The sequence below is a fragment of the Nocardia transvalensis genome (assembly GCF_015477765.1).
In the GTDB taxonomy this organism is placed as follows: Bacteria; Actinomycetota; Actinomycetes; order Mycobacteriales; family Mycobacteriaceae; genus Nocardia; species Nocardia transvalensis_A.
The window spans coordinates 115,343-173,013 of sequence record NZ_JADLQQ010000009.1 but is presented as its reverse complement, the minus strand read 5'-3'; the positions used below and the strand labels follow the sequence as shown (position 1 = coordinate 173,013).

At 67.4% G+C, this 57,671-nt stretch carries 52 protein-coding genes and 1 pseudogene (2 of these 53 running past the window's edge); 21 read left to right on the top strand and 32 right to left on the bottom strand.

From position 1 onward, the window contains the following. The 8 genes from IU452_RS26375 to pdxS form a co-directional block, all read right to left on the bottom strand. On the bottom strand, positions 1-594 hold the 5' portion of the coding sequence (locus tag IU452_RS26375) for a caspase, EACC1-associated type (RefSeq protein WP_195111870.1). Its footprint begins 1,986 nt before the window's first position; the window shows 594 of its 2,580 coding nt (coding positions 1-594); the start codon lies at positions 592-594; its stop codon lies off the left edge, out of view. A 17-nt stretch (positions 595-611) separates the two neighbouring features. Continuing rightward, complete coding sequence (locus IU452_RS26370) at positions 612-950, bottom strand: effector-associated constant component EACC1 (protein ID WP_195111869.1); 339 nt, start codon at positions 948-950, stop codon at positions 612-614. A gap of 134 nt (positions 951-1,084) precedes the next feature. After that, the gene (locus IU452_RS26365; protein WP_195111868.1) at positions 1,085-2,734 is read right to left on the bottom strand and encodes an ABC-F family ATP-binding cassette domain-containing protein; all 1,650 of its coding nucleotides are present in this window, start codon (positions 2,732-2,734) and stop codon (positions 1,085-1,087) included. 230 nt (positions 2,735-2,964) lie between these two features. Continuing rightward, on the bottom strand, positions 2,965-4,254 hold the full coding sequence (aspS, locus tag IU452_RS26360) for an aspartate--tRNA(Asn) ligase (protein WP_195111867.1): 1,290 nt from the start codon (positions 4,252-4,254) through the stop codon (positions 2,965-2,967). Positions 4,255-4,470: 216 nt separating this feature from the next. Next, positions 4,471-4,677 carry a DUF397 domain-containing protein gene (locus IU452_RS26355; protein ID WP_195111866.1) on the bottom strand — a complete coding sequence of 69 codons (207 nt, stop codon included), beginning with the start codon at positions 4,675-4,677 and terminating at the stop codon, positions 4,471-4,473. Next, complete coding sequence (locus IU452_RS26350) at positions 4,674-5,615, bottom strand: helix-turn-helix domain-containing protein (protein WP_195111865.1); 942 nt, start codon at positions 5,613-5,615, stop codon at positions 4,674-4,676. The genes IU452_RS26355 and IU452_RS26350 overlap by 4 nt, the downstream gene beginning before the upstream one ends. Positions 5,616-5,841: 226 nt before the next feature. Continuing rightward, on the bottom strand, positions 5,842-7,227 hold the full coding sequence (locus tag IU452_RS26345) for a serine hydrolase domain-containing protein (protein WP_195111864.1): 1,386 nt from the start codon (positions 7,225-7,227) through the stop codon (positions 5,842-5,844). 207 nt (positions 7,228-7,434) lie between these two features. Beyond that, positions 7,435-8,337, bottom strand: coding sequence for a pyridoxal 5'-phosphate synthase lyase subunit PdxS (gene pdxS, locus IU452_RS26340; RefSeq protein ID WP_195111863.1), 903 nt, complete (start codon positions 8,335-8,337; stop codon positions 7,435-7,437). 361 nt (positions 8,338-8,698) lie between these two features. On the opposite strand from pdxS, the gene IU452_RS26335 reads away from it, so the two are divergent. Continuing rightward, positions 8,699-9,151, top strand: coding sequence for an OsmC family protein (locus IU452_RS26335; protein ID WP_195111862.1), 453 nt, complete (start codon positions 8,699-8,701; stop codon positions 9,149-9,151). Between the two features lie 42 nt (positions 9,152-9,193). Next, on the top strand, positions 9,194-10,060 hold the full coding sequence (locus IU452_RS26330) for an alpha/beta fold hydrolase (RefSeq protein WP_195111861.1): 867 nt from the start codon (positions 9,194-9,196) through the stop codon (positions 10,058-10,060). Here the strand turns inward: IU452_RS26330 and IU452_RS26325 are convergent. The 11 genes from IU452_RS26325 to IU452_RS26275 form a co-directional block, all read right to left on the bottom strand. After that, entirely contained in the window at positions 10,057-10,602 is a 546-nt protein-coding gene (locus IU452_RS26325; protein WP_195111860.1) for a GNAT family N-acetyltransferase, read from the bottom strand. The two genes, IU452_RS26330 and IU452_RS26325, sit on opposite strands and share 4 nt — an antisense overlap. Before the next feature lie 103 nt (positions 10,603-10,705). Then, the gene (locus tag IU452_RS26320; RefSeq protein WP_195112030.1) at positions 10,706-11,749 is read right to left on the bottom strand and encodes an NUDIX hydrolase; all 1,044 of its coding nucleotides are present in this window, start codon (positions 11,747-11,749) and stop codon (positions 10,706-10,708) included. After that, the gene (locus IU452_RS26315) at positions 11,749-12,873 is read right to left on the bottom strand and encodes a glycosyltransferase family 4 protein (RefSeq protein WP_195111859.1); all 1,125 of its coding nucleotides are present in this window, start codon (positions 12,871-12,873) and stop codon (positions 11,749-11,751) included. The genes IU452_RS26320 and IU452_RS26315 overlap by 1 nt, the downstream gene beginning before the upstream one ends. Further along, positions 12,870-13,859: a phosphatidylinositol mannoside acyltransferase gene (locus IU452_RS26310; RefSeq protein ID WP_195111858.1), complete on the bottom strand. Its 990-nt coding sequence runs from the start codon at positions 13,857-13,859 to the stop codon at positions 12,870-12,872. Before IU452_RS26310 ends, IU452_RS26315 begins: the two co-directional genes overlap by 4 nt. Before the next feature lie 47 nt (positions 13,860-13,906). Further along, complete coding sequence (gene pgsA, locus IU452_RS26305) at positions 13,907-14,572, bottom strand: phosphatidylinositol phosphate synthase (RefSeq protein WP_195111857.1); 666 nt, start codon at positions 14,570-14,572, stop codon at positions 13,907-13,909. A 1-nt stretch (position 14,573) separates the two neighbouring features. After that, the gene (locus IU452_RS26300; RefSeq protein ID WP_195111856.1) at positions 14,574-15,176 is read right to left on the bottom strand and encodes an HIT family protein; all 603 of its coding nucleotides are present in this window, start codon (positions 15,174-15,176) and stop codon (positions 14,574-14,576) included. Positions 15,177-15,181: 5 nt separating this feature from the next. Beyond that, a complete protein-coding gene (thrS, locus tag IU452_RS26295) occupies positions 15,182-17,239 on the bottom strand; it encodes a threonine--tRNA ligase (RefSeq protein WP_195111855.1) in 2,058 nt (685 codons plus the stop codon). A gap of 338 nt (positions 17,240-17,577) precedes the next feature. Next, positions 17,578-18,255, bottom strand: a complete 678-nt coding sequence (locus IU452_RS26290) for a (2Fe-2S)-binding protein (RefSeq protein WP_195111854.1) — start codon at positions 18,253-18,255, stop codon at positions 17,578-17,580. Positions 18,256-18,421: 166 nt separating this feature from the next. Then, the gene (locus IU452_RS26285) at positions 18,422-19,420 is read right to left on the bottom strand and encodes an acyl-CoA dehydrogenase family protein (RefSeq protein ID WP_195111853.1); all 999 of its coding nucleotides are present in this window, start codon (positions 19,418-19,420) and stop codon (positions 18,422-18,424) included. 126 nt (positions 19,421-19,546) lie between these two features. Beyond that, positions 19,547-21,775, bottom strand: a complete 2,229-nt coding sequence (locus IU452_RS26280; protein ID WP_195111852.1) for a SulP family inorganic anion transporter — start codon at positions 21,773-21,775, stop codon at positions 19,547-19,549. A 181-nt stretch (positions 21,776-21,956) separates the two neighbouring features. Continuing rightward, the gene (locus tag IU452_RS26275) at positions 21,957-22,199 is read right to left on the bottom strand and encodes a hypothetical protein (RefSeq protein ID WP_195111851.1); all 243 of its coding nucleotides are present in this window, start codon (positions 22,197-22,199) and stop codon (positions 21,957-21,959) included. Positions 22,200-22,714: 515 nt separating this feature from the next. Between IU452_RS26275 and IU452_RS26270 the strand changes: the two genes are divergently transcribed. Genes IU452_RS26270 through IU452_RS26255 form a run of 4 tightly spaced genes read left to right on the top strand, consistent with a single transcriptional unit; the run spans position 22,715 to position 26,233 of the window. Continuing rightward, positions 22,715-23,587, top strand: coding sequence for an ABC transporter ATP-binding protein (locus IU452_RS26270; protein WP_195111850.1), 873 nt, complete (start codon positions 22,715-22,717; stop codon positions 23,585-23,587). Next, a complete protein-coding gene (locus IU452_RS26265) occupies positions 23,584-24,402 on the top strand; it encodes an ABC transporter permease (protein WP_195111849.1) in 819 nt (272 codons plus the stop codon). Before IU452_RS26270 ends, IU452_RS26265 begins: the two co-directional genes overlap by 4 nt. Positions 24,403-24,422: 20 nt before the next feature. Then, positions 24,423-25,598, top strand: coding sequence for a sensor histidine kinase (locus IU452_RS26260; RefSeq protein WP_195111848.1), 1,176 nt, complete (start codon positions 24,423-24,425; stop codon positions 25,596-25,598). Beyond that, a complete protein-coding gene (locus IU452_RS26255) occupies positions 25,595-26,233 on the top strand; it encodes a response regulator (protein ID WP_195111847.1) in 639 nt (212 codons plus the stop codon). Before IU452_RS26260 ends, IU452_RS26255 begins: the two co-directional genes overlap by 4 nt. 15 nt (positions 26,234-26,248) lie before the next feature. On the opposite strand, the gene IU452_RS26250 is transcribed toward IU452_RS26255, so the two are convergent. Next, on the bottom strand, positions 26,249-26,875 hold the full coding sequence (locus IU452_RS26250) for a TetR/AcrR family transcriptional regulator (protein ID WP_195111846.1): 627 nt from the start codon (positions 26,873-26,875) through the stop codon (positions 26,249-26,251). 63 nt (positions 26,876-26,938) lie between these two features. Beyond that, positions 26,939-28,543 (bottom strand): dolichyl-phosphate-mannose--protein mannosyltransferase, encoded by a 1,605-nt coding sequence (locus tag IU452_RS26245; protein ID WP_195111845.1) that lies wholly within the window; start codon positions 28,541-28,543, stop codon positions 26,939-26,941. A gap of 134 nt (positions 28,544-28,677) precedes the next feature. On the opposite strand from IU452_RS26245, the gene IU452_RS26240 reads away from it, so the two are divergent. Genes IU452_RS26240 through IU452_RS26225 form a run of 4 tightly spaced genes read left to right on the top strand, consistent with a single transcriptional unit; the run spans position 28,678 to position 32,924 of the window. Next, positions 28,678-30,054 carry a glutamine synthetase family protein gene (locus tag IU452_RS26240; RefSeq protein WP_195111844.1) on the top strand — a complete coding sequence of 459 codons (1,377 nt, stop codon included), beginning with the start codon at positions 28,678-28,680 and terminating at the stop codon, positions 30,052-30,054. Beyond that, complete coding sequence (locus IU452_RS26235; protein WP_195111843.1) at positions 30,035-30,772, top strand: gamma-glutamyl-gamma-aminobutyrate hydrolase family protein; 738 nt, start codon at positions 30,035-30,037, stop codon at positions 30,770-30,772. Before IU452_RS26240 ends, IU452_RS26235 begins: the two co-directional genes overlap by 20 nt. After that, positions 30,769-32,130 carry an aldehyde dehydrogenase family protein gene (locus tag IU452_RS26230; protein ID WP_195111842.1) on the top strand — a complete coding sequence of 454 codons (1,362 nt, stop codon included), beginning with the start codon at positions 30,769-30,771 and terminating at the stop codon, positions 32,128-32,130. Before IU452_RS26235 ends, IU452_RS26230 begins: the two co-directional genes overlap by 4 nt. A 29-nt stretch (positions 32,131-32,159) precedes the next feature. Next, complete coding sequence (locus IU452_RS26225) at positions 32,160-32,924, top strand: 3-oxoacyl-ACP reductase (protein WP_195111841.1); 765 nt, start codon at positions 32,160-32,162, stop codon at positions 32,922-32,924. Here IU452_RS26225 and IU452_RS26220 read toward each other — a convergent pair. Beyond that, positions 32,878-34,455, bottom strand: a complete 1,578-nt coding sequence (locus IU452_RS26220) for an amino acid permease (protein WP_195111840.1) — start codon at positions 34,453-34,455, stop codon at positions 32,878-32,880. The genes IU452_RS26225 and IU452_RS26220 overlap by 47 nt on opposite strands. A 130-nt stretch (positions 34,456-34,585) precedes the next feature. Next, positions 34,586-36,082, bottom strand: coding sequence for a short-chain fatty acid transporter (locus tag IU452_RS26215; RefSeq protein WP_195111839.1), 1,497 nt, complete (start codon positions 36,080-36,082; stop codon positions 34,586-34,588). 491 nt (positions 36,083-36,573) lie between these two features. Here IU452_RS26215 and IU452_RS26210 point away from each other — a divergent pair, with 491 nt between their 5' ends. From IU452_RS26210 to IU452_RS26175, 9 genes and pseudogenes are all read left to right on the top strand, one after another. Continuing rightward, a complete protein-coding gene (locus IU452_RS26210; protein ID WP_324192829.1) occupies positions 36,574-37,920 on the top strand; it encodes a glutamine synthetase family protein in 1,347 nt (448 codons plus the stop codon). Between the two features lie 53 nt (positions 37,921-37,973). Continuing rightward, positions 37,974-38,747, top strand: a complete 774-nt coding sequence (locus tag IU452_RS38420) for a 2OG-Fe dioxygenase family protein (RefSeq protein ID WP_228818774.1) — start codon at positions 37,974-37,976, stop codon at positions 38,745-38,747. Then, complete coding sequence (gene speD / locus IU452_RS26205) at positions 38,744-39,157, top strand: adenosylmethionine decarboxylase (RefSeq protein WP_228818773.1); 414 nt, start codon at positions 38,744-38,746, stop codon at positions 39,155-39,157. The genes IU452_RS38420 and speD overlap by 4 nt, the downstream gene beginning before the upstream one ends. Positions 39,158-39,166: 9 nt before the next feature. After that, complete coding sequence (locus IU452_RS26200; protein ID WP_195111836.1) at positions 39,167-39,592, top strand: ester cyclase; 426 nt, start codon at positions 39,167-39,169, stop codon at positions 39,590-39,592. A 7-nt stretch (positions 39,593-39,599) separates the two neighbouring features. Continuing rightward, positions 39,600-40,874: a kynureninase gene (locus tag IU452_RS26195; RefSeq protein ID WP_195111835.1), complete on the top strand. Its 1,275-nt coding sequence runs from the start codon at positions 39,600-39,602 to the stop codon at positions 40,872-40,874. After that, complete coding sequence (locus IU452_RS26190) at positions 40,871-42,295, top strand: MFS transporter (protein ID WP_195111834.1); 1,425 nt, start codon at positions 40,871-40,873, stop codon at positions 42,293-42,295. Before IU452_RS26195 ends, IU452_RS26190 begins: the two co-directional genes overlap by 4 nt. Before the next feature lie 36 nt (positions 42,296-42,331). Then, positions 42,332-43,651: an ABC transporter substrate-binding protein gene (locus IU452_RS26185; protein ID WP_195111833.1), complete on the top strand. Its 1,320-nt coding sequence runs from the start codon at positions 42,332-42,334 to the stop codon at positions 43,649-43,651. After that, entirely contained in the window at positions 43,648-44,562 is a 915-nt protein-coding gene (locus IU452_RS26180) for a carbohydrate ABC transporter permease (RefSeq protein WP_416382370.1), read from the top strand. The genes IU452_RS26185 and IU452_RS26180 overlap by 4 nt, the downstream gene beginning before the upstream one ends. A 41-nt stretch (positions 44,563-44,603) precedes the next feature. Beyond that, a pseudogene (locus IU452_RS26175) lies at positions 44,604-45,432 on the top strand (carbohydrate ABC transporter permease). 3 nt (positions 45,433-45,435) lie between these two features. Here the strand turns inward: IU452_RS26175 and IU452_RS26170 are convergent. Next, the gene (locus IU452_RS26170) at positions 45,436-46,074 is read right to left on the bottom strand and encodes a response regulator (protein ID WP_195111832.1); all 639 of its coding nucleotides are present in this window, start codon (positions 46,072-46,074) and stop codon (positions 45,436-45,438) included. Between the two features lie 146 nt (positions 46,075-46,220). Between IU452_RS26170 and IU452_RS26165 the strand changes: the two genes are divergently transcribed. Continuing rightward, on the top strand, positions 46,221-46,667 hold the full coding sequence (locus tag IU452_RS26165) for a pyridoxamine 5'-phosphate oxidase family protein (protein WP_195111831.1): 447 nt from the start codon (positions 46,221-46,223) through the stop codon (positions 46,665-46,667). Between the two features lie 75 nt (positions 46,668-46,742). On the opposite strand, the gene IU452_RS26160 is transcribed toward IU452_RS26165, so the two are convergent. Next, positions 46,743-46,991: a hypothetical protein gene (locus tag IU452_RS26160; RefSeq protein ID WP_195111830.1), complete on the bottom strand. Its 249-nt coding sequence runs from the start codon at positions 46,989-46,991 to the stop codon at positions 46,743-46,745. Positions 46,992-47,115: 124 nt separating this feature from the next. Between IU452_RS26160 and IU452_RS26155 the strand changes: the two genes are divergently transcribed. Further along, on the top strand, positions 47,116-47,475 hold the full coding sequence (locus IU452_RS26155) for a hypothetical protein (protein WP_195111829.1): 360 nt from the start codon (positions 47,116-47,118) through the stop codon (positions 47,473-47,475). A 13-nt stretch (positions 47,476-47,488) separates the two neighbouring features. Here the strand turns inward: IU452_RS26155 and IU452_RS26150 are convergent, their stop codons facing one another. From IU452_RS26150 to IU452_RS39290, 7 genes are all read right to left on the bottom strand, one after another. Then, on the bottom strand, positions 47,489-51,874 hold the full coding sequence (locus IU452_RS26150) for a HAMP domain-containing protein (RefSeq protein WP_195111828.1): 4,386 nt from the start codon (positions 51,872-51,874) through the stop codon (positions 47,489-47,491). A gap of 34 nt (positions 51,875-51,908) precedes the next feature. Further along, positions 51,909-52,325 (bottom strand): response regulator, encoded by a 417-nt coding sequence (locus IU452_RS26145; RefSeq protein WP_195111827.1) that lies wholly within the window; start codon positions 52,323-52,325, stop codon positions 51,909-51,911. 99 nt (positions 52,326-52,424) lie between these two features. Further along, entirely contained in the window at positions 52,425-54,476 is a 2,052-nt protein-coding gene (locus IU452_RS26140) for a M3 family metallopeptidase (RefSeq protein ID WP_195111826.1), read from the bottom strand. A gap of 28 nt (positions 54,477-54,504) precedes the next feature. Further along, the gene (locus IU452_RS26135; RefSeq protein WP_195111825.1) at positions 54,505-55,554 is read right to left on the bottom strand and encodes a YeiH family protein; all 1,050 of its coding nucleotides are present in this window, start codon (positions 55,552-55,554) and stop codon (positions 54,505-54,507) included. Then, positions 55,551-56,114: a cysteine dioxygenase family protein gene (locus tag IU452_RS26130; protein ID WP_195111824.1), complete on the bottom strand. Its 564-nt coding sequence runs from the start codon at positions 56,112-56,114 to the stop codon at positions 55,551-55,553. Before IU452_RS26130 ends, IU452_RS26135 begins: the two co-directional genes overlap by 4 nt. Positions 56,115-56,208: 94 nt before the next feature. Beyond that, the gene (locus tag IU452_RS26125; protein ID WP_195111823.1) at positions 56,209-57,114 is read right to left on the bottom strand and encodes a LysR family transcriptional regulator; all 906 of its coding nucleotides are present in this window, start codon (positions 57,112-57,114) and stop codon (positions 56,209-56,211) included. A gap of 88 nt (positions 57,115-57,202) precedes the next feature. After that, a protein-coding gene (locus tag IU452_RS39290; protein ID WP_324192828.1) for a PucR family transcriptional regulator crosses the window boundary here: on the bottom strand, positions 57,203-57,671 show its 3' portion. 704 nt of this gene lie beyond the right edge of the window; 469 of the gene's 1,173 nt are visible here — the last part of the coding sequence; the start codon falls outside the window, past its right edge; its stop codon occupies positions 57,203-57,205.

Sequence of the window (57,671 nt, the reverse complement as noted above, 5' to 3'; positions counted from 1 at the left end):
ACTGATCAGCTCGGCAGCACCGCCGAGGCCTTCACCGAGGACCTCGATGAATTCACCTGTGAAGGCCGTATACCTGCGATCCGCGGGTGCCAGGGCCAAGCGATTGGCCGAGGTGGCGGTGAGCACGAACGACCCTTCCACGGCCGCCTGTTCGGCGTAGTGGTCGATCGTGCCCAGCGTCGTCCCGTTTGCCACCAGCCCGCTGTAGCAGCAGTCGAGGATGATGATCCGGCGGCGCGCACCGCTGTCGCTGATAGGATCTCGCACCCACTGGAACGGAACCTGGGTGTGCGATCGGCCCGGGACCGAATCCCGCAGGGTGAGATGCAACTCCCCCGTGCGATCGACCAGACCGTGACCTGCGTAGTACACCAGCAGCGTGTCGGCGGCCTGCTCAGCGGCGACGGTGATCGGGTCGATCAGATCGCACGCAGTGGTCGGATTCGGAACGACCCTACAGTTCTCCCGCGGGATTCCCCATACTCCCGGATCCCGGAAAATGGCGGCGAGCCCGCCGATGTTGTTGCGGACGGTGGGCAAGTCGGGAAGCTCGTCGTACCGACTGCAGCCGATGAGCACGACTCGCGAACTCATCGCATCCGGCACACCGGTCATTCCGCGTCGCCGTGTTCCAGCACCTGCCGGACCAGGGCCTCGGGATCGGCGACCCGTTCGGCAGTAACCGAAATCCGGCGGCCCTCAGGAGTTTCGATCGTGATCTCCAGATCGGACCGCCGCGGCTGCGCGAAGAACACCTTCAGCGACGAAGCCAGCATCGTGAGCGCGCCACCACCGCCGAGGGCGACGAGAAGGATATCGGTGACCGCCCCCATCTCACCGGGTTCCGGTCCGCCGCCCAGCAACCGCACTCGACCGCGGAATTCGGGCTCCCGACGCAACCACTCGTACAGTGCGAGGACTTCCTCCGTCCGGTCTTGATTCAATCGCAACAGCACATCCACGGCGATCCCCCTGTCTGTGGTCCCAACCCTTATCCGACAGATCGAGATTGCCATCGATGATCGTTACGGCACAGCGCGAAATCGTCCTCAGTCGTTGGCCTTTGCCTCCGGCCCAGCTCGGATCACGACCGCACCGAGGTCGGCACACCGCTCGGTAGGTCGAGGCGAGGCCAGCTCTGGACATCTCGTTGCAGTTGGCGGTCGTGGGTGGCCACGACTATGGCGGCCGGAGTTGCCTCGAGAGCCTCGGTGAGTTCGTCGACCAGGGCGATGGACAGGTGGTTGGTGGGCTCGTCCAGCAGCAGGGCGTGGGGACGACTGGCCAGGGCGCAGGCGAGGTCGAGGCGGCGCTGCTGCCCCATGGACAGTTCGCCGATCGGTTTGTTCGCCTCGCGCGAGGACAGTAAGCCCAGCGAGGACAGACCGACGACCTCACTCTCGGCGAGCAGCCCCGCCGACACCAGCTGCGCGATATGCGCCGAGTACACCTCGCGAGCCCGGCGGTGCAGCGGACGCGACGATTCCTGGTGCAGCAGTTGCACTCGTGCCTTGCGGGCCCGGTGCATCACTCCGGTTGTGGGCGTGAGGGTTCCGGCCAGCAACGCCAACAGCGTCGACTTGCCCGCGCCGTTGGGGCCGCTGATCACCAGACGGTCGCCGGAGTCCAGCGACACCTCGACCGGCCGGGCCAGCCGTCCCGTCACCGTCACGCTCTCGGCCCGCACCAGCGTGACGCCGGGCCGAGATGGCAACTCGGGCATGGTGAATCGTTGCGGTGGTCTCGGCGCGGTGATGCGGTGGCGCTCGAGTTCGTCCTGACGGCGGTGTACCGCACGCGCCAGCGCCCCGGCCCGGCTGGCGCGCGCATGCTTGCCCGTGCCCTTGTCCGGACGCCAGCCCGTGACGAGGCGGTTCTGCGCCGCCGACAGATCCTGCGCCAAGCGCGCGTGCTCGGCCTGCTGCTGCTTGTATTCCGCCTCCCACCGCAGCAACTCGGCCTCGCGGCCCTCGCGATAGGCCGCATAGCCGCCCCCGTACACACCGGGCTTGCCGTTCCGCGTCGGATCCAGATCGAGGATCGTCTCCGCGACGTCGGACAGCAGGGCGCGGTCGTGACTCACCACGACCACACCACCCGGGAAGGCGCGCAGCCGAGCGGTGAGGAACTCCAGAGCGGCCCGATCGAGATGGTTGGTCGGCTCGTCCAGCAGCAGGAAGTCGTCTCCGGCGGCGAGGAGAACGGCCAGGCGCACGCGATAGCGCTGCCCCACCGACAGGGTGGCCAGCGGGCGTTCCCGGTCGGTAATCGCCCCGAGTCCTTCCAGCGCCACGTCCACGCGCCGGTCGGCGTCCCACGCATCGAGCAGTTGCGCGAGATCGAGTGCGTCGCTGTACTCCCGGTCCGCGCCGGGCCGCTCCTCGGTGAGCGCGACGGTCGCCGCGTCCAGACGTGCCATGGCCGCCCGAGCGGCCGCCAGCTGTTCGTCGACGACATCGCCGATGGTGCGCTCGTCGTGATCGGGCATCTCCTGGGTGGCCAGCGCGAGCGTGCCGACGCGCTGCACGGTGCCCGCGTCGGGCGTGAGAATTCCGGCCAGGACGTGCAGCAGCGTGGATTTTCCGCGCCCGTTCTCGCCGACGATCCCCCACCGCGAGCGCGGCGACACCGTCATGTCGACCCCGTCCAGCACGGTGCGCTCACCGCGCTCGACGCGCACGTTCGAACAGGTCAATTGCGCCCGCTCACGGGCAGGATGAGTCCAGATGGTCATGTCTTCCTCCGGGCACACGGCATCCGCGGCAGCGGGAAAGGGTGTGCCCTAGTCGATGAATGGCGCGCTCACGGCGCGACAGGGCATCGGTGCGGGGCCGTCCGCATTCGCCGAGGCGAAGCGGGCCCGGAGGTATCAGAGGAAGTACAAATGCACGATCCGAGGGTAACAAGATCACCACTGATCGGCGACATGGTTTTCCGCACACCATGCCGCCGAGCAGGCGAGGGTTACGGGCTCAGCCGGTGGATGTCGCGCGGGAACAGCGTGGCGTAGCGGACGTTGTCGAGCCCGAGCAGCCGGGCGACGAACCGTTCCAATCCGATGGCGAAGCCGCCGTGCGGCGGCATGCCGTGGCTCATGGCCTCGAGGTAGGGCGCGTAGTCCGCCGGGTCTTCGCCGCGCCTCGACAGGGCCGCCAGGTAGTCGGCGTGGTTGTGCAGTCGCTGGCCGCCGGTGACCAATTCGACCCCGCGGAACAGCAGGTCGAAGGAGTTGGTCCAGCGCGCGTCACCGGGCTGCGGATGGGTGTAGAACGGACGCTTGACCGCCGGATAGCCCTCTACGGCAAGGAAATCCGAGCCGAACCGCGACTTCGCCCAGGCTCCCAGAACCCTTTCGTGCTCGGGCGCCAGGTCGGGTTCGTCTTCCGGCGCACCGACGAGCCTCAGCGCCTCCCGGAAGTGCAGAACCGGGATGCTCTCGGGCACCGCGGGCAGCGAGGCGCTCAGTAATTCCACTGCGGCCGAGGCCTTTTCCCGCACAGCGTCGACCATCGCCGCGAGAACGCCGCGGAGCATGGCGAGAACGTCTCGATGGTCATCGATGAACCCGAATTCGACATCGAGAGAGACATATTCGGCCAGATGCCGAGTGGTGTCGTGCGGTTCCGCGCGAAACACCGGCCCCACCTCGTATACCCGCTCGAACACTCCGGTGAGCATCTGCTTGTACAGCTGCGGCGACTGGGCGAGATAGGCGTCGGTACCGAAGTAGTTGAGCGAGAACACATTCGCGCCGGATTCGGTGGTCTGCCCGACGATCTTCGGCGTGGTCACCTCGGTGAACCCCAGGCCGTCCAGATGACTCCGGAAGCCCGCCAGGGTCGCGGCGGCGATCTGCCACACCGCTCGCCGGGACGGATGCCGCCACGTCAGCGCGGCATGGTCGAGCAGAGTCGGCAGGGTGGCATGGAGCGTCGGACGCCACAGATCCACCGGTTGCGGCTGCGACGGCGCGCCGAGCGGCTGAATGACGGGATCGACGATCTCGACCCCGCCGGGCGCCTTCGTGTTCGCCACCGCCGTCCCCCGCACGCGCACCGTCGTCTCCTCCGGCAGCGCCGAAACCTGCTCGCGCACAGCGGAATCGTCCACGACGACTTGTGCGAACCCGGACCTGTCACGCACCACCACGAATACGACGCTCGCGAGGGTGCGACGCCGATGTATCCATCCCGCCACGGTTACCGGCCCCGTCGTCGCGGGTAGCTCCGAACACAATGTGCGTTCCACCGTCATCACCTCCTGGTCTCCAGCCCCGGGAGGTGCGGGCGATGGGTGGTCGCGGTGCCACCGCACCTTCACGGCAGATCTCTGCCGCCTCTAGTGGTCGATTTTCCAGCGGTGACCGGCCGCCGCGGCTCGGAGTTCGTCACGCTCGTCATCACCGCGTATCGCGATGTTAGCCAGGGCACGAGCTGGAGTCACACGATTTTCGCTCGCGCCACCTGAACCCTAGGCTCGGTCGAACTTCCCACCCTTGATGCCCGACGTGAAGGCGTCCCACTCTCCTGCGGAGAAGACGAGCGCGGGGCCGGTCGGGTTCTTGGAGTCTCGAACGCCAACCCTGCCCGCGTCGAGGTATGCAACCTCTACACATTCGCCATTGGGCTGGCTACGGCTGGACTTAAACCATGCAGCCGTCGATAGGTCGCTGATCACTCGGAATACTCCCTTGCCACCGCCAGGATAAGATTCCTGCTTGCGCTTGGTTCCAACGCTACACGCCGGATACGCACGATCGCATCCTGATACATCGCGAGTTCGTTTTCCTTCTCCAGGTACAGGCAACCGGTATGCCCCTCTACGAAGGCGACCGGGGGCTCGATCAGCTTGGAGGAAGGAAGTGGCCCGAACTCCAGGTATACGAACGAATTAGCAAGCAACGCAATGGGATTCGTCGCACTGAACGGGACGATGCGGATCGATACGTTCCGAAGCTCACCGACCTCGAGGAGATGGCGCAACTGATCTTCCATTACTCCAGGACCGCCAGTTTGCTGCCGAAGGATCATCTCGGAGAGGAATGCATCGAACTTGAATCGCGGGTCAGCGAGCCGTTCCTGCCTGAATGCCGCCAACTCGACGCGCCTTTCCACTTCCTCAGGAGTCCACTGGGGATTTCGGGCCCACGCGAGTTGGCGCCGATACTCTGAGGTCTGGAGCATTCCGGGGACAATGGCGATTTGCAGGGTGGTCAGACGTCGAGCGTGCTGCTCCAAGTTTAGGTAGTGATCGAGGGATGTCTGCGTCTCATCGATATATGGGCGCCACCATTTTCCCTCAGACTTTCGCTCCTTTCTGACCTCCTCTGCGAGCCCCAGCAGCAACCGTCGTTCGCTGTCACTGACCCTCAACTTGTCGCAGATGGCATTGATCATCATGTTGGTCACGTTGTGCTTCAGCCCATCCTCGAGCCGCCCATAGGTCTGCGGGGAGGTCTCGGCAGCCTTGGCAACGGCATACTCCGAAAGCCCCGCCCGCTCCCGAAACTTCACCAACTGCCGCCCGAGCGCCCTACTGGCAAGTGTCGACCCGCTCATCGTTACCCTCGCTATCCACTTGTGCGCCAATATGGAATAAGCCTTCACGGAATCCACAGCCGCACACCCCGAAAAGACTGTGTAAGAACTTCCACCCCACTCGCGCAAAGAGTAACACTGACATCACAACAACATCCGCAAACAGCACACCAAAATACCCCCACCCCAACTCATTTCGACAACGACGAACCGAGAACCAGCGCTGTCGGAGAATGGCGTAGTCAGCGGCGCCCGAAAGGAGTTAGCGTGTCATGTTTTTTGGCGCGACTACCTGTCGTGAGCTCTACTGAGCGCTTGTACCCCGGCCCTGCCAGCCCGCCGGGTCGACACCACCGGGGATGGGCTCGGCCGGTTCGTAGGGGGCGCGGGTGAACACGTAGCTCACGAGTTCCAGCCGCTGTGGCGTGCCGTCGGAGTCGCGCACGACCTGCATGCGCTCGCCGGCGTAGTAGCCGTCCAGTCCGGTCCAGGAGCCGTCGGCCTCGGGGCGGAACCGGGACTGCCGCCCGCCGTGCGCGAGGGCTTTCAGCTCGAGCAGGCCATCGGCCCGCAGGTGCAGCGCGATCGAGGCGGTGCCCCAGTACCAGGTTCCGGTGAGCGCCAACAGCTTCGGGTCCACGGTGGGCGCGGGCAGCCATTCCTCGGGCAAGTTCGGCTCGTGCTCGGCCAGGATGTCCAGCATGGCGCCGGCCAGACCGCCGCGGATGCCGCCGTAGGTGGTGTTCGACAGGAACAGCACGCCGGTGCGGTCTTTGGGATCGGCCCAGACGGTGGCGATGAAGCCGGGCATGGCCCCGGTGTGTCCGGCCAGCCGACGGCCCTTGCGCCGCTGCAACTGCAGGCCCAGCCCATACCCGGAGTCCCACTCGTCGCCGTCCTCGACCGCGGCCGGTTCGCGCATCTCCGCCAGCGTGTCGGCCTTCAGCACGTCCCCGGTGTCACCGCCGATGAACGCCGTCCAGCGGGCCAGGTCCCGCGCCGTGGACCACAACTGACCGGCCGCCCCCATCGCCCCGTTGTCGTGCGACGGCTCGGCCAGCACCACATCCGCCCAGGGATGCACCGCCCAACCGGTGGCATGCGGGGCAGCGGGCAACACAGTGGTGCGGCCCATGCCCAGCGGGACGAGCACCTCGGCGCGCACCGCCTCGAACCAGCTGTGCCCGCGCAACCGCGCGACCAACTCGCCGAGCGCGGCGAAGCCGACATTGGAGTAGTGGAACCGCCGACCCGCCCGATGCAGCAGCGCCTTGCTGCCCGCGTCACCGTCCAGACTGTCGGCGAGCTCGGCCCAGTCCCCACCCTCGGTGCGCTCCCACCAGTCGCCGGGAGATTCCGCGCGCAGGCCGGACGTGTGCGACAGCAGCTGCGCCACCGTCCGGTCCCCCAGCGGCGCGCCGGGCACGTACTTTGCCAGTGGATCCGCCAGATCGAGCTTGCCCTCGTCACGCAGCCGCATCACCACGGTGCCCACCATCGACTTGGTGATCGACCCGATACGGTACTGCGTGTCGGTGGTCGGCCGACTCCCCTCGACCCGCCCCCGGGCCCCCGACCACACCAGCTCCCCGTCCCGCACCACGGCAGCAATCAGCGAGGGCACCCGATACTCCGCCTGCTCAACGGCAACCCGCCGCAACAACGCCCGCTCGGTCGACGGCAACAACATCCCGCGACTCCCCTTCCCACACTGAGTAATCGAACGAACCAACGCCCGCCCGCGCCGCTCAGCGTAACCCCGCCCCCCGAAGCGAGATTCGGTGAGCGAGCAGTCTCGCAGGCACACTCAGGCGTAGAGACAGCGACATTGCTCGCTCACATGAAAGACGAGCGCGCCCTCGTGCCGGGAGGCTCGAGGGCGCGCTGTGGGTGGGAACTACCAGCCGCGCTCGGCGAGGCGGTGGGGCTCCGGGATCTCCTCGACGTTGATGCCGACCATGGCCTCGCCCAGTCCGCGGGAGACCTTGGCCAGCACGTCCGGGTCGTCGTAGAAGGTGGTGGCCTTGACGATGGCGGCGGCGCGCTCGGCCGGGTTGCCGGACTTGAAGATGCCCGAGCCGACGAATACGCCCTCGGCACCCAGCTGCATCATCATCGCCGCGTCGGCCGGGGTGGCGATGCCACCGGCGGTGAACAGCACGACCGGCAGCTTGCCGGTTTCGGCAATCTCGCGCACCAGCTCGTAAGGGGCCTGCAGCTCCTTGGCCGCGACATACAGCTCGTCCTCGGGCAGCGACTGCAGGCGGCGGATCTCCTGGCGGATCTTGCGCATGTGGGTGGTGGCGTTGGAGACGTCGCCGGTGCCGGCCTCACCCTTGGAGCGGATCATGGCCGCGCCCTCGGTGATGCGGCGCAGCGCCTCGCCCAGATTGGTGGCGCCGCACACGAACGGGACGGTGAACTGCCACTTGTCGATGTGGTGCTCGTAGTCCGCGGGAGTCAGCACCTCGGACTCGTCGATGTAGTCGACGCCGAGGCTCTGCAGGATCTGCGCCTCCACGAAGTGGCCGATCCGCGCCTTGGCCATAACCGGGATGGAGACGGCGTTGATGATGCCGTCGATCAGATCGGGATCGCTCATGCGCGCCACCCCGCCCTGGGCGCGGATGTCGGCGGGCACCCGCTCCAGCGCCATGACCGCGACCGCACCGGCGTCCTCGGCGATCTTGGCCTGATCCGGGGTGACGACGTCCATGATCACCCCACCCTTGAGCATCTCGGCCATGCCGCGCTTCACGCGGGCGGTGCCGGTCGTCGGGGCGGTTTCGGGCGTAGTCACGGGCAAACTCCTGGTCTTCGGCTGAATCGGATCATTCGGAATCGAACATCACGATTCTAGGCGTCCGGACCAGGCCACTTCATAGCCAGTCGGAGACCACTGGACTGCCTGCGCCGGGAACCGCCCCGACGCCCGGTTACCCCACCGCTACAGCGGGTAGACGACCAGCAGCTGCGCCCAGTACGTCGCGGCCTCCTCCCCCAGATAGGGCAGTAGGAAATCGTGCAGCAGATACGACATCGGCATGTTGTGCCTCACCTCCAACGCATCGGTTTCACCACACCGAGTGCGCGGCAAACCGGTTCCGACCATAACGGATCATGAGACAGCTCACATCTTCATCGGGCCTAGTGTCGTAGCCATGACTGACGACAGCTTGCGGTCGGTTCGGATCGAACGGACCGCCGCCGGACGATACCGGGCGACCAATCCCCGAGGCGGCGACATCGTCTTCGGCTCCGGCGACGACGCCGACTTCACGCCGGTCGAGCTGCTGCTCGCCGCGCTGGGCGGCTGCACCGCGATCGATGTGGACATCGCGACCAGCCGCCACGCCGAACCGAGCGAGTTCACGGTTGCGGTGTCGGGCAACAAGATCAGCGATGAGCTCGGCGCCCACATGACCGACCTCGAGGTTCGGTTCCGCGTCACCTTCCCCGACGGCAAGGGCGGCGACGACGCCCGCAAGATCCTGCCCCGCGCGGTCAAGTCCTCGCACGACCGGCTGTGCACGGTCAGCCGCACCATCGAAATCGGCACTCCGGTGTCCTCGATCGTCGCGTCCGGTCCGGAGACCGATACCGCCGATCGGTAGCAACACCGCGCACACCGGATGGTCCGCCGATACGGTGAGGGGGTGCAGTTCGAAGAGATCGTCGTCGAGACCGACCGGCTGAACTTCCCCGCCCTGGCCGCCGGAGACGGTCCGATCGTGGTGTGCTGGCACGGATTTCCCGATCATCCCGCGACCTTCGGCCCGCTCGCCGAGCGGCTCGTCGCGGCGGGCCGCCGGGTGGTGGCGCCTTTCCTGCGCGGCCACCATCCGGCGACGGCGGACGCCTTGACCTACGCCGACGGCCTCACCCTGGCCGCCGACGCCGCCGCGGTCGCCGAGGCCTTGGATCCCGATGGCATCGACATGATCGGCCACGATATCGGCGCGGGCATGGTCGGCCGGGCGGCCGCCGCCTGGCCGGAGCGGGTGCGCCGAGCGGTGACGATGGCGGTGCCACCGCCCGGAACCCTCCGCCGCCTGTTCGCCGATCCTGCTCAGCTGCAACGGTTCTTCTACATCTGGCTGTTCCAGGTGCACGGACTCGCCGAGACGACCCTGACGGCCGATCGCGACCTCATCGACCATCTCTGGTCGACCTGGTCCCCCGGCCTGGACCCGGGTGAGCATCGCGACCGCATCCACGCGCTCTACGGCGATCCCGCCGTCATCGCCAACGCCCTGCGCATCTACCGCGCCAATATCGACACCTCCCTGCACGATCCGCAGCTCGCCGCGCTGGCGGCGAGGACCGAAGGCCCCGAGCCCGTTCCGCTGCTGGTCCTCGCGGGCGCCGACGACGGCTGCATCCCTCCCTCCGGCTTCGCCGACGTCTCCGACGCGCTGGCCCCGGGCTCGCGCGTCGAAATCCTCGGCGGGGCCGGGCATTTCATGCACCTCGAGCGTCCCGACGAGGTCGCCCGCCTGGTCTTGGAGTGGTTCGACAGCTAGCTGCCCGCGGACAACGGTTTGCGGTAGATGAGGAAGTCGCACGGCGTCGCGAGATCCGCCACCAGGTGCGGATAGCTCTCCTCCAGCGACCCGCGCCGGACCACGCGATAACCCAGCCGCGTGTACCACCGGTCCAGGAAGTCCTTCATCGGATGAACCCAGGTGCGGGGAACGAGCAGTTCGAGCTGCATGGCCGAGGCACCCTGCCCGGCACACCACGATTCCGCGAAATCGACCAGCTCGCGGCCGATCCCGCTGCCGCGCAGCCGCGGGTCACACGCCAGCATGCCGAACTCCCCCAGCCCCTCGCCGAGCCGCTGCACCCGCACGGCCCCGGCAACCGAACCGTCGGCCAGGCGGCGCACCGCGATCTCCCCGTCGGCAATGAGCCCGGCGATCTCCGAGGCGGTCGTGCGCTGGGCCCCCTCCCGCCAAATCCCGTCCTCGGCCTCGGCGTACACCGTATTGACCAGTGCGGTCAGCCCCGCCACCAGTCTCTCGTCATCGGCCGCCCCACCCGGCACCCGCTCAACGCTCACCATCGCCCTCTCGTCCTAATCGACAACCCGCCTCGTTACCGGAGCCGACGATATCCGTTCCGGCCGTGGCACGTCCGCCCCCCAAACCTGGCGTGTGTACGCCCGATCAGCGGATGGAACGTACCTCGGGGTCGGTGATGCCGGAGGCGGCGGCGGCCGCTTCCGGCAGTAGCTGGTCGAGGTTGTAGGGGTAGACCGTTTCGCCGGTGCGGTCGAATTCGACGATATCGCCGGGGGTGCACCATTTGTAGGCGGAGACGCAGCGGCGTTCCCACACCGTCGGATTCGCGGCCTTGGGTTCGAACTCCTTGGTGCGGGCGACGAAGAACAATTCCTCCGAGCGGATCAGCTCACCGTTGAAGGGGAAGACCGCCACGCGCCGCCAAATGGGACCGCGCAGCCCGGAGGAGTCCAACGCCAGTCCCGTCTCCTCCCACAGCTCCCGAACCGCGGCCGCGCGCAGGGATTCTCCCGGTTCGACACCGCCGCCGACGGTGAACCAGAACGGCATATCCGGGGTCTGCGGGTCGTGGCCGCGCATCAGCAGCACTCGATCCTGCTCGTCGAGCAGCGCGACCCGCGCCGAGGTGCGCACGTCATCGACCTCGAGTCCGGTGCTCGCGGCCGGCGTGACGCGCTCGGCGATCTCGAAATAGGTGGGCAGCGGCGCGGTACCACCGAGGTGCAGCAGCCTGACGAGTCTCCTGGTGCGCAGGGCGAGGGTGTCGCGGACGGCATCGTTGTGGAAGCGGCGGGCGATCAGCACCCGCGCCTCGGCGTCGGCGAGTTCGGCCACCAACTGCGGTGGCAGCAGCGCGATATCGACCGCGGCCAGGGCCGCCGCCAGCTGATTCTCGGCGGTCTCGCGGTCGGTCCAGTTCGCCCGCTCGGCCCGATCCGCCAGGGTGTGCAGGCGTTTGGCCTGATCGGCCGCCCCCGGATCGGCTCCGGGACCGGCGACCGCCAGCGCCACCGCTCGCGCCACCACCGCCCGCCGCGCCAGCGCGGCCTCCAGGGCGTGCTGGGCCTGATCGCCGCGCACGTGCAGGCGGTCCAGCCGATTGGCGGTCGAATACGCCCAGACACCGGCCGCGATGACCAGCGCCGCGATCAGCGCGAGGATCAGGATCGCGGTCGCGGAGAAGGTGATCATCCGGCGACCCTCACCCGGCTGTCGCCGACGGTCACCGTCTCGTAGACACGCAGGATCTGTTCGGCCACCACCGGCCAATCGTATTCACCGACGACCTGATTGGCGGCGCGCACCAAATCCTCGCGGCGCGCCGGATCGGCCAGCAGGTCGTTCAGCGCCCCCGCCAGCCGCGCCGAATCGCCCACGGGCACAAGAGTTCCGGCGAATCCGTCGCGCAGCACGCGGCGGAAGGCGTCCAATTCGCTGGCCACCACCGCGGTTCCGGCGGCCATCGCCTCCACCAGCACGATGCCGAAGCTCTCGCCACCGATATTGGGGGCGCAGTAGACATCGGCGCTGCGCATCGCCGAGGCCTTCTCCGCATCCGACACCTGCCCGAGCAGTGTCAGATGCCGCGCATACTCCCCGGCCTCGCGGCGCAGCCGCTCCTCGTCGCCGCGGCCGACGATCAGAATCTCGACATCGGGATGGCGGCGCACGACCTCCGGCAGCGCGGCCAGCAGTACCGCCATCCCCTTGCGGGGTTCGTCGTAGCGGCCCAGGAACAACACCGTGCCGCCCGGGCGCGGATAGCCGTCCAGCAGCGGGGCGTGTGCGAACGCCGGGACGTCGACACCGTTCGGGATCTCCACGGCATCCCCGCCCAGCGCCTCCACCTGCCACCGCCGCGCCAGTTCCGAGACCGCGATCCGGCCCGCGATCTTCTCGTGGTAGGGCCGCAGCACGCCCTGAAAGGTGCTGAGCACCAACGATTTCGTGGTCGAGGTGTGGAAGGTGGCCACGATCGGGCCCTCGGCGATCTTCAACGCCAGCATCGACAGGCTCGGCGCATTCGGTTCATGGATGTGCAGCACGTCGAAGTTGTTGTCGGTGATCCACCGGCGGATGCGGGTGTAGGCGGTGGGCCCGAACGACAACCGCGCCACCGAGCCGTTGTAGGGAATCGGTACCGCCTTACCCGCCGACACCACGAAATCCGGCAGCGGCGTGTCGTCGGCCGCCGGGGCCAGCACACTCACCTTGTGCCCGCGCTCGATCAGCACCTGTGCCAGCTCCACGACATGCGACTGCACCCCGCCCGGCACATCGAACGAGTACGGGCAGACCATGCCGATCTTCATAACGCCGCCTCGTCTCCCACATCCCCAGCCTGCTTGTGGCCGGGAGCCCCGGCGATCCGGGCGCGGCGGGCATCGGAGAGGTCGGCCTCCCACAGCGGTTGCAGCATGTGCCAGTCGGCGGGATGCTCGGCGATATTGGCCGCGAACCGGTCCGCCAACGCCTGAGTTGCCGCGGCGACACCACCCGAAACATCGAGCGGTGCTTCGGTCTTCAGGCCCCAGCCCTCCCGGCCCTGCTCGTCGACGGTGAACCAGGCGTGCACCGGCAGGAGCGCGGCGCCGGTCTCGATCGCCAATTTCGCTGCGCCCGCGGGCATCCAGGTGCGTTCGCCGAAGAACGTCACCGGCACCCCCTTGCCGGTCAGGTCGCGCTCGCCCAGCAGGCATACGACCTTGTTCTGCCGCAGGCGATCCGCCAGCTGCCTGAACGGCGGCTGCTCACCGCCGGTGAGCGGGAACACCTCGAAGCCGAGGCTTTCCCGATAGGCGACGAACCGTTCGAACAGCGATTCCGGTTTCAGCCGCTCGGCCACCGTGGCGAAGCGGCCGTAGTGCTGCACCAGCCACACTCCCGCCATATCCCAGTTGCCGGAGTGCGGCAGCACGAACACCACCCCGCGCCCCTGCGCCAGGGCGGCATCGAGATGTTCGAGCCCGTCCACCGGCATCAGCGGCGATTTCGCCAGTGCGGCATGATCCATCGTCGGCAGCCGGAACGCCTCGCACCAGTAGCGGGCATAGGAGCGCATGCTCGCGCGCACCAGATCGTCGGGCACGTCCATCGGTTCGACACCGAGAACGCGAGAGAGGTTGCGGCGCAACTGATTCGGTTGCCCGGTCCGATGCGCGGCCCGGTTGGCCCGCCGTCCCGCCCGGTCGCCGCCGTAGTCGAACAGCCGGCGCGCGGTGCGCTCGGGCAGTTCCCGTACCAGCCGCCATCCGGCCGCGTACGCCTTGTCGGCGAGAGCGGATTTCACGTCTGTCATGCGGGGCCCCTAGTTCGCCGGCCCGGAGCGAATCCGGGACGTGTCGGTCATTGGCCCTCTCCCGAGGCCTGCGCCGGGGTGATGAGATCGCGGGCACCGACGGAGTTGCGGACCGCCAGCACCCGCTGGAAGACGGTGACGATGCTGAGCACGGCGAGGATGTACATCGCGACATACACCGCGTACGTGAGCCATTCGATGCCCCAGTGGCCGCCGATACCGGTGAGGCCCGCACCCACCAGCACGATCACCAGGCGGTCGGGGCGCTCGATCAGGCCGCCGTCGGCGGACAGTCCGCTCGCCTCGGCGCGCGCCTTGGCGTAGGAGATCACCTGCGAGGTGACCAGCACCACGAGCGTGGCCAGCAGCAGATGTTTGCTGTGCTCGTTGTAGACCGCCCACCACGCGAGCGCACCGAAGATGGCGCCGTCGGCCACCCGGTCGCAGGTGGCGTCCAGCACCGCACCGTATTTCGTGCCGCCGCCGCGGGCGCGGGCCATCGCGCCGTCGAGCATGTCGAACATGACGAACAACCAGATCACCATCGTTCCCCAGAACAGGTGATCGGTCGGGAACAGCGTCACCGCGGCCGCGATCGAGGCCGTGGTGCCGATCAGCGTCATCGCATCGGGCGTGAGCCCGGTACTCACCAGCGCTTTGCCCAGGGGCGCAGTCGCTTTGGCGAATGTCTCACGACCGAAGAAGCTCAGCACGCTACTCGACTTCCTTCCAGGCCGCCGCAAGCAGAGCCCGCGTCTCCCGTAACAACTGCGGCATCACCTTGACCCCGCCGACGACGGTGATGAAGTTCGCGTCACCGCCCCAGCGCGGCACGATGTGCTGGTGCAGGTGGTCGGCGAGCGAACCGCCCGCCACCCCACCGAGATTCAGGCCGACATTGAAACCCTCGGGCCGCGACACCTTCTTCATCACCCGGATCGCCTGCTGGGTGAACGCCATCAGCTCGGCGCTCTCCTCGGCGGTGAGATCCTCGAGGTTGGCCACCCGCCGATACGGCACCACCATCATGTGTCCGGGGTTGTAGGGGTACAGGTTGAGCACCGCGTACACCCACTCACCCCGCGCGATCACCAGGCCGTCCTCGTCGGACATCTTGGGGATCTCGGTGAACGGGTGACCCGTCTTCCGTTCCTCCTGCCCGGGAGGCGCACCTTCTTTCCGCGCGTCCCGATCGGCGACCGCACCGGTGATGTAGGACATCCGATACGGCGTCCACAACCGCTGCAACCGATCCGGGTCCCCGGCGCCGGTATCGACGATCTGCTCCGAATTCTGCTGCGACACAGCCTCATCCATGATGCTCATGCTCCACCGGTCCGGATTTGCAAACCCTCCGAGGTCGGCGAGGGGTTTTCGCGCCGCCGAATCCAGTCCACGATGGTGGCGACCGCATGGGCGACGGGCACGCCGTTCACCTGGGTGCCGTCGCGGAACCGGAAGCTCACCGCGCCCGCGTTCACGTCGCGCTCACCGGCCAGCAGCATGAACGGCACCTTCTGGGCGGTGTGATTGAAGATCTTCTTCTGCATCCGGTCGTCGCTGCGATCGACCTCGGCGCGCACACCGGCGTCGCGCAACCGCTCGATCACCTCATCCAGATGCGGCGCGAAGGTGTCGGCGACCGGGATACCCACCACCTGGACCGGTGACAGCCACACCGGGAACGCGCCGGCATAGTGCTCGGTGAGCACGCCGAAGAAGCGCTCGATGGAACCGAACAGGGCGCGGTGGATCATCACCGGCCGCTGCTTGGTGCCGTCGGAGGCGGTGTACTCCAGCTCGAACCGCTCGGGCAGGTTGAAGTCGAGCTGGATGGTCGACATCTGCCAGGTCCGGCCGAGCGCATCCTTGGCCTGCACAGAGATCTTCGGCCCGTAGAAGGCGGCGCCGCCCGGATCCGGCACCAGCTCCAGTCCGGATGCGTGGGCCACCTTCTCGAGGGTGTCGGTGGCCTCCTCCCACATCTCGTCCGAGCCGACGAACTTGTCCGGGTCCTTGGTGGACAGCTCCAGGTAGAAGTCCTCGAGGCCGTAGTCCGCGAGCAGCGACAGCACAAAGTTCAACGTGCTGGTCAGCTCCGCGTGCATCTGCTCCTTGGTGCAGTAGATGTGCGCGTCGTCCTGGGTCATGCCCCGCACGCGAGTCAGACCGTGAATCACGCCCGACTTCTCGTAGCGATACACCGAGCCGAACTCGAAAAGCCGCAGCGGCAGTTCCCGATACGACCGGCCGCGGGCCCGGAAGATCAGGTTGTGCATCGGGCAGTTCATCGGCTTGACGTAGTAGTCCTGGCCGGGCTTGCGGACGGTGCCGTCCTCGTTGTACTCCGCGTCCAGATGCATCGCCGGGAACATGCCGTCGCGATACCAGTCCAGGTGGCCGGACACCTCGAACAGCTGGCCCTTGGTGATGTGCGGAGTGTTGACGAACTCGTAGCCCGCATCGATGTGGCGGCGGCGCGAATACTCCTCCAACTCCTTGCGGATGATGCCGCCCTTGGGATGGAACACCGGCAGGCCCGAGCCCAGTTCGTCGGGGAAGGAGAACAGGTCCAGTTCCAGGCCCAGTTTGCGGTGGTCGCGCTTCTCGGCCTCGGCGAGCATGTGCAGGTGGGCGTCGAGGGCCTCCTGCGATTCCCAGGCGGTGCCGTAGATGCGCTGCAGATCCTCGCGGTTCTGATCACCGCGCCAGTAGGCGGCCGAGCTGCGGGTCAGCTTGAAGGCCGGAATGTATTTGGTGGTGGGGCAGTGCGGGCCGCGGCACAGATCGCCCCACACCTTGTCACCGGTGCGCGGGTCGAGGTTGTCGTAGATGGTCAGCTCGCTGCCGCCGACCTCCATGACCTCCGGATCGTCGATGCCGGACTTGTCGTTGATCAGCTCCAGTTTGAACGGCTCCTTGGCCAGTTCGACCCGGGCCTCCTCGATGTCGACGACCCGGCGCGAAAACCGTTGCGCGCCTTTGATGATCTTCTTCATGCGGGATTCCAGCTTGGCCAGATCCTCCGGGGTGAAGGGGCGGTCGACCTGGAAGTCGTAGTAGAAGCCGTCCTTGATGAACGGGCCGATGCCGAGCTTGGCCTCCGGGAATTCCTGCTGCACGGCCTGAGCCAGCACGTGGGCGGTGGAGTGCCGGATGACGTTGCGGCCGTCCGGGGAGGCGGCCGCGATCGGCTCGACCTCGACGTCGGTGTCGGGAGCCCAGGACAGGTCCTTGAGGTTGCCCTCCGGGTCGCGCACGACGATCACCGCGTCGGGGCCCTTGTTGGGCAGGCCCGCCTCGCGCAGCGCGGCGCCCGCCGTCGTCCCGGCCGGCACCCGAACGAGGGCGGCTGGGGTGTTGCGGGCTGAGGTGGTCACGGCTGCGCTCTCCTTGGCATTCTCGGGCGGGCTGACGCCCGCGTTGGGGGTGCGGGAAAGTCCCCCGCGATCTGGATCGGTCCAGGCCGGTCGCGGATGTGCTCCGGCGCGACCATGCTATCGGGAGCGCCCCGAGCGTGCGCCAATGGACCGGCCACTACTCGATGACCCGGCCACTCCCGGGCCCGCTCCCTTCCATGGTCCCGGCATGCTCCCGCTCATGTCTCGGCATGCTCCCATTCATCGTCCCGGCATGCTCCCACTCATCGTCTCGGCACGGTCCCAGTCATGTCCCGGCATGCCTCCACCCATGTCCCGGCACGCTTTTTGCCGGGACCTCAGCTCTGCGTGGCGAGCTTCGTCAGCAGGGCGTGGCGCTCGGCGGCAGGGCGTTTCGGGCAGCTCGTGCACATCTGGCAGCCCGGGACCTCGAACACCAGGCAGCACGAGATGCGCCGCACGAACGTTCGGTCGCCGATATCGGTGAACCGCGGCACGGGTAACCGGCCCGCGACCTCCTGGGCCAGCCGCGTGCCCGCCTCCGCATCCCCCGCATCGATCGCGCGGTTGCCGATGGCGTCGGCGACGATCGCCCACAGCGACGGGATACCCGCACCGCTGACCTCGGCGACGACGGGGATGATGTGGCCCAACGTCTTTCGCAGCGCCGGACCCACGGCGTCGGCGTCCGGATCGGCAGCGGTATCGGCCCTCGCCGCGCCCGCATACCACCGCACCGGCAGGACGCGCTCGATGCCGCCGTCCGGGCGAATCTCGCAGAGAATCTGCTCCAGGTCCGGATTCGGCGCCGGGCGTCGTTCGGCATAGGCCGTGGCGATCGGCGCGACGAGTGAGGACGCCGCCATACACCACCACAGCGTGCCCGACACCCGCGAGTCACCGGTCCCCCACGAGATGCCCATATCGGCGATCCGCTCGGTGAGCCACTGCGGATACGTCAGCATGGTCCCCGGCACGAGGGTGCCCGTCACCGCCGACCCGGCAACCATATCCATTCGACTCCGATCCCGCCGATCCACCGAATGCTTACACCTACCACCCTGGCACGCCGCCCACCCATCGGCGAGGGAATATCCCACCCCTCCGCCCACCCTAGGCCCTCGCCACCACGTTCCCCCGCAGGTTCGTCCCGGCGCGCCCACCGAAGAGCGAGTGGTTTGCCTAGCTGTTCGTGGGTTGTAGGCGGTTGAGTAGGGCCTGTTTGATCGGGGCGCGGGTGGGGCAGACCAGGGCGAAGGTGGCCTCACGCATGAGGCGTTCGGGTACCGAGCCCGACAGGGTCGAGCGACTGCCTGCCGCGACTACCCCAGCCGATGCCGCGGTCACGGCGGCCCGGGCGATGTCGGCGCGCAGGCAATAGGTGGCCTCCGGATCTCCTGCCGCAGAGGAGAATCGAGCTCTCAGGGCCGCGTACTCGTGGGCGTAGCCGTCTCCGTCGACCCCCAGGTCTTCGAGCTGTCGCACACAGCGCTGTAACACACCCAACGACAAAGCGCCGTTCACCCAATCGGTCACGCTGCCACGCCCGCTACTGAATTCCTCGAACGATCGGATGCCGACCAGTCGCTTCGCGTCGACCGGCGTCCGATCGAAACGCAGCCGCACCGTGGCACTGGCATCGGCGGCGATGAGCGGGAGCCGTTCGGCAGTCACGCCCTCGAGCTCCGCGACCGGGAGCAGCAACGTCGCCACCGAATTCCCACCCTCCGACCGGATTCGAACCGATGCGGTCACCGCATCGATGTATCCCCAGCCCGTGACGAACGGGGCCGAACCGCTGAGAAGGTATCCGCCGTCGATCGGCTCGGCGAACAGCGTCGGCCTCGCCTCGGCCCCCGCATACGACACTCCGGACCGATAGTTGCCGGCGGCCATCGGACCCACGTAGCGATCCCGCAGATCCGCATTGTCGGCGAGCGCGACCGACCGAAGCGCCCCCACATGCTGCGCCCAGACGAAACCCGTGGCCAAGCATCCACTGATCACGGTGGCGGCGGTATCGATGAGTACATCCGGGGTCATACCTTCCGACAAGGCGAACCCGTAGAAACCGCGCTCTGCCAGGGCATCGAAATTCGACGCCGGAATCTGCCCTGTCCGATCCACCTCCGCCGCATGCGGCTCGAGGACCTCCTCGACCAGCGCTTCTGCCGCGCGCACCCAATCCCGCACCACCAGCCTCCCGGAATTCCGACCTGACCAGGCTCTATGCCGGATCCTACGGTACTCCCGGCGCGCCGAGGCGCGAGTTCCGGTCGGGATGAACCGGACTCGCGCCTCGGGTGGTCAGGCGTGGATGGCCAAGGGCTGGTCGGCGTCGGCGATCTCCGCGATGCCGTCGGTGGTGACCTCGAGGACTCGGGCGGTGCCGATGTCGAAGTACAGGCCCGAGACGTTCACCCCGCGTTCGGCGATGGCCTGCTGCACGACCGGGTGGCTGTTGAGGGTTTCCAGCTGGACGGCGATGTTGACCATGGCGAGCTGGGCCAGTTCGTTGTAGCCCGCGGCCGCGGCGGCCACGGCCACGGGGTGTCCGGCCCGGAAACGCCGCAGGCTGGGCTGGGCGTGGGCGAGCCAGTCGTCCAGGCCCGGTCCGACCGGGTCACCGGCGAGCAGCGCCTGCATCGCGCCACACCCGGAATGCCCGCACACCACCACATTCCGCACGTCGAGCTTCTGCATCGAGAAGGCCAGCGCGGCCTCCACCGAGGCATCGGAGCGGTCGGCGGGCACGAGGTTGCCGACATTGCGGACGGTGAACAGGTCACCCGGGCCGCTGTTGGTGATCACATTCGGCACGATCCGGGAATCGGCGCAGGTGAGGAAGATCGAATGCGGATCCTGCCGGTCGCGCAGCTCGTCCAGATGCGGCCGCACCACGTGCGCGTGGCTGCGATGGTAGGCGGCGACACCGGCGGCGATGGGGTTCTCCGGGCGTTCGCGCCGCGGGCCCAGCACCTCGTCGACCAGGCCGCGGACCCGGCCGCGGCGCGGCGGACCTTCCGTGGCATGTTCCATGCGCGCGGTACCGATCTCCACGAATTCCACTGTGCCGCCGGTGTTCTCGTGCTGGCGGGCCCAGTCGTGAATGGCCTCGTAGGCGGCGTGGTCGAGGAAGTCGACGGTCAGCTCGACCAGCACATCGGTACCCGCGGGCACCTTGGCGAACTCCGCGGACAGCTTCGGCAGCGCCAGGAAGGTGCAGGTGCCGTCGATGCTCACGATCCACCGGTCGGTGCCGGTCACCGGGCCCGCGTGCACCGAGACCCGCACCACGCGCCACAGCAGCAGCACGAACGCGAGGGCCAAACCGATGAGCACACCCTCGAGCAGGTTGAGGAACACCACGCCCAGCACGGTCACCGAGTACACGGCCAGATCGCCGGTGCGCCGGGCGAGCTGGATATGTCCGATCTTCACGAGCTGGACGCCGACCACGATGAGCAGACCGGCCAGCGCCGCCTTCGGGATCTGCTGCACGACGCCGACCAGGGCGATGGAGAACACCAGGACCCAGATGCCGTGCAGGAACGCCGAGGCCTTGGTCTTGGCACCGGCGGCCACATTGGCCGAGCTGCGCACGATCACGCCCGTGACCGGCAATCCGCCGAGCAGGCCGGAGGTCATATTGGCCGCGCCCTGAGCCATCAGCTCGCGGTCGAAGTTGGTGCGCTTACCGGTGTGCAGCTTGTCCACCGCCACCGCACACAGCAGGCTCTCCACGCTGGCGATCAGCGCGATGGTCAGCACCGCCAACACCACCGGGCCCCAGTCACCGCTGGGCATCTGCGGCAGTCCGATGGCATCGAACAGCGAACCGTTGAACTGGATACGTTCGGGGTTGTTACCGGGCAGTACCAGCGACAGCACGGTGCCGATCAGCACCGCCACCAGCGGACCCGGAATCAGCCTGACCCGTCCCGGAACGTAACGCCAGGCCAGGATGATGCCGATGACGACCAGACCGATGACGAAGTCGTCACCGTGCAGATTCAGCAGCTGACTGGGCAGTTCGGCGACGTTTGCCCAGGCCGAACTGCGCGAGGCGCCGCCCAGCAGCACATGCGCCTGCTGCAGGGCGATGGTGATGCCGATACCCGCGAGCATCGCGTGCACCACCACCGGGGCGATCGCCAAGGCAACCCGCGCCACCCGGCTCAGCCCGAAGATCAATTGCAGCAGACCTGCGGCAACGGTGATGAAACACGTTGTCTTCCAGCCGAATTGGTGAATGGTTTCGGCAACTACCACGGTCAGACCGGCTGCCGGGCCGCTGACCTGCAAGGGAGAGCCGCCGAAGATGCCGACGACGATGCCACCCACGGCGGCGGCAATCAGTCCGGCCGCGATCGGCGCATCGGAAGCAACGGCGATGCCCAGCGACAGCGGTAGGGCGACGAGGAACACCACGACGGAAGCAGGTAGGTCATGGCGGGCGATGGAAGACAGCCGGTCGGACCAGGACGGGCCCGGTGGAGCGGCGTGACGTGGTGTGACATCGGTGTCGGTGGACATATTTCTCCTTCACCGGGACGGGTGGGGTGGCCCCGGTCGGTCGAACATGTTCTCCAGGCATCGAACTCAGCTGCGGGACGGCGTTGGCCCGGCAGTCACCCGGATGTTGTGGGTCAGATTAATAGTAAAGACTTAGCAAAGCCTGAGGAAAGGTTACTTAGCCTCGCTCACTTCTGCCGCATCAGGTGATCGCGTTCACACCGGCCCGCAGAGGCAGCAACCCCCCGGGAACCCGCCCCGAAGCGTCGCCCGGCCCGCCGCCTCCCGGCCGTCGCCCGCGGCCGGACCCCCTCTGGACCGACAGTGCCGTGACCGGCCTGGTGACGTCCTCGATATCGGCCACCCCGTCGACGGTGACCTCGAGGACGCGGGCCGTGGCGATATCGAAGAACAATCCCGACACCACGACCCCGCGGTCCAGCATGCCGCGACGGACCGATATTGCGGACTGCGGTGCCGATCGAGAGCGGAAGGGCGACAAGGAATACCGCCACGGAGGCGGGTAGGTCGTGGCGGAACACGACGGCAAGACCGGGAAGCGACGTCCGTCGGGCCGGGTCGGTGTCGGTGGACATATTTCTCCTTCGCCGAACCGGATTCCCGGTTCGGTTCATCGGTGGAACATGTACAGGCATCGAGCGGGCGGGCGAACTGTGCAAAACCAGCAGCTGACCAGCGGTAAAGCAGGTGTACCGAAGACCTTTCGAGCAAAGCCCGGAGCCAATCGTAAAGACCGAGCAAAGATCTTGGAAAGCTTTTCCACTACGATCGTCAGTGAAAGCTACCAAATTGTGACCTAGGTCACCATATCGGGTCCGTCAATTCAGGTCGATCCGTCGGGCTCCGGTGCGCCTGCCGATCGTCTCCACCGTTCGGTGGATCCCGCTCCGGCCGTGCGGTGGTTCCGGCGGATACAGGTCCCCGGCGATGCTCGGTGATATGGAAGCTGTTGTCCACGCCCGGGGAGTGCGTAAGGCGTATCGGGATGCGGTGGCGGTGGACGGGATCGACCTCACGGTCGAGCGGGGTGAGGTGTTCGCGCTGCTCGGACCCAATGGTGCGGGAAAGACCACGACCGTCGAGATCCTCGAGGGGTATCGCCGCCGCGACGCGGGCGAGCTGAGCGTGCTCGGTGTCGACCCCGCCACCGCCGATGCGCGGTGGCGAGCCCGCATCGGCGTCGTCATGCAGCAGGCGAGCGATGCGGGCGAGCTGACCGTCGGGGAAATGGTCGAGCACTTCGCCCGGTACTACCCCCACCCGCGCGACCCGCGCGCCGTCGCCGACCTCGTCGGGCTGAACGACAAGTGGCGCACGCGCATTCGCAAGCTCTCCGGCGGACAACGGCGACGACTCGATGTTGCACTCGGCCTGCTCGGCCGTCCCGAACTGCTCTTCCTCGACGAGCCGACGACGGGCTTCGATCCCGGGGCACGACGGCGGTTCTGGGACACCATCCGCACCCTCGTCACCGACGGCACCACCATCCTGCTCACCACGCATTACCTCGAGGAGGCCGAGGCGCTCGCCCACCGGGTCGCGGTGATCGCACGCGGCCGGATCGTCGCCGCGGGACCGCCGGCCGAGCTCGGCGGTCGACGGCGGGCCCAGGCCTTCGTGTCGTGGCAGGAGAACGGCGCCGACCGGGTCGTGCGGACCGACCGGCCGACGCGCGTCGTGCGCGAGCTCTCCGCCCGGCTGGGCGGCGAGATTCCGGCGCTACAGGTCCGCCGGCCCACGCTGGAGGACGTCTATCTCGAGCTGCTCGGCGCCGAAACGACCAGCGCGGATCCAGCGGAGCGTGCCGCATGAGGACGGCGGTGCCACTGCCCTCGCCATGGCGCCTGGGCCTCGTGCGGGGCGCGGTCGAGGTGAAATGCTTCTTCCGCGAACGCGATGCCGTCGTGTTCTCCTTCGCGCTGCCGATCGGGCTGTTCTTCTTGTTCAGCGCCATCTTCGGCCGCGAGGACATTGCCGAGGGCGTGCCGTACAGCCAGGCACTGCTGCCCGCGATGATCACCGCCGGACTCGCGTCGACGACCCTCACCCACCTCGCGATCTGGATCGCGGTCGATCGGGACAACGGCACCCTGCGCAGGCTGGTCACCACGCCGATGCCGCGCACCTCCTACTTCCTCGGCAAGATCGTCATGATGGTCGTCGTCGGCGTGCTGGAAACCCTTGCGCTGCTGGCGATCGGCGTGCTCGCCTACGACGTGGACCTGCCGTCGACACCGCAGAAGTGGTGGACGTTCGGCTGGGTCACGGTACTCGCCTTCGCGACGTTCGGCGTGCTCGGTGTCGCGCTGTCGAGCCTGCCGCGCGGCGCGCAGTCGGCCGCCGCGGTGGTGAACGCGCCCGTGCTGCTGTTGCTGTTCGTCTCCGGCGTCTACGTGCCCCTGACGATGCTGCCCGGCTGGCTGCAGGACGCGTCGGGGATCTTCCCACTGCGCTGGGTGGGCCAAGGGTTGCGCTCGGCATTCCTCCCCGACGCGGTGGCCGCGCGGACCGAGGCCGGCAGCGGCTGGGAACACGGCCGGATCCTGCTGGTGCTGACGGTCTGGTTCGTCCTCGGATTCGTGGCCTGCCTGACCACGTTCCGCTGGAAGCGCCGGGGCGACGGCTGAAAGCTCGTAGGCTGCGGGTGATGGCTGTGCACGACCGACGGGAGGAGCGCTCGTTCGTCGAGCGCTCGGCCCCGTGGTGGCACGCCATGTGCGCGGTGGTCCTGACCGCGTCCGCGATCGGATTCCTCACGGCCCCCGAGGAACTCGCGCACCACCGCCTGCTCGGGATCGGACTGCTCGCCCTGATGGGACTGGCGTACATTCTCGTGGGCCATCGCCTGCTCTATACCGACAACGTCCGGATCGCCGTGGCCTACACCGTGCTGCTGTGCGCGGCCACCCTGGTCCTGCTCAGCCTGGGGCCCGCCGGATATCTGCCGCTGCTCACCGTGTTCACGCAGCTGTGGGCGATGCTCCCGATGCGCTGGGCGATCGCGCTCACCACCGGGCTGGGGCTCTGCCTCTGCGTGATCATCGTCGGCCGCATCGGCTGGACCACGAATGCGATGCTGGTGGCGGCGCTGGCCGGGATCCTCGTCCTGGGCAGCAACCTGCACCTGGGCGTGTGGATCCACGGCATCGCGGACGAGAGCGAGCGCCGCAAGGAGCTGATAGCCGAACTGCGGCAAGCCCGTTCGGACCTCGCCGAGGCGCATCGGCGCGAAGGGGTGATGTCCGAGCGGGAACGGCTGGCCGCCGAGATCCACGACACGCTCGCCCAGGCGTTCCTCAGCATCCTCGTGCAGGCACAGGCCGCCGATGCGGTGGCGGACGACGATGTCGTCCGCGAACGGCTGGCCCTCATCGAGCGCACGGCACGGGAAAACCTCGGCGAGGCAAGGTCACTCGTCGCCGCGCTCGCCCCGGCCGAACTGCACGGACGGACGCTCGTCGATGCGCTGCGGCGCGTCGTGGAACGCGCAGGCAGGGACAACGGATTGGCGACGCACTTCACCATCGACGGTGAGCCGCGCACGTTGCCGGTCAACTCGGAAGTGGTGCTGCTGCGCGCTGTTCAGGAGGCCCTGACGAACGTGCGCAAGCATGCTCAGGCCTCCCGGGTCGACGTGCGCGTGCGGTACGGCGCGGACGGCACCACCCTGGAGGTGCGTGACGACGGCCGGGGCTTCGATGCCGCGCAGGCAACGGGTTTCGGCCTGCGCGGCATGCGCAGCAGGGTCGAGCAGGTGGCCGGGACCATGGCGATCCGGACCGCCCCGGGCGCCGGGACGACGATTCGGCTGGAGGTGCCATGATTCGCGTGCTGCTCGCCGACGACCATCCGGTGGTCCGCGGCGGTCTCGCCGCACTGCTCGCGGCCGAGCCGGACCTCGAGGTGGCGGGCGAGGCCGGTGACGGCGAGCGGGCGGTGGCGCTCGCGCTCGTCCTGCGCCCCGACGTCGTGCTCATGGATCTGCGAATGCCGCGCCTGGACGGCGCGGCCGCGACGGCACGGATCGTGGCATGGCTGCCCGATACCCGCGTGCTCGTACTGACCACGTACGACACCGACACCGATATCGTGCGCGCGGTGGAGGCCGGTGCCACGGGCTACCTGCTCAAGGACACTCCCCGCGGCGAACTGGCGGCGGCCGTCCGGGCGGCGGCGCGCGGCGAGACCGTGCTCGCGCCGCCGGTGGCGGCCAAACTCGTCACCCGGATGCGCACGCCGCCGACGGATGCGCTGACCCCACGCGAGATCGAGGTGCTCGCCGCGGTCGCGCGCGGTTTGACCAACGCGGCTATCGGCCGCGCGCTGCACATCGGCGAGTCGACGGTGAAGACCCACCTGTTGAAGATCTTCGCGAAGTTGGGCGTCGACGACCGCACCCGGGCCGTCACCCTGGCGTGGGAACGGGGCGTGCTGCCCGCACCGGACACCGAGCGATGAACATCGAGCGGGCGATCACCTCCGCTGATTTTCGGCACGGGGGCCGAGCAGGGCGATCGCGGCGTCGACCGCCACCTCGGTGATATCGCCGATGGGCATGTCGTCCTCGATGACCGTGACCGTCAGTTCGCGCAGGCCGCCCAGGAGCACGATGGCGAGTTGCCGGGACACGGGAGTCGCACCCGTCGAGCGGAATTCGTCGGTGTCGCAGATCGACAGGACCAGGTCGATGAACCCTTCGGTGATCTCCCGCTCCAGGGTGCGGGCCGCCGCGCCGAGGCTGGGGGCCTCCCGGAACCACGCGACCGTGAGCGCCGGGCGCGCTTCATTCGCGTGGCACCACGCCTCGACCGCCTGCCGCACCTGAGTCGCCCAGGGTGCGGTGGGGTCGACCGCTGCGGTCACGGCCGCGAGGATCTCGCGGTTGGTCTGCTCGAGCAGTCCCGCGAAGCACGCTTCCTTACTGTCGAAGTGCTGGTAGAACGTCCGCCGTGAGGTCCGCGCATGCCTGACGACGTCGGCGACCGTGCTGTCGCGGAAGCCGCGCTCCTCGATCGCGGCGGCGAGGCCCGCGAGCAGGCGGCCGCGGAACGCGTCCGACGGCTGCTTGCCCGCGGTGCCCTGATCGTTACCGGTTCCCATGCTCATCACGGTATTGCCTCGGTGCCGGAGGATCCTCGCGCGTGATGGTACACATCCGTACCGTCACCGCCAGCTGGGCAACCAAAGGTGGTCCTGCCAGTTCCCCGGTGTGATCGGCAGTGCGGTCAGGATCGGCCACAGCCAGATGAAATTCGCCACCACCAAACCCAGGTACAGGCAGACCAGCAGCAGATTGAGGCGGCGGCGTTCGGTCGAGATCAGGAACCGCTGGCCGGTTCCGGCCCGAGTGAAGGGGGCCGGGCCGAGAATGTCGCCCAGCACCAACGCGATACCCATCACCAGGAACGGCGCCATCGGAACGGCATAGAAGTAGTACATCTGCCGATCCAACGTCGCGAACCAGGGCAGCAGACCGGCGCCGTAACCGACCAGCACCGCCGCATACCGCCAGTCGCGCCGGGTGGCCCAGCGCCAGATCCCCCACGCCACCATCAGCAGCGACACCCACCAGATCGCGGGCGTGCCGATCAGCATCACCGCCTTCACGCACACCGATTGACCGCAGCCGGTGACGCCGGTGTCGGCATAGTGGTACAGCATCGGCCGCAGGCTCATCGGCCACGACCACGGCTTGGATTCCCAGGGGTGGTGGTTGCCGGCCGAATTGGTCAGGCCGGTATGGAAGGTCAATGATTCGCCCTGGTTGTGCCACAGCGACCGCAGCGAGTCGGGCACCCAGGACCAGAATCCGCCGCTGCCGATCGGGTTCTTCCCGGCGTAGGGGTTGCCGACCGAGTAGCGGTCGTACCCGTCTTCGCTGGCGAACCAGGCGCTGTAGCTGCCGAGATAGACCAGCAGCGGGATGAGGACCAGTGCGTAGAGGGCGGGGCCGATATCGCGCAGCGCGGTACCAAGCCACGGCCGCGGCACGCCGTAGGCGCGGCGGGCGGCGAGATCGAAACAGACCGACAGCAGGCCGAACGCGGCGATGAAATAGAGCCCGGACCACTTGGTCCCACAGGCGAGCCCGAGCAGCACCCCCGCACCGAACCGCCACCAGCGCACCCCTAGCCGAGGGCCGTATTCGGTGAGCGCGATGCGGCCCTGGGCATCGACGCGGGCCATGCGCTCGCGGACCTGATCGCGGTCGACGATCAGACAGCCGAAGGCGGCGGTCACGAACAAGGCCTGGAAGATGTCGAGCATGCCGATCCGCGACGAGACGAAGGTGGTGCCGTCGCAGATCAGCAGCAGCCCGGCGATCGCGCCGAGCATCGTCGAGCGGGTCATCCGGCGGGTGATGCGAATGACCAGCAGCACCAGCACGGTTCCGAAGACCGCCGCGCTGAACCGCCAACCCCACGGGGTGAAGCCGAAGATCACCTCGCCCAGCGCGATCATCTGCTTGCCGACCGGCGGATGGACGATGACACCGTAGGCCGGGTTGTCCTCGACCCCGCCGCCGGTGAGCATCTGCCACGCCTGCAGCGGGTAGTACTTCTCGTCGAAGACCGGGGTGCCGGCGTCGGTGGGGTAGTTCAGATTCAGGAACCGGGTGACCGCGGCGATCGCGGTCAGAACCAGGGTTACCACCCATCCGCGTGCCCAGTCGGTGGGGCCGAAGTCGGGAGAGGGGCGTAGCGGCGCCGGACTGGATGAGGCCGGGCCCGCGCCGATCGGCGGTCGCACGTCGGTCAGCTGGGTCACGGCACCGATCGTATGTGGTGGGAACCGGGAGGCTGTCCGGGCGGGGGCTGTGGGTGAGGTCTCGTTGCGTATTCGGGCACGCGCGGGCCCCGGATTCGCTTAGCGTGAGCACGTTGATGTCGAGAGGGGTCGTGATGCGTGCGGGGATGCTGACCATCGAGGAGTTGGTGCGGCAGGTCGAGACGCGGAAGCTGGACACGGTGCTGGTCGCGATGACCGATATGCAGGGTCGGCTGCAGGGAAAGCGGTGTTCGGCGCGGTATTTCGTGGAAGAGGTGCTCGCCGAGGCGACCGAGGCATGCAACTACCTGCTCGCCGTCGATGTCGAGATGACCACGGTCGACGGCTACGAGATGTCTTCGTGGGACACCGGGTACGGCGATTTCGTGCTGCGTCCCGATCTCGCCACGTTGCGATCGGTGCCGTGGTGGCCCGGAACCGCGCTGGTCCTGTGTGATGTGGAACAGGTGGATCCGCACGCGACGACCGGGGGAAGGCCCGTCGCGGCCTCGCCGCGGCAGGTGCTGCGCGCCCAGCTCGATCGCCTGGCCGAGCACGGCCTGCACGCCTACGTCGGTACGGAACTCGAATTCCTGGTCTTCGACGACACTTACGAGCAGGCGTTCCGCAGCGGATATCGCGACCTGACGCCCGCCAACCAGTACAACGTCGACTACTCCATGCTCGGCACGGCGCGCGTCGAACCGTTGCTGCGACGCATCCGCAACGACATGTCCGGCGCGGGAATGTATGTCGAGTCGGCGAAGGGCGAATGCAATCCGGGTCAGCACGAGATCGCGTTCCGCTACGACGAGGCCCTGGTGACCTGCGACAACCACAGCATCTACAAGACCGGTGCCAAGGAGATCGCCGCCCAGGAGGGCCGCAGCATCACCTTCATGGCGAAATACAATGAGCGCGAGGGCAATTCGTGCCACATTCACCTCAGTCTGCGCAACGACGCGGGCGAGCCGGTGTTCGCGGGCGACGAGGCCGACGGCGGCTCGACGCTGATGCGTCATTTCCTCGCCGGGCAGTTGGACTGCCTGCGGGAGCTGACCTATCTCCTCGCCCCGAACATCAACTCCTACAAGCGGTTCCAGCCCGGCAGCTTCGCACCCACCGCCCTGGCGTGGGGGCGTGACAATCGGACCTGCGCGCTGCGGGTGGTGGGTCACGGGCCGTCGCTGCGGCTGGAGAACCGGATACCGGGCGGCGATGTGAATCCGTATCTTGCCGTCGCGGCCACCATCGCGGCCGGATTGCACGGCATCGAGCATCGCCTGCCCCTGGAACCGGAGTTCCGCGGCAATGCCTACCGATCCCAGCGCCCGCGGGTGCCGCACACCCTGCGCGAGGCCGCCCAGTTGTTCGGCGAGAGCAAGGTCGCGAAGGCGGCATTCGGCGAGGAGGTGGTGCGCCACTACCGGAATGCGGCACAGGTGGAGCTCGATGCCTACGATGCCGCGGTGACCGACTGGGAGCGCATCCGTGGCTTCGAACGACTCTGAGCGGCGGCCGCTGATCGGCCTGCCCACGTACTCCGAACGCACCCGATTCGGCAATTGGGATGTCCCCAGCGCGATCCTGCCGCGCAACTACGTCGACATGACCGAGCGAGCCGGTGGAATCCCGGTGCTGCTCCCGCCCACGGGATCCGCACCCCGCGAGCTCGTGGACCGGCTGGACGGACTGGTCTTGACCGGCGGCGCGGACGTCGACCCGTCCCGCTACGGCACCGAGCCGCATCCCGCCACCCGCAACACCCGGCCCGACCGAGACGAATTCGAGTTCACGCTCTTCGAGAGGGCCCGCGCCGCGGGGATGCCGGTGCTGGCGATCTGCCGCGGACTGCAACTGGTGAACGTCGCGCTGGGTGGCACACTGCTGCAACACCTTCCGGACGTCCTCGGGCACACCGACCATGCCCGCACCCCCGGCGCCTTCGGCGTCATCACGGTCCGGACGCTGGCGGGCAGCCGGGTGGCCGCGATCGCCGGGCCCGAGGTGCGGGCGCACTGCTCGCACCATCAGGCGATCGACAAGCTCGCGCCCGACCTCACCGCCTCCGCGTACGCCACGGACGGCATCATCGAGGCGGCGGAGGCAACCACCGGCCCGTTCCTGGTCGGTGTGCAGTGGCATCCGGAGGAGAACGCGACCGACCACCGGCTCATGCGGGCATTGGTCGAGCAGGCGGCGACGTATGGAAGGGAGCGCAACCGGTGACAACGACGGAGGTCGTCAACCCCGCGACCGAAAAGGTCGTGGCCACGGTCGAATTGGCCGACGAGGCAGCGGCCGACGCCGCCATCGCGCGGGCACAGCAGGCGCTGCCGGGCTGGCGGGCGATCGCACCGGGAGACCGGGCGCGCCTGCTGCGCCGATTCGCCGAGGCCGTCGACGCCGACCTCGAGCACCTGGCCGCCCTCGAGGTGCGCAATGCGGGCCACACCATCGGCAACGCCCGCTGGGAGGCGGGCAATGTCCGCGACGTGCTGCACTACAGCGCCGGACTGCCGGAACGGCTGCTGGGCAACCAGATTCCCGTCGCGGGCGGGGTCGACATCACCTTCCACGAGCCGCTCGGCGTCGTCGGCATCATCGTGCCGTGGAACTTTCCCATGCCGATCGCGGCCTGGGGCTTCGGGCCCGCGCTCGCCGCCGGGAACACCGTGGTGCTCAAACCGGCCGAACTCACGCCGCTGACGGCGATCCGGCTCGGCCAGCTCGCGCTGCAAGCGGGCCTGCCGGAACACGTCTTCCAGGTGATTCCGGGTCGGGGATCGGTGGTGGGCGCGCGGTTCGTGACACATCCCGCCGTGCGCAAGGTGGTGTTCACCGGCTCCACCGAGGTGGGGCGGCAGATCATGGCCGGATGCGCCGGCCAGGTGAAGCGGGTCACTCTCGAATTGGGCGGCAAGAGCGCCAATATCGTGTTCGCCGACGCGGATGTGGAGCGGGCGGCCGCCACCGCACCCTACGGCGTCTTCGACAACGCCGGGCAGGACTGCTGCGCGCGGTCCCGGATCCTGGTGCAGCGCAGCATCTTCGATCGATTCCTCGAACTGCTGGAACCGGCGGTGCGCGGCGTTCGGGTCGGCGACCCCGCCGATGAGACCACCGAGATGGGACCGCTGATCTCGGCGGCCCATCGCGACCGGGTCGCCGGATTCCTGGAGCCCTCGACCCCCGTGGCCTTCACCGGTTCCCGGCCCGACGGTCCCGGATTCTGGTTCCCCCCAACGGTTGTGCTGCCCTCCGGACCCACCGACCGGGTGGTGACCGAGGAGGTGTTCGGTCCGGTGGTCGCGGTGCTGCCGTTCGACGACGAGGCCGACGCCCTGCGCATCGCGAACGACACCGAGTACGGCCTGTCCGGGTCCATCTGGACCTCCGATGTGGGCCGGGCGCTGCGCGTCGCCCGCGGCGTCGAGGCGGGAAACCTGTCGGTGAATTCGCATTCCTCCGTGCGGTACTGGACTCCGTTCGGCGGTTTCAAACAATCCGGACTCGGTCGCGAACTCGGGCCCGACGCCGCCCGCGCCTTCACCGAGACGAAGAACGTCTTCATCGCCACCGAGTAGAACCGAATCGTCCGAGAGAGGGAGATACGTTGCAGCGCTTACAGGATCGGGTTGCGGTCGTCACCGGCGGCGGCAGCGGGATCGGATTGGCCACCGCCCGGCGCTTCGCGTCCGAAGGCGCGAAAGTGGTTGTCGCCGATATCGATGCCGGCTCCGGCGAGGCCGCGGCCACCGAGGTCGGCGGTCTGTACGTGAAGGTCGACGTCACCGACGAGGCCCAGGTCGAGGCGCTGTTCCAGGCCGCGGTCGACACCTACGGCGGCCTGGACATCGCCTTCAACAATGCCGGAATCTCACCGCCGGAGGATGATTCGATCCTCACCACCGGAATGGACGCCTGGCGGCGCGTGCAGGAGGTGAACCTGACCTCGGTCTACCTGTGCAGTAAATACGCCATCGGGCACATGCTCGAGCGCGGTAAGGGCTCGGTGATCAACACCGCGTCCTTCGTCGCCGTCATGGGTGCGGCCACCTCCCAAATCTCCTACACCGCGTCCAAGGGCGGCGTGCTGGCCATGAGCCGCGAGCTCGGCGTGCAGTTCGCCCGCCAGGGCATCCGCGTCAACGCCCTGTGCCCAGGCCCCGTGAACACTCCCCTGCTCCAGGAGCTGTTCGCGAAGGACCCCGAGCGCGCCGCGCGTCGTCTCGTGCACATCCCTCTCGGCCGCTTCGCCGAGGCGGAGGAAATCGCCGCTGCCGTAGCATTTCTCGCCAGCGACGATTCCTCGTTCATCACCGCGTCGCAGTTCATGGTCGACGGGGGGATCTCCGGTGCCTATGTGACCCCGCTGTAGCGGCCACCGGTGGTTCGTCGACGTTGCGCCGGGGCCCGGTGAACCAGCGGCGGGCGGACACGAACCACCAGATGGCGATGGCACCCACGACCGCGGCGAGGGTGATCGGCGCGTAATTGACCGCTGTCCAGGTGAATTCGTCGTTCCACAGATAGCCGCGGTCGTCCATCGGGAGGATGAACAGCAGGCTGATGAGGACGATCCAGATCAGCGCGACGATTCCGATCGGGCGGTAGCGGTGACCGAGGTGCCAGGGTCCGGTCCGGAAGCGGCGGCCGTGGAGCTGACGCAACAGGATCGGGATGCCGTAGGCGATATACAGGCCGATGGTGGCGACCGAGGTGGCGGCGGCGTACGCGGTCGGGGCGTTGGCGGCGGGCACCAGCATCGACGGGATCAGCAGGACGAATGCGAAGAACGAGATGAACAGGACGGCATTGACCGGCACCTTGCGCGCCGACAGCTTCGACCACAGCGCCGATCCCGGCACCGCGCCGTCGCGGGCGAAGGCGAACAACATGCGCGAGGCCGAGGTGACCGAGGCGTATCCGCAGAACAATTGGGCGATCGCGGCGATGATCAGCAGCAGTCCCGACCAGAACGAGTTCAGCGAATTCTCCAGGATGTAGATCACCGGATAGCCGCTGTTCTTCGCCGGATCCAGCGCGTCGTCGAGATTCGGGATCGCGAAGGTCACCGCCATGATCAGCAGATAACCCGCGACGGCCGAGACCAGAATGGTGTTGATGATTCCCTTCGCCGCCATCCGGGAGGCGTGGCGGGTCTCCTCCGACATATGCGCCGAGGCGTCGTAACCGGTGAAGGTGTACTGCGCGTGCAGCAGGCCGAGCAGGAAGCTGAATGCCACGCCACCGAAGCCGACCGCGCTGTTGTCGACGGTCTCGGTGAAGACGAACCCGACGCTCTGATGATGCTCCGCGCCGATCCCGAGCACCAGCACGAACAGCACGACACCGCCAACATGCCACCAGGCGGAGATGTTGTTGATCAACGCGCTCAGGTGCGGGCCGATCGCATTCAGCACCGCGTGCAGGACCAGGATGAGGGCGAACACCGAAAAGATTGCGGTGCGGTCGGTTCCGATGTCGATGCCGATGACGTTCAGCACCACGGTGGTGAAAATGGCCGCACCGTAATCGATGGCGGCCGTCACCGCGATCTGGCCGATCAGGTTGAACCAGCCGGTGAACCAGCCCCAGATGGGACCGCCCAGCTCCGAGGCCCACCAGTACAGGCCGCCGGAAGTCGGGTAGGCCGAGGCCAATTCGGCCATCGCCAACCCCACGAACAGCACCATCACCGACACCAGCGGCCAGCCCCAGGCCATGGTGATCGGACCGCCGTTGGCAAGCCCGATCCCGTAACTGGCGAGCCCGCCGGTCAGGATCGACACGATCGTGAAGCTGATCGCGAAGTTGGAGAACCCGGACCAAGATCGGGCCAGCTCTTGTTTGTAGCCGAGTTCGGCGAGACGCCGTTCGTCGTCGGATCGGGGCCAGTTCACGCTCATTCTTGCTCCCACCTGAAAACGCCACCCTCACAAGGCGTTTGTCAGAAGATCAGTGTGAAGTAAACCCCCCTTCGCCCGCAGCCCAATGCCGAAATCGGGCATTGGCACGGGATGAGGACGGCCGCGCGGATCACGGGAAGGGGAGGGTGGGGGCGAGCACGGTGACCAGGATGAGCACGACCGGGAAGCATCCCAGGAACATGGCGAAGGTGAAGCCCATGATGTGGCGTGCCTTCAATCCGAGGATGGCCAGCGTGGGCAGCATCCAGAACGGCTGCAGCAGATTCGCGCTGGCTTCGCCGAGGTCGTACACGACCACCATCCAGCCCTGGTTGACCTGCAGCTGGTTGGCGGCATCGAGGACGTACGGCGCCTCGATCACCCACTTGCTGCCGCCGCTGGGCACGAAGATCCCGAGCACACACGAGTACACGGCGATCAGCGCCGGATACACGTGGGCGTTGGAGACATTGGTGAGCCAACCGGCGATCGTGCTGGACAACCCGGTGTAGGCGATCATGCCGAAGATCCCGCCGTAGAGCGGAAACTGCAGCAGCACACCGGATGCGGCCGGTGTCGCGTCGCGCACCGCACGGACCAGGTTGGCGGGCCGCCAGTGCAGGAGCAGGGCGAGCAGGATCAGGATGAGGTTGACGGTGTTCAGATCGAGCGCGTTCAGGGCGTTGCCCTGAGTGTTTCCGAAATACCGGACCAGATACCACAATCCGAGGGCGGCCAGCAGCACGGTGAATACGGGGCTGTACTCCAGCCAATCGCCGGGCCGCCGAGCGTCGCCCGGCTCGACGCGCCCTTCGGGAATCAGCGGTTTCAATTCGACGCCGAGATCCGCCGCCGTCTTGGCCGCAGCGCCGCGGGGAGCAATGAGCCATGCGATGCCCAGCGCGACCAGGAACACGACCAGGGTGGCGAGCAGGCTCTGCCACCGAAACAGCGTCTCGGTCAAGGGGATCAGCCCGCTGCCGCGCCCCTGGGCGATCACGTCCTGCACAGCCTTGGGACTGGAACCGGCGCTGGCCACCTGCAGCGCCGCCGAACCCGACAGGCCCTGCGCCCACACCGTGCCCAGGCCGAGGAATGCCATTGCCCCCAACGCCCGATAGTCGACTCCGCGCACGTGCCGGGCGATCTCGCGGGCCATCATCGCGGTGAAGATCAGACTGAACGCCCAGTTCAAATAGGAGGTCAGCATCGAAACCGCGGCAGTGAACACGATCGCCGCCCGCGGGGTGGTCGGCACCCGCGCCAGCCCGGCGATGACGCGAGCGACCGGCGGGGACGCCGCAACCGCATATCCGCCGATGATGATCATGGTCATCTGCAGGGTGAACTGGATCAGACTCCAAAACCCCTTGCCCCAGGCGTCGATCAGGCCGAAGCCCGTCGTGGCCGTCTTATCGGCGGGCACATCTATCAGCGGCACCCGCGTCGCAAGCCCCAACAGCACGATCAGGAACGTGCCGACCAGGACGAATCCGAAGGCATCGGGTAGCCAGCGCTCGCTGAATGCGGTGAACCGCAACGCGATTCGTCCCACCGCGCTCTCTCGACCGTCGAGACCGTCCGGCGCTTGCGCTTTCGGCTCGGTCGACTGCGACTCCTGTGTCATATTCAAACCTCCGACCCGGTGAAACACGCATCACCGGTATGGGCGGGGATCGTACGGCACGAATCCGGTCTCGACGGCTGGATTTGCCACCCAGCTGCCGGACGTGAGATCCGCAATCGATGACACGACAGCGAATTATAGAATTCGCAGAATAACGATAGCGGCCGCCCGCTCGGCGCCGGGTTGCCAGCAAGAGGCTCTTCCGTTCGGGCCCAAAGAAATGGGGGCTCGCAGCGAGCCCTCGCAGGGTTGCGGATGAGACCGGTGGGTGTTAAAAAGTAGTGTGGATTCGGATTCATAAACCACTGCGGCCAGACCATCACTGCCACCTGCGCAAGTTCGGCGAACAATTCACTGACGGCGCAAGCTAGGGGAGCCCGTTGGATATCGAGGAATTCCTGGATCGCTCCGGGCGGGACGACGCCGTCAATGACGTGCGCAAGCTGATAGATAGACTGGAAATCCAGTACATTTATGTCCAATTCATATCCGTGACCGGTCGCGTTGTCGGCAAGGGGATGCCGGCCCGGCGCTGGGAGCAATTGGCGGAAAAAGGCGTTCAGATGGTGTACGGCGCGACAGCCAATGTTGCCGCCGACCGCCGGGGCCGCTATCTCGGCTACGGTCCCGAGGCATCCGAGCTGATCGCCGTGCCGGAACCGGAAACATTCGCACAGCTGCCGTGGGACGGGAGGGTGGCGCGAGTATTCGCCCGGCTGTTCCGCAATCGCGAGGAAGAACAGTCGCCGGGCGCGGCCTTGACCGCGGATTGCCGGGGGAATCTGGCCCGGCTGCAGGCCGATTTCACGGCTCACCACGGCCTGAATATGCGGGTGGGCACCGAGCCGGAAATGATGTGGCTGCGCCGCGGAGCGGGCGGGGAGTTGGCGGGTGTCACCAAACCGTACTGCTATCACGTGGATCAGCTCGAAGAACTCCGTGATGTCAGCATGCGCGTGCTGCGGTACGGGCAGGCATTGGGCCTGGACATGATTCAGGGCGATCACGAGGATGCGCCGGGACAACTCGAACTGAATTTCCGATTCGACGAGCCGCTGCGCAATGCCGATCGACTCGTCACCTATCGGCAGATCTGCCGTCAGGTGGCACGGGAATTCGATCTGATCGCCTGTTTCATGACGAAGCCCTTCCCGGGTATGTCGGCGTCGGGATGCCATCACAATCTGTCCCTGTGGGAGGGTGGGGACGACGAGGTTCTTCCGGCCGATCCCGAACCGACGATGCCGGGCGTACGCAGCTACCGCGTCGGCGGCGTCAATATGGTGAGCGCGGACCGCGCGGCGGATCGAAACCCCCAGGCGCTCACCGATGTTGCCCGGCGCGCGGTCGGCGGCCTGGTCACGCATCTACCGGCGCTGACGGCGCTCGGGGCGTCGACGGTGAACTCCTATCGGCGCCTCTGGGATACCGGGCTGTGGGCGCCGATCGCCAGGGCGTGGGGATATCAGAACCGGACGTGTGCGGTGCGCATTTCCTCTCCCGAAAGGATCGAATACCGCACGGCCGATTCGATGGTCAATCCGTACCTGATGGCGGCCGGGCTGCTGACCGCTATCGATGACGGTTTGCGCAACGATCTGGATCCGGGCCCGCCGACATCCGCCAGTACCTACGACTCCGCTCCTCCCCCGCAGCAGAGTCTGCCTATGAATCTGGGCGAGGCGCTGGCCGCCCTCGACGGCGACGAGGTCGTCCGATCGGCATTGCCCGGTGAGATGTACCGCGTCTACACCGCACACAAACGCGACGAGTGGGAAAGATTTCTGTCAACGACGACAGAATGGGATTTCGATATGTACCTCGACTACATACCGTAACTCGGCGTTCGGCGCCGGCAGGTGTCGGCACCACGACACGAAGAGGGGAGATAATGACATCTCCGATCCGTACAGAACTATTCGGCCCGTTACCGGATGACCGTTTCGGCAGGGATCCGGTCGTCGTCCTGGCCGGCCGACCCGCGGCCGATCTGCCGGCCGATCTCGGCGACGGCCTGACCGAATTGGCAGACGACTTCGAGGACCTGCCCGACGATCGATGGCTGAAGACGGATTACGTCTTCCGGCAGCGGCGCTTCACCGTCTTCACCGCCGATACGCTGGAACACCGAATCGACGAACTGGACCATCGCCCTTTCTATCAGGATTCCGGTGTCAATCCCTACGCCGGCGGCATCGCACGGCAATTCGAACCGCTCGCCGTGCGCACCAGGAAGAACCCATTTCTCCATCAGCTGATCTGGGATGTCCTCGCGGCCCTTCCGGAGTCGAGAGTCCGTGCGGCCCGTTATTGGGAGATAGGCGTGCACCTGATGCGGATTCTCGCGTTCCCGGATAAGCCCGGGTACCCGGCCCCGGAGGGCATGCATCACGATGGGCACGCTTTCACCTCCATTTCGCTCATCGACCGGAAAAACGTCGAAGGCGGCCGCAGCCTCTTCGCCGATCTGGACCGCGTCGTCTACCGGAAGCTGGAATTGGAGGTTCCGCTGGACACGGTGATATTCGAAGATCCGCGATGTCTGCACGATGTGACATCGGTGACCGTGACCGCGGGTGCGGACCGCGCCACCCGCGATGTCTGCGGATTTTCGCTGAACCCGATGGCGGAGGCGCCGGGGGCGGCAGCGGAGGCACGTCCATGACAGCGGTGGCCACCGGCTCGACGCCGGTGCCCCGGGCGGCCGGAACGCACCTGCTCGCGGATCTCATCGGGGCCAGCCGACTCGACGATCCGGCCCTCGTCGAGCAGGTGCTGCGCGAATGCGTCGACGTCACCGGCGCCTCACTGCTGTATGTCTACACTCATCACTTCGGCGGTGCGGGCGGTGTGACGGGCGTGGCGATGCTGGCGGAGTCGCACATCAGCATTCACAGCTGGCCCGAACATGCCTTCGCCGCGGTGGATCTGTTCATGTGCGGCACGGCCGATCCGGAATTGGCACTGCCGGTATTCGAATCCCATTTCAAACCCGAACGCATGGTCGTGCAGTGGCTGAAGCGTGGCCGCACGGCCTTCGCCGTCGATGGGCCGGCCGGGCTCGAAGGCAATTGAGGAGACATCATGTCCGAGATCGAGGTTCGCCGAAAGCTCATGCGACACGTCTACGAGGACATCTGGATCGGGAAGCTGTGGAACTGCGGCGATCCGGAGGGCGGTCGAGCCCTGTCCGAGAAGTTCTTCGATCACCGGCCCATCGATGCCTTCCCGAACACCAAGCAGGGGCATGTGGCGATGGCCCTCGACTGGCATCAGGCCTTCCCGGACTTCACCTTCGTCATCGAGGATGTCCTCATCGACGGCGATAAACTGGTTGCCCGGTACAACTCGTCGGGCACGCACACCGGAGTTCTCTCCGGGATTCCCGGAACGGGCCGGCGGGTGTCGCTGTCCGGCATAGACATCATGCGGTTCGACGCGGACGACCTTCTCGTGGAGTGGTGGCACAACGAGGATATGTACGGCATGATGCAGCAGATCACGGAATAGCACCGGGATGGAGGCGAACAGCGACCACCGTCGCTTCTTCGAACTTCTGGACGAGGCCGATCCGCTGTCCGGAATGCGCGCACGATTCGATCTGAGCCACACTCGAATCTTCTTCAACGGCAACTCCTTGGGCCCGCCCCCGCGGGGAACGTGGGAGCGGCTGCGGGCCGTGATCCAGGACGAGTGGCGCAACGACATGAACGCGGCGTGGTGGGATAACGACTGGCTGAATCTGCCACGCGTCACCGGGGATCGGATCGGACGCCTCATCGGCGCGGCGCCCGGCCAGGTCGTGGTCGGCGACTCGACCTCGGTCAATCTGTTCAAACTCCTCTGCGGCGCACTGCAAGTCGCCTCGCGGCGATCGAGCGGGCGTTCGGTCGTCCTCACCGACAGCGACAACTTCCCGAGCGATCTGTACATCGCCGACGGCATCGCGCAACACGTCCACCCGCACGCCACGGTGCGGCGGGTGGCTGCCGACTCGATCGTCGACCACCTCGGCGACGACGTCGCCGTGGTCCTTCTCAGTCATGTCGATTACCGCTCCGGGCGGCTGCTGCCGATGCGGGACATCACCGAAAGCGCGCATGCCGCAGGCGCGCTCGTGCTGTGGGACCTGGCGCACAGCGCAGGCGTCGTGCCGATCGACGCCGACGACATCGGTATCGATCTGGCAGTCGGATGCGGATACAAATATCTCAACGGCGGGCCCGGAGCTCCCGGCTATATGTATGTCGCGAGCCGGCTGCTGCCCGACTTCGCACAGCCGATCACGGGATGGTTAGGCCATGCGGCACCGTTCGACTTCGAGCCGGACTACCGGCCCGATCCCGGGATCGCCCGCCTGACCACGGGTTGCCCGCCCCTGCTGAGCCTGATCGCGTTGGACGAGGGTGTCGCGGTGACCGCGCAGGCGGACCCCCACGCCGTTCGTGCCAAATCGATTGCGCTCGCCGAACAGTTCGCGGGCTTGGTCCGCAGGCGGCTCGCCCGCTTCGGGGTCGAGATGACCGGGCCCGCCGCGGCGGCCGAGCGCGGCAGCCACGTCTCGCTGCGCTACCCCTCGGCGGCCCGGCTGGCGGCCGGGCTGTCGGCCCGCGGTTTCGATGTCGAACTCCGACCTCCCGATCTGCTGCGATTCGGGTTGGCGCCGTTGTATATCCGGTATGTCGATGTGTACGACTGCGTCGAGGCGATGGAACAATTCCTCGCGGCAGACCTGGTCGACGCCGAGGTCGCCACGACCGATACCGCGGCCGAAGGAGATCTCCGACGATGACTTCACGTCCGAACGTCGATTCGGTCGGAATCACCGTCGTACCCACGGCATCGCCCCGGCGACGCTGGCTGGCGTTGGCCGTCGTATTGACCGGGCAGTTCCTGGCGTCGATGGACACCACGGTCGGCAACGTCGCCGCGCCCTCGATCGAGCGAGATCTGCGGGTCGGCTCCGGCGTGGCGGCACTGGCCGTGGCGGCGTACACGCTGACATACGCCAGTTGCTTGATCACCGGTGCCCGGCTCGGCTCCGACCGCGGTCGCCGACGCCTCTTCCTGCTCGGAATCGCGGTGTTCACCGTCGGTTCCGTCGCGACGGGTGCGGCGCCCAACGGAGTGCTGCTGATCGGCGCCCGCGCGATCCAGGGCCTCGGCGCGGCGATGGCCATCCCGCAGGCGATTTCGTTCATTCAGGCCGACTTCGTCGGCCCGGCACGGACCCGGGCCCTGGCGGCGTACGGCGCCATGATCTCCCTCGGCGCGAGCACGGGACTTGCCCTCGGCGGCGCTCTCATCAATGCCGATCTGTTCGGATTGGGTTGGCGCACGGTATTTTTGATCAATCTTCCGGTGGGTGTCGCGGTGTTCGCCGGTGCGGCCCGCCTGCTTCCGGTGATCGCGGTGACCCCGCGGCGGATGGATCTGCTCGGAGTTTGCCTGCTGACTACCGGAGCGGCGGCGACCGTCGGCCCGCTCGCGCTCGGGCCCACCACCGGCTGGACGAGCGCAGGATGGGCGCTGATTGCCGTCGGGCTGGCGGTGCTCGCGATGTTCGTCGCCTGGCAGCGGGTGCAGCAGCGTCGAGACGGCTCCCCGCTGTTCGACCTGCGCGTCATGGCGATGCCGGGCATGCGCCCCGGGCTGCTCGCCCTGCTGCTGTCGAGCACGACCTACACCGGCGTCTTGTATTGTGTCGCAGCCGATCTGCAGAACCGCCATCAGCACACGGCCGCGGCGGCCGGGCTCGCCCTGCTCCCCTTCGCCGCCGGATTCGGTGTGGGCTCGATCCCGGGCTCGCTGGTCTCGCAGCGGCAGCACCGAATCCTGGTGATCGGCGGCCTGGTCGTTCTCGGAAGCAGCCTGATACTGCTCGGCACGGTCGCACGCGGCGAGCACTGGCCCGCCGGACCGGCGGTCGCCCTACTGGCCACAGCCGGACTGGGTTACGGCGCCGCCTTCACCCCGTTGCTGGGACTGACGGTGGCAGGCGTCCACCCCGACCGCATTCCGGACGCCACCGGCATAGCAACAACCACCTTCCAATTCAGCTTCGTCCTCGGCGTCGCGGTCTTCGGCACCCTCTACACCGCCTCCGACCTGCCCCTCGCACTGTCCCTGATGGGCCTACTCGCCTGCACAGCCGCCCCGGCGGTGGCAGCGCTGCGAATCCGGCCGCACGGGGCGGTCGATCGGCTACCGTGAGGGGCGAGTCTTCTCAACGTATTTGGGAGGCCGGCTATGGATCGGCGAGCGCTGCTGCGTGGCGCCGTCGTGGCGGGGGCGTCGATGGCCGTGCCGGCGCTGGCCGGGTGTGGGGGCGATGCCAATGCGTTGACGTTCTTCTTTCAGGCCGCCCCGGACGAGGCTCGGGTGCGCAGGCAGATCATCGAGGCGTTCGGCCGCCTGCATCCGGAGATCGAGATCCGGGTGCAGATGTCGGGGCCCGACCCGCAGCAGCAGATCCTGACCTACTGCGCCGGAGGTAAATGCCCGGATGTGCTGATGCAGTGGGAATCGTATTCGCGCTTCGCCGAATTGGGTGTGCTGCAGGATCTGAACACCTTTCTCGACAGGGATCCGGACTATGCCGCTCGGCTGCGCGCCGATAGCACGCCGGGCCTGTCCGACACGTTCCGCTTCCAGGGCAGGCAGTATGTCCTGCCGGAACAGTGGGCGGGAATCTTCCTGTACTACAACAGGAGACTGTTCGCCGAGGCCGGGCTGACACCGCCGCCGGGCCGCTGGGAGGACGCCTGGACCTTCGCCGAATTCCTCGATGCGGCACAGGCATTGACCGAACGGGACAGCTCCGGCCGGACCACCCAGTGGGGATTCGTCGACGCCTGGCCGGTGCCCCGCTGGTCGGCGGCGATCTTCGGGATGAACAACGGCGCCGCCTGGTTCACCCCACCCATCGATCCGACGCACACGAATATCGATGACGACCGATTCATCGAGGGTTTCCAGTTCTACGCCGACCTGTCCGTGCGGCACCGCGTCGCCCCGCTGTCGGCGGATCTGCAGTCGATCTCGGCGTCCATGTCGGCACTGGATCTGTTCTCCCAGGGCAAGGCCGGGATGGTGTTGACCGGGCATTGGCAGTACAGCGCCTTCCTCGCCACACCCGACCTGGATTTCGACGTCACCGTGTTGCCCGTCGGCCCCCAGGGCGACCGCGCGAAATCCGATATCGGCACCACTGGGCTGGGCATCGCCGCATCCAGCCGCAAGAAGGACCTGGCGTGGGAGTTCGTGAAGTTCGCCACCGGGCCCGTGGGCCAGCAGGCGGTCGCCGCGTCCGGGCTGTTCGTCCCGGCGTTGCGCTCGGCCCGCAACTCACCCGAATTCGCCGACGCGCACACCAGGATTCGCAATCTCGAGGTGCTCACCGGGGGTCCCGACAATTCCAATCCCCTGCCGGTGAGCCCGAAATGGCGGCAGATCGACGCGGCCTACACGCGGTTCACCGATCGGGTGCTGCGTGGCGCCGCTACGGCATCATGGTTCAAGGAGGGACCGGCCGACGAACTCAACCGTCTGCTCAGGGAGACACCATGATGGCCCACGGCTCGGACCGGCCGCGGTCCATGTTGACCAGGCGCCGAGCCGCGGCGGGCCGGGCGTTCATCACGCCGAATCTGCTTGCGGTGCTGGTGTTCCTGCTGTTCCCGCTGGCCTTCTCGCTGTATCTGAGCTTCCAGCACTGGGATATGTTCGGCGATCCGGAATTCCTCGGGACGGCGAACTATCGCCGGTTGTTCGCCGAGGATCCGCTGTTCTACATCGCGTTGCGCAACACCGTGATCTTCACGATCGCCACCCTGATTCCGACGGTCGTCATCAGCCTCGCCGTCGCCGCCGCATTGAACGCGAAACTCAAAGGGATCGGCATCTTCCGCGGCATCATGTTCATGCCCCTGGTCGCCTCCACCGCGGCGATGACCATCGTCTGGGGCTTCATGTTCAATACCGAAGGCGGACTGTTCAATACGGTGCTGGGATGGTTCGGTATCGATCCCGTCCGCTGGCTCATCGACCCGGTGTGGGCGATGGTGTCGCTGTGTCTGGTCAGCATCTGGAAGAGCGTCCCGTTCGCCGCGGCCGTGCTGTTGGCCGCGATGCAGGGTGTGCCCGGTGACCTGTACGAGGCCGCGCGCATCGACGGCGCCGGTGGGCCGCAGCGGTTCCGGTCGATCACCCTGCCGTTGATCCGGCCCGCCCTGGGGTTCGTCTTCGTCATCTCGATCATCAATTCGTTCCAGGCGTTCGACCAGGCCTACGTCCTCACCGGCGGCCACGGCGGGCCGGAAACCGGCACCTACATCTTCGGCATCATGCTGTTCCAGAACGCCTTCGCCTTCAACGATCTCGGCTATGCCTGCGCGCTGGCCTGGGTCGTGTTCGCGATCCTGCTGCTGCTCACCTATCTGCAGCTGCGGTTGGGTCGCACCGGCACGGAAGAGGCGTAATCGTGTCCGCCGCACAGACCTTCGGTCCCCGGTATCAGCGGGTGATCGCTCGCCGCACCCTGCGCGGACTGCTGGGCTACCTCGCGCTGGTGATCATGGCCTGGTGCGCGCTGCTACCCGTGCTGTGGGCGCTGGCCGGTTCATTGAAGAAGCAGGGACAAATCGTCGGCTCGGGGCTCGTGCCGGACGATCCGCAATGGTCGAACTACCGCCTGGTCTTCGAGTTCGTGCCGTTCGGGAGGATGTTCCTCAATACGGTGATCTATGCCGGATGCGTCACGGCCGGGCAGGTGTTCTTCTGTTCGCTGGCCGGATACGCCTTCGCCCGCCTGCCGTTCAAGGGACGGGATCTGGTGTTCCTGGCCTACCTGGGCACGCTCATGGTGCCCTTGACCGTCACCGTGATTCCGCAATTCATTCTGATGCGCACCTTCGGCTGGGTGGACAGCCCGCTGGCGATGATCGTTCCCGGGCCTGTTCGGCAGCGCCTTCGGGACCTATCTGATGCGGCAGTTCTTCCTGACCCTGCCCACCGAATTGGAGGAGGCCGCCATCCTCGATGGCTGCTCGATCTGGCAGACCTATTGGCGGGTCCTCCTTCCGCACGCCCGGCCCGCGGTCCTGGTGCTGGCGGTGCTCACCTGGGTGACGGTCTGGAACGATTTCCTGTGGCCGCTGATCATGATTCAGCGCAACAGCATCTCCACCCTCAACCTCGGCCTGGTGTGGCTGCAGGGGCAGTACACCGCGAATTGGCCGGTGTTCATGGCCGCCTCGGTGCTGATGCTGGCGCCGATGCTCGTCGTGTACGCCTTCGCGCAGAAGGCCTTCGTGCTCGGTATCACCACCACCGGCCTCGCGGGACGGTGAACTTCAGAGATGTCCCGAACGCAGTTTGGAGGCGTAGACGGCGGCCTGGGTGCGTCGCTCCATCCCGAGTTTCGTCAGCAGGCGCGAGACGTAGTTCTTGACGGTCTTCTCCGCCAGGAACATCCGTTCCGCGATCTGGCGATTGGTCAGTCCCTCACCGAGCAGATCGAGCAGCCTGCGTTCCTGATCGGTGAGGGCGGTCAGCGGGCCGTCCACCCCCGTGCCGTGGCGCAGCCGCTCCATCAGCGCGGCGGCGGCCCGATTGTCCAGCAGCGAGCGCCCCGCGCCGACATCCTTGACGGCCCTGGCCAATTCCATGCCTTTGATGTCCTTGATGACATATCCACTGGCCCCGGCCAGGATGGCGTCGAGCATCGCGTGCTCGTCGGTGTAGGAGGTGAGGATCAGACAGTGCAGGCCGTCGAGCCTCGACAGCAGGTCGCGGCACAGTTCGATGCCGTTGCCGTCGGGCAGGCGCACATCGAGCACGGCGACGTCCGGCCGCAGCGCGGGAATGCGAGCCAGCGCGGTGGCGACGTCCCCGGCCTCGCCGACGACCCGCAGATCCGGATCTTCCTCGAGCAGATCGACCAGGCCGCGCCGGACGATCTCATGGTCGTCGACCAGGAACACCGTGTACATGGGGGTGTCCAATCGGAAGGCAGTGGTGGGATCACGATAATCCCGCGCCGATGCGAGAGCATGACTTTCGACTCTGTCGTCCGCCGTCGGCGCGATGATCTGATGAGACCTCAGGCCCTCGACACGGAAGCGGTGGTCACGCGGTGATGACCGGCACCCACCAGAACGGCGGATCCGGACTGCGGTCCGTCGAGATCGACCGCGACGAGGCCATGCTGCTCTTGGCGGCTGCCCCCTTCGGGCGGGTGGTGTTCACCCGCTCCGCGCTCCCGGCGATCCAGCCGGTCCCCCATGTCGTGGACGGCGGCCAGATCATCATTCGCACCCGCCTGACCGCGCGGCTGACGTCCGCGGTGCGCACCGCGCCGGACGTGGTAGTCGCCTACCAAGCCGATCAGATCGATCCTGCGCGGCACACCGGCTGGTCGGTGGTGGTGACCGGGCGGGCCCGACCGCTCGCCGACTCCGAGCGGGTCGCCCGATACGAGCAATTGCTGCGCCCGTGGGTCGGCGCATTCGCGAACACCGTCGTGTCCATCGAACCCAGCATCGTCACCGGGATCCGGCTCGTCGAAACCCGACTCGAGGCGTAGACCCCGGCGTCGTGCGATTCGCGGCAACCGGCACCGCGAACCGCACGACCGGCCGGGAGGACCATGGACCCGCGGTCACCGCCATCGTCCGCCACGGGCGAGAAAACCCCAGCGCAGCAACAAGACCGCCGATCCGACATGCAACATCAGCGCCGAATACACCAGCTCGGCACCGTAGTCCCGGGCCCAGTCCGGCAGGCGGGCCGCGAAAACCACGGCCAGGGCCAGCATCCCGACGCCGATCGCCAGGGCCGGCCCGGCGAGCACTCCGGGATCCGGGTCCGGTAGGCGCGCGCCGCTCCGATGCGCCGGGAAGTCGTTCATGTGCCGTCCTGTGTCGATGCTGTGAAGTCGCTACCAGTCTTGCGGTCGGTGCCGCACCGGTGCAGAGCAGTAGGCCCTGCCTCGAGAGGGCTTTGGTCCCATCGCCGGATCCACGCCGCGAGCGGTGACCAAAGACCCTGCCGAATCGTGCGGGGCCGACGGCATACTCGTCGTCATGACCATCGCCGTGCCGAGGGAGGAACTCGATCCCTACCCGAGCCTGCCGACCGGTGCCGCATTCGTCGAGGCCCACGACGGGCTCGTGCGCAAGCTCTTCGATGCCGGGCTGCGAATGCACAAGATACGCACGATCATCGAACGCGAGAACGCCGTCACCGACGAGGTCCGCGCCGGGGTCGGCAGCGTGCTCGACGATCTGGACATCATCATTCGCGATGCCGGTCTGACGATGCTGACACTCGTCCGCGAGAACAACGCCCTCGCCGCGCCGAGCCGACCGGCCAGAAGGCATCGGATGCGGTAGCGATCCGGCGTCCTCACGCCTCGACGACGGCGCCGCGCGCCGCTGCCGTCCCCGGCTCGATCCGCAACCAGCGGGCGATGCAGTTCAGAAGTTCGTCGGGGTCGACGGGTTTGGTGATGTAGTCGCTGGCGCCGGAGGCCAGACTCTTTTCGCGATCGCCCGCCATCGCCTTGGCGGTGACCATGATGATCGGGAGCCGGTCGAAACTGGGCATCCTCCGAATCGCCGCGGTGGTGGCGTAGCCGTCCATCTCCGGCATCATCACGTCCATCAGGATCACGTCGACGTCCGGCTGCGCCTGCAGCGCCTCGATGCCCTTGCGCCCGTTCGAGGCATGGTCCACCGACATCCCGTTCAACTCCAGCATTCCCGCGATCGCGAGGACATTGCGGGCGTCGTCGTCGACGATCAGCACCCGCCGTCCCCGCAGTCCCGCATGCCCGACCCGGGTGGCCGAGGTCTCGGAGGTGGTGCGGCGCGGTTGGGTCAGCAGCAGGATGAACCGCTCGCGCAACTCGTCCGGTGCGGTCAGCAGTTCCACCCGGCGGTGGGTGTCGGCCGCCGCGAATCCGCGTTTGCGGTCGGCGTCGAGCTCGCCGGCCGGATACGCGAGCACCGGAATACTTCTCGCCGCCACGGCCTCGCGCAGCCCGTCGAGGAACTCCGGTGCGGACACGCCCGGCAGGCTCGCATCCAGCAGCACGCACTGGTACGGCTTGGTCGGCAGGGCCTCGAGTGCCCGGTCCGGTGTGCCGACGGTTTCGATGTCGATCGGCCCACCGGTGGCCGCAAGTTCGCGGAGGACCTCGCCGACGAGGCGGGTCAGCGGCCGGTTGCCGGGATCCTCGACGACGAGCACCGGCCAGCCCAGCGACCACGGTCGCAGCCGTGATTCGGCGGTGGTTTCCGGTTGCGGCGTCACCGGCAGGCAGAGGGTGAAGGTGCTGCCGACCCCGAGCCGGCTCTCGGCCCGGATCTCGCCGCCGAGCAGATTCGCCACCTGCCTGCTGATCGACAGGCCGAGCCCGGTGCCGCCGTAGCGCCGACTGGTGGTGCCATCGGCCTGCTGGAATGCGCCGAAGATCGTTTCCAGATTCTGCTCGGCGATGCCGATGCCGGTGTCGCTCACGCTGAAGGTGACCTGATCCTCGCAGCGCCGCACGTCGAGCCGGATCCTGCCCTTCTCGGTGAATTTCACCGCATTGGACAGCAGGTTGCGCAGCACCTGCCGCAGCCGCTGCTCGTCGGTGTTGAGACGGTCGGGAACATCGTGCGCCACGTCGATATCGAAGGCGAGGCCCTTCTGGCTGGTGAGCGGCCGGAATGTGGTCCGCACGTATTCCATCAACTGCCGCAGCGGAACCGGTTCGGTATGCAGTTCCATCTTCCCCGCCTCGACCTTGGACAGGTCGAGGATGTCGTCGATGAGCTGCTGCAACTCCTTGCCGGCGGATCGGATGACCTTGGCGAACTCGACCTGCTTCGCCGTGAGGTTGTGGGTGGTGTTCTTCGCCAGCACGTCCGCCAGGATGAGCAGGCTGGTCAACGGTGTGCGCAATTCATGCGACATATTTGCGAGGAATTCCGACTTGTACTTCGACGCCAGTGCGAGCTGCTGGGCTCGTTCCTCGATCTCCTGCCTGGCCTGTTCGATCTCGAAATTCTTCATCTCGATATCGCGGTTCTGGCGCACGAGCAGCTCCGCCTTCTCCTCGAGCTCCGCATTCGACTGCTGCAGCTCTCCGGCGAGTCGCTGCGACTCCTCGAGCAGGGAGTCGGTGCGCGCGTTGGCCATGATGGTGTTGACGTTCACGCCGATGGTTTCCATCAGCTGTTCGAGGAAATCGCGCTGCACGGCGGTGAATCGGTTGAACGACGCCAGCTCGATGACCGCGAGCACCTGGTCTTCGAAGACGATCGGCAACACGATCAGATTGACCGGCCGGGCCACACCGAGACCGGAGGCGATCTGCACGTACTCCGGCGGTGTCCGGTCGACCACGATGGCCTTCTTGGTCATCGCCACCTGACCGACGAGCGACTGGCCGAGTTCGAAGACCGTGCCGTCCTCGGTGCGCCCGTACCCGGCGATCAGCCGCAGCCGCTCGCGGTCACCGTGGGTCTCCATGAAGAAGAACGTGCCGTACTGGGCGTCGACCAGCGGGGTCACCTGGTTCATGATCAGCTGAGCGACGGCGCTGAGCTCGCGATGTCCCTGCAGGCGTCCGGAAATGCGGGCCAGGTTGGTGTTGAGCCAGGCCTGCTGCTCGTTGGCGCCGGTGGTCTCGCGCAGCGACTGCACCATCGCGTTGATGTTGTTCTTGAGCTCGGCGACCTCACCCTGCGCCTCGACCGAGATCGAGCGGGTGAGATCTCCGGTCGCCACCGCGCTGGTGACCTCGGCGATGGCGCGCACCTGACGGGTCAGGTTGCCGGCGAGCTCATTGACGTTCTCGGTCAACCGTTTCCACGTTCCGGACACGCCCTCGACCTCGGCCTGTCCGCCGAGCCGCCCCTCCTTGCCCACCTCGCGCGCCACGCGGGTCACCTCCGCCGCGAATGCCGAGAGCGTGTCGACCATGGTGTTGATCGTGGTCTTGAGCTCGAGGATCTCGCCGCGGGCGTCGACGTCGATCTTCTGCGACAGTTCGCCGCGCGCCACCGCCGTGGTCACCTGGGCGATGGAGCGAACCTGGCTGGTCAGATTGCCCGCCATCGAATTCACGTTGTCGGTCAGGCTCTTCCACGTGCCCGCCACATTGGGGACGCGGGCCTGTCCGCCGAGGATGCCCTCGGTGCCGACCTCGCGGGCGACGCGGGTGACCTCGTCGGCGAAGGCGGACAGGGTGTCGACCATCGTGTTGATGGTCTGCGCCAGCGCGGCGACCTCCCCCTTGGCCTCGACCGTGATCTTCTGGGACAGATCGCCTTTCGCCACCGCGGTGGCGACCTGGGCGATGGAGCGGACCTGATCGGTGAGGTTGTCCGCCATGACGTTGACGGACTCGGTGAGGCTCTTCCACGTGCCGGACACGCCCTTCACATCGGCCTGCCCGCCGAGCCTGCCCTTGGTGCCGACCTCGCGGGCGACACGGGTGACCTCGTCGGCGAACGAGGACAGCGTGTCGACCATCGTATTGATGGTGTCCTTCAGCTCGAGGATCTCGCCCCGGGCATCCACCCGGATCTTCTGCGAGAGGTCGCCGCGCGCCACGGCGGTGGTGACCTCGGCGATGGAGCGGACCTGATCGGTGAGGTTGGCGGCCATGACGTTGACCGATTCGGTGAGGCTCTTCCACGTGCCGGACACACCCTTCACATCGGCCTGCCCGCCGAGCCTGCCCTCGGTGCCGACCTCGCGGGCGACGCGGGTGACCTCGTCGGCGAACGAGGACAACGTGTCGACCATCGTGTTGATGGTCTGCGCCAGCGCGGCGACCTCCCCCTTGGCCTCGACCGTGATCTTCTGGGACAGATCGCCTTTCGCCACCGCGGTGGCGACCTGGGCGATGGAGCGGACCTGATCGGTGAGGTTGTCCGCCATGAAGTTCACCGATTCGGTCAGGCCCTTCCAGGTGCCCGACACCCCGAACACCTGGGCCTGTCCGCCGAGCCTGCCCTCGGTGCCGACCTCGCGGGCAACGCGGGTGACCTCGTCGGCGAACGAGGACAACGTGTCGACCATCGTGTTGATGGTGTTCTTCAGCTCCAGGATCTCGCCCCGGGCGTCCACGGTGATCTTCTGCGACAGATCGCCCTTCGCCACCGCGGTGGTCACCTCCGCGATGGACCGGACCTGGGCGGTGAGGTTGCCGGCCATGATGTTCACCGATTCGGTGAGATCACGCCACGTGCCCGACACCGCGGGCACCCGCGCCTGACCACCCAGTCTGCCCTCGCTGCCGACCTCGCGCGCGACACGGGTCACCTCGTCGGCGAACGCCGAGAGCTGGTCCACCATCGTGTTGATGGTGTTCTTGAGCTCGAGCAGCTCGCCCTTGACATCCACCGTGATCTGCTGGGACAGATCGCCTTTCGCTACCGCGGTCGCCACGCCCGCGATGTCGCGCACCTGAGCGGTGAGGTTGTCGGCCATCGCGTTCACCGAATCGGTGAGGTCCTTCCAGCTGCCGGAGACATCCGGCACCGACGCCTGGCCGCCGAGTTTGCCCTCGGTGCCGACCTCGCGGGCGACCCGGGTGACCTCGGTGGTGAACAGCGCGAGCTGATCGACCATGCCGTTGAAGACGACGGAGATCTCGTCCAGCAGCGGGTCACCGACCTTGGGCAGGTAGCGCCGGAAGTCGCCGTCGCGAACCGCCTTGAGCCCGTCCAGCAAGGGCTGCAGGCGCTCGTCGTTGCCGCTCACTCGGTCCTCGGTCACGGTCTGCTGGACCATTGGCTCGCCTGCCTTCACCCGCTGGTTGGTGTCACTACGTGAGGTCGACGTCGAAGCAATCGTGGCCTGCGGCAACTTGCCGGATGACGGCCAGCAGGTCGTCGAACCGGCCGGATTTCAAGACCAATCCGGCGCCGCCGGCGGCCATCGCCCGATCGAGCATGAGCCGGTCCGCGGCACCGGTGAACACCAGCACCCTGGTTTCCGGTGCCGCACTGCGCAATCGCCCGATCGCATCGATCCCGTCGCCGTCGGGCAACCTGCGGTCGAGCAGGATGACCTGCGGATGCAATCGGCCCGCCGCGGCGATCGTGTCCGCGACGGACCCCGTCGTCTCGACGATCTCGATGTCGTCGACCAATTCGAACGCGGAGTGCAGAGCCGTCACGACCATGGGATGGTCCTCCGCAAGCAACAGCCGCGTGGGCCAACCCTCGATGTCAGTCGGCATGCGCGAGAGTCTAGGCCGACACTCTCCGGTTACCGCCAGGTTTGGACGCTGTACGGTTGCTGGGCGAATTGCCCGCTGGTAAGCCGCTGGCCCGATGAGTCACTGGGCCAGTCCACGCCGAATCAGGAGCGGTTCGATCTCGGGCGCCCGGCCCCGGAAGGATTCGAACGCCTCGAGGGGGTCCACCGACCCGCCCCGCGACAGCAGTTCGCGCCGGAACACCTCGCCCTTCTCGCGGATCGTGGCGGCACCGTCGGTGAACCACTCGACCGCATCCGCGTCCAGAACCTCGCTCCAAATGTAGGAGTAGTAGCCTGCCGCGTAACCGCCGGAGAAGATGTGCTGGAAGTAGCCCGTCCGGTATCGCGGCGGAATAGCCTCCATCGCGAGACCCGCCGTCCGCAACGCCTGCTCCTCGAATGCCTCGGTGTCGATCCCGCTCAGCACCTGCGCATCGGGCACGCGGTGCCACGCCCAATCCAACAGCGCCGCACCGAGATACTCGACCGTGCGGAAGCCCTCGCCGAACCGCTCGGCCGCCGCCGTGCGCTCGACCAGATCGGCGGGCATCGGCTCACCGGTCTCGATGTGCCTGGCGTAGTTGGCCAGTATCTCGGGCCGGGTCATCCACATCTCGTTCACCTGCGACGGGAATTCCACGAAGTCCCGCGGCACCTCGGTCCCCGCGAAGAACGGGTAGCGCACATCCGAGAACAACCCGTGCAGCGCGTGCCCGAACTCATGGAACAGGGTCCTGACGTTGTCCCAGGTGAGCAGTGCCGGTTCGCCCGTCGGCGGCTTCACGATATTGAGGTTGTTGACGACCACGGCACGTGTCCCCACGAGCCTTGACTGGCTGACCAATTCGTTCATCCAGGCCCCGCCGCGTTTGGACGGCCGGGCGAAGAAGTCGCCGAGGAAAAGACCCAATCCCTCGCCGTCCGCGTCGAATACCTCGAAGACCCGGACCTCCGGGTGATAACCGACCAGGTCCCGGCGCTCCCGAACCGTGATCCCATAGGCCTGCTCGGCGGCGAAGAACACCCCGTCCCGCAGCACCCGCTCGAGCTCGAAGTAGGGCCGCAGCACCTCCAGATCCACCGAGAACCGTTCGGACCGAATCCTTTCCGACCAGTACTGCCAGTCCCAGGAGCGGAGTTCGGCATCCTGCCCGAGGGCATCGGACCCATGCGCCCGCATCGCCGCCGCCAACTCGGCCGCCTCGCGCTGCGCGTTGGCCACCGCCGGTGCAACCAACCGCCCGAGCATCTCCTCGACCGCGTCGGTGGTCTTCGCGGTCTGATTCTCCACCTCGTACGTCGCATGGTCCGGGTAGCCGAGCAGCCGTGCTCGCTCGGCGCGCAAGGTGGCGATCCGGACGGCGAGGCGCCCGCCCTCACCCAGCCCACGCCCCAGCGACGCCGCCATCACCCGCCGTCGCAGGTCCCGGTTCGCCAGTTCGGCGAGGACGGGCTGGTTGGAGACGTTCTGCAGGCTCAGCGCCCATGCCCCCGCGTGCCCCAGCGACCGCGCGTTCTCGGCCGCGGCGGCCACCGCTGCCGGTCCGAGCCCGGCCAATTCCTCCACGTTGTGCACGATCACCGTCGCGGCGTTGGTGTCGGCCAGGGCGTTGTGTTTGAACTCCGTTGCCGCCGTGGCGAGTTCCGCGTTGAGTTCCCGTAGCCGGGCCTGCCCGGCGGCGTCCAGCCGAGCGCCGGAGCGGACGAACCGGATGTGATACTGCTCCAGCAGCCGCAGTTCCTCGGCGTCCAGGCCCAGTTCGTCGCGGCGCCGATAGAGCGATTCGATTCGGGTGAACAGATCGCGATCGAGATATATCGCGTCCCGATGCGCGGCGAGCCGCGCCGAGATCTCCGCCTCGATCGCATCGGTACCCGCACTGGCATCCGAGCCGGTGATATTGAAGAAGACCTTCGACACCCGGGTCAGCAGCGCCCCCGAACGCTCCAGTGCCACCACGGTATCGGCGAACGTGGCCTCCTCGTCGCCGGATGTGATGGCAGCGATCTCGGCCAGGTGCTCGGCCATGCCGCGCTCGAACGCGGGCAGGTAGTGTTCCCCGTCGATCTCGGCGAACGGCGGCAGTTCGTAAGGAAGCGTGCTGCGCTCGAAGAACGGGTTGCTCGTCATGACCAAACCCTATGCCGGTGCCCTCGAATCAGGTGGTGAGCAGCACGCCCGCGTAGGAGACGGCGGCAATGGTCACCCACGAGGCGAGTCCGAGTGCGGCCATCCGACCGCCCGTGCGTGTCATCGTCGACAGGTTGATCATCGCGCCGAGGCCGAACAGAGCGGCCGCGAGCAGCAGACCCTGTGCGGCATTGGCGAACTCCAGGATCTCGGGCGGGACCTGCCCCGTACTGCGAATCATGATCATCACGAGAAAGCCCGCGACGAACAGCGGTACGAGAGGTGGGCGGGCGCCACCTTCCGGATGGGCTCCGCTGGCGCGGCGGTGGGCGGCCACCAGGGCGACGAGCGGCGCGAGCAGCACGACCCGCATGAGTTTCACGAGCACCGCGGCGCTCAGGGCGGCGGCGCCCGCGGTCTGTGCCGCCGCGACCACCTGTCCCACATCGTGCACGCTCGCGCCGACCCAGCGTCCGAAGGCCTGTTCGCCGAGGCCGAGCGGATGTTGGAGCAGGGGTAGCACGGCGATGGCGAGCGTACCGCACAGCGTCACGACAGCGACCGAGTCGGCGACGTCCTCTTCGCGGCTGCCCGACACCCGGCTGACGGCGCCGATCGCCGAAGCGCCGCAGATCGAGTAGCCGGTCGCGACCAGCAGCGGCTGGTCGCCCGGCAGCCCGATCCGGCGACCGAGCCACAGCGTGCCGAGGAACGTCACGACCACCACGGTCAGCACCATCACCGCCGTCGCCCAGCCGAGCCTCATCACATCGGAGACACTCAGTTGCAGGCCGAGCAGAACGATCGCCAGCCGCATCACCTGCTTGGACGCGATGCTCAGTCCGGCACGGGCACTCGTCCGCACGAACGGCCGCAACCCCGGCAGATGCGCCGCGACCACGCCCAGCACCACGGCCACCGTCGGCACCGGAGCGATCGGGAACAGGTAGTGGATGAGCGTGGCCGAACCGACACCGACGGCGGCAACGGCCAGTCCCGTGGCGCCGCCGGCCGGGAGGAAGGCCGAGCGAAACTGCGGCGCGAACCAGGAGGCGGGCGGGCGTAGCCGCTGACTCATGCTTCCTCGACCGGCGCCGCGTAGACCCTGCGGATGCTGGTGCCGAGCCGGGAGATGTCCGCGCCGTACAGGTGGATCGAAATCGCCTTGGCCTCACCGGCATTGCGGACCCGGTGGATGTCGCCGGGCGGCGCGAATGCCGAGACCGCCCCGACCGGATTGAGCACGTCGCCGACCACGACCAGGCGGCAGGCCGGGCCGTCGGGCACCAGCCGGTAGCGGCGCTCGCTCTCCTGGCCTTCGTGCACGCCCGCCACACACCAGGACACGTGGTCGTGGATCGAGGTTTGCTGGCCGGGCAGCCAGACCAGTGCGACGATCGAGAAGCTGCCGTCCTCTTCGGCGTGTAAGACGTGCTGGCGGTAGCGATCCGGGTCTCCTTCGCACTGCTCCGGGGTGAGCAGGCCGGGCTTGCCCAGGACGTGTTCCAGTGCCCGCCCGGCCATTTCGGCCGTCGGCTGGGGAGCAAGGCCGCGCCGTACGATCCGGCGCACCGATTCGATCAGCTCGTCGAGGAGTGCGGTCCTTCTGGTGGTGACGGAGTCAGCGAGCGCAGGCATGACTGCAGTGTCGAGCCGACCTACATATAACGTCCAATGACGACTTCTTGGTCAATTACCAAGAGCCGCTTATGGATAGGGGTGACGGGGGACCTCAGCAACCGATGCGCGCGGCCGCGGCCGTCTCGAGTTCGTCCAGCACGAGACCGACGGCCGGAACACGCCGGTGGTCGGCCAGGACGAATGCGGAGACCCGGCGCGTCGGCCGTCCTGCCAGGACGCGCCCCGTTACCTCCGGGTGGCACAGGAACGACAGCACCAGCGCGGGCATGAGCGCCACCCCCACTCCCGCCGCGACCAGGCTCTGAACGGCGAGGTTGTCGTCGGTGGTGAACACGATGTCCGGCACGAAATTCTCCTCGGCGCACAGATGCAGCAGATTGGCCCTGCATCGCGGGCATCCTGCGATCCACCGCTCCTCGGCGAGGTCCCCGAGCCGCACACTGTGGTGGCGGGCGAGCGGATGCCCGGCGGGCAGCAGGACCGTCAGCAGGTCCTCCATCAGCGCGATCCGGACGACCTCGGCCGACGGCTCGGCGTGCGACTCCTGATAGGTGAAGGCAAGCGCGATGTCGCACTCGCCGCGGTTGAGCCGCCAGAGCGACTCGGGGGGCTCGGCCTCCTGCAATTCCACCCGTATGCCCGGATGATCGGCCAGCAGATTGGCCGCCGCCCTCGGGACGAATGTGGCATTCGCGCTGGGGAAGGCGCACAGCCGGACCAGCCCGGATTCCAGTTTGGCGAGCGCGCGCAGCTGGTTGTGCGCCGCCGCCAGATCGCTCACGATGATCTCGGCGTGCCGGGCCAGCGCCGTACCCGCCTCGGTCAGCTGCAGGCCACGGCCCATCCGGGTGAACAGCGGCATGCCGACTTCCCGCTCCAATGCCTTCATCTGCTGGGTGATCGCCGGCTGGGTGTATCCGAGGCTGCGCGCAGCCGCCGAATAGGACCCACTGCGAACGACTTCGAGAAATGTCTTGATGTGCCGGGATTCGAGCATCACCGAATCATAAGGAGAGTTTTGATTGAAGCTCCAACTCGTGATCGCGTACCTGTCCGCTGCCTCCCACCCCGACGTCCTCGTCCCGCTACCGCAGCCCGGCACCGCCGTGGACGGCTCGGGGAGCACCTAGCCCGCGGCGGGAATGAAACAGCCAGTGTTGCAGTGCCCACCACTGGTGTGCAGTCTCGGCAACGGTGGTGTGGTCGGGGCCGGTCAGGCGGTGGCCGGTGAGTTCGCTGAAACGCCGTAAGCGGTATTTGACGGTGTTGGTGTGGATGTGCAGCGCGAGGGCGGTGGGTTCGATGCGGCCGCGGTGGTCGAGGTAGGCCAGCGCGGTCTCGGCGAGATCGCCGTGGAACGGGTCGGTGGGATCGAGGCCGGTGAGCAGCTGCGACGCCAGAATTCCGCCCAGTTCCGGCTGATTGTGGGTGGCGGTGAGCAAGGCCAGATCGGTGAGCTTGCGCAGTCCGGACAGCCCTGCCGCATGACCTGCCCGCAACGCCCGGCGGGCGAGCTCGTACAGCGGGGCCACCTGTGCGGGCCGGGCGGCGGGA

Bases quoted from the DNA above. Each gene is read 5' to 3' on its own strand.
- IU452_RS26345 (WP_195111864.1), bottom strand. From the start codon at position 7,227: ATGTTGTTGCCGTCGACCGAGCGGGCGTTGTTGCGGCGGGTTGCCGTT.
- aspS (WP_195111867.1), bottom strand. From the start codon at position 4,254: ATGACGGTGGAACGCACATTGTGTTCGGAGCTACCCGCGACGACGGGG.
- IU452_RS26125 (WP_195111823.1), bottom strand. From the start codon at position 57,114: ATGCTCGAATCCCGGCACATCAAGACATTTCTCGAAGTCGTTCGCAGT.
- IU452_RS26310 (WP_195111858.1), bottom strand. From the start codon at position 13,859: ATGACAGACGTGAAATCCGCTCTCGCCGACAAGGCGTACGCGGCCGGA.
- IU452_RS26265 (WP_195111849.1), top strand. From the start codon at position 23,584: ATGAGGACGGCGGTGCCACTGCCCTCGCCATGGCGCCTGGGCCTCGTG.
- IU452_RS38420 (WP_228818774.1), top strand. From the start codon at position 37,974: ATGACATCTCCGATCCGTACAGAACTATTCGGCCCGTTACCGGATGAC.
- IU452_RS26300 (WP_195111856.1), bottom strand. From the start codon at position 15,176: ATGGATGAGGCTGTGTCGCAGCAGAATTCGGAGCAGATCGTCGATACC.
- IU452_RS26335 (WP_195111862.1), top strand. From the start codon at position 8,699: ATGACTGACGACAGCTTGCGGTCGGTTCGGATCGAACGGACCGCCGCC.
- IU452_RS26280 (WP_195111852.1), bottom strand. From the start codon at position 21,775: ATGTCCACCGACACCGATGTCACACCACGTCACGCCGCTCCACCGGGC.
- IU452_RS26135 (WP_195111825.1), bottom strand. From the start codon at position 55,554: ATGAGTCAGCGGCTACGCCCGCCCGCCTCCTGGTTCGCGCCGCAGTTT.
- IU452_RS26130 (WP_195111824.1), bottom strand. From the start codon at position 56,114: ATGCCTGCGCTCGCTGACTCCGTCACCACCAGAAGGACCGCACTCCTC.
- IU452_RS26365 (WP_195111868.1), bottom strand. From the start codon at position 2,734: ATGACCATCTGGACTCATCCTGCCCGTGAGCGGGCGCAATTGACCTGT.
- IU452_RS26270 (WP_195111850.1), top strand. From the start codon at position 22,715: ATGGAAGCTGTTGTCCACGCCCGGGGAGTGCGTAAGGCGTATCGGGAT.
- IU452_RS26140 (WP_195111826.1), bottom strand. From the start codon at position 54,476: ATGACGAGCAACCCGTTCTTCGAGCGCAGCACGCTTCCTTACGAACTG.
- IU452_RS26185 (WP_195111833.1), top strand. From the start codon at position 42,332: ATGGATCGGCGAGCGCTGCTGCGTGGCGCCGTCGTGGCGGGGGCGTCG.
- IU452_RS26160 (WP_195111830.1), bottom strand. From the start codon at position 46,991: ATGAACGACTTCCCGGCGCATCGGAGCGGCGCGCGCCTACCGGACCCG.
- IU452_RS26325 (WP_195111860.1), bottom strand. From the start codon at position 10,602: ATGGTGAGCGTTGAGCGGGTGCCGGGTGGGGCGGCCGATGACGAGAGA.
- IU452_RS26180 (WP_416382370.1), top strand. From the start codon at position 43,648: ATGATGGCCCACGGCTCGGACCGGCCGCGGTCCATGTTGACCAGGCGC.
- IU452_RS26215 (WP_195111839.1), bottom strand. From the start codon at position 36,082: ATGACACAGGAGTCGCAGTCGACCGAGCCGAAAGCGCAAGCGCCGGAC.
- speD (WP_228818773.1), top strand. From the start codon at position 38,744: ATGACAGCGGTGGCCACCGGCTCGACGCCGGTGCCCCGGGCGGCCGGA.
- IU452_RS26315 (WP_195111859.1), bottom strand. From the start codon at position 12,873: ATGAAGATCGGCATGGTCTGCCCGTACTCGTTCGATGTGCCGGGCGGG.
- IU452_RS26290 (WP_195111854.1), bottom strand. From the start codon at position 18,255: ATGGATATGGTTGCCGGGTCGGCGGTGACGGGCACCCTCGTGCCGGGG.
- IU452_RS26145 (WP_195111827.1), bottom strand. From the start codon at position 52,325: ATGCCGACTGACATCGAGGGTTGGCCCACGCGGCTGTTGCTTGCGGAG.
- IU452_RS26195 (WP_195111835.1), top strand. From the start codon at position 39,600: ATGGAGGCGAACAGCGACCACCGTCGCTTCTTCGAACTTCTGGACGAG.
- IU452_RS26200 (WP_195111836.1), top strand. From the start codon at position 39,167: ATGTCCGAGATCGAGGTTCGCCGAAAGCTCATGCGACACGTCTACGAG.
- IU452_RS26240 (WP_195111844.1), top strand. From the start codon at position 28,678: ATGCGTGCGGGGATGCTGACCATCGAGGAGTTGGTGCGGCAGGTCGAG.
- IU452_RS26220 (WP_195111840.1), bottom strand. From the start codon at position 34,455: ATGAGCGTGAACTGGCCCCGATCCGACGACGAACGGCGTCTCGCCGAA.
- IU452_RS26165 (WP_195111831.1), top strand. From the start codon at position 46,221: ATGACCGGCACCCACCAGAACGGCGGATCCGGACTGCGGTCCGTCGAG.
- IU452_RS26275 (WP_195111851.1), bottom strand. From the start codon at position 22,199: ATGCTGGACCGCGGGGTCGTGGTGTCGGGATTGTTCTTCGATATCGCC.
- IU452_RS26170 (WP_195111832.1), bottom strand. From the start codon at position 46,074: ATGTACACGGTGTTCCTGGTCGACGACCATGAGATCGTCCGGCGCGGC.
- IU452_RS26190 (WP_195111834.1), top strand. From the start codon at position 40,871: ATGACTTCACGTCCGAACGTCGATTCGGTCGGAATCACCGTCGTACCC.
- IU452_RS26255 (WP_195111847.1), top strand. From the start codon at position 25,595: ATGATTCGCGTGCTGCTCGCCGACGACCATCCGGTGGTCCGCGGCGGT.
- IU452_RS26260 (WP_195111848.1), top strand. From the start codon at position 24,423: ATGGCTGTGCACGACCGACGGGAGGAGCGCTCGTTCGTCGAGCGCTCG.
- IU452_RS26150 (WP_195111828.1), bottom strand. From the start codon at position 51,874: ATGGTCCAGCAGACCGTGACCGAGGACCGAGTGAGCGGCAACGACGAG.
- IU452_RS26250 (WP_195111846.1), bottom strand. From the start codon at position 26,875: ATGGGAACCGGTAACGATCAGGGCACCGCGGGCAAGCAGCCGTCGGAC.